Origin of the sequence: Clostridium zeae, assembly GCF_017312485.1 — a bacterium.
In the GTDB taxonomy this organism is placed as follows: Bacteria; Bacillota; Clostridia; order Clostridiales; family Clostridiaceae; genus Clostridium_AR; species Clostridium_AR zeae.
The window spans coordinates 115,343-173,013 of sequence record NZ_BMBA01000006.1; the positions used below are offsets into that span (position 1 = coordinate 115,343).

A 57,671-nucleotide genomic window follows, 5' to 3' on the forward strand; every position below is an offset into this window, starting at 1 on the left:
AAGGAGCATAAACTATATAATTACCTCTATCTAATATAATTCTTTCTACTGCAAGTAACTCTGATTCAACTTCTTCGCAGACCTTACAATATTTATCCTGTAACAACTTACTTTGAGGCGTAAAATTTAAAGCAATAATTTGAGAATGTGGATGTTCTAACGAAGCCCCACCTTCCCTACCATAATTCTTAAAAATCTGTAAGTACTTCATATCCTTATCACTAAAACACTTTTCAGCTGCATCCTTATACGCTACAAATATATTTCTCCACTTTTTTGCCTGATATTGATAGAGCTTTTTATTATGCTCAGGAGTTTCAATAACCACATAGTGATAACCCTTAATTGTATCTCCATCTTCTGTCACAGTAGGATATTTATTTTTAACAACTCTAACACTCCAGTTCTCATCCCCTATTTTTAATATTTCACATGGTGTTTCGGCTTCGTTCCCTTTACAAAACGGACAATCGCCATGGTTATATTGTAATTTAGAATTAACCTGCTCTTCCTGTTCATTCCTATTATCAATGGGTCTAGCTCTTCTATTTGTAGCTATTATCACTTGCTTCCCAGTTAGATTATCTATTCTTATTTCATTCATATAAATCCTACTCCTTATAATTATGGACAATTCTTTGCGTAAGCTCATCAAAGCATCGGATGTATACCCGCTTAATTTCAACACAGATTTTTAACGATGCCTGAATATGTATTATCAAATCTCAAGAAAAAGAAAAAATTGCTATTATTACATTATAGCAATTTTCTCAACTTTCATGAATTTAAGTATTTAATTTATATATTTATTTTACGTTCTTATCTTCTTTAATTTTATTTACTCTTTTATATATTTTTAGACCAACAAAAGCTATTCCACTTAATATAACCAGATATGGCAATACACTTGCTAAAACCAATACAAAGTCTTTAAGCAGTGCCCCTAAGGATATAATTGATTGTTTAAAATTATAAATTAATTTTTCTCCGAATCCTTTAGGAGCCTTATCTACAACTTTTATCTCCTCAACCTCATTTATGTTTATAGTTAAAGATGAAAACTCTACTAAGTTATCCCACTTTTTAAGATTCCCAGTTAAAGATTCTATTTGATACCTTATATTAGCCAGTTGCTGCTCTATCTCAAAAACATCCTTAAGTGATCCTGATTTCTTTAATAGTTCCAATAACCTTTCTTCTTGAATCTTTAAGGAATTGACTCTTGCCTCTGTATCGAAATATGAGGATGTAATATCCTCACCCTTTATAGATTTAAATATAACTGTGCCATAATTACCTGCATCATTGATAAAGCCATCAAATTTATCCTTAGGTATTTTCACTTGAAGCTTTGCATTTCTAGCTACAAATTGTTCTTGCCCCTCTGTTTTCTTACCATCTATTGATGAATTCTCAATATATCCGCCCAATTTTTCAACAGCCTTCGTAATTGAACTTATACTTTCATCAAACTTTAAACTTTGTATGGTCAATTCTCCACTTTTTATTATCTTTCTTTGCTCTGCAGCTTTAACATCATTTTTTTCATTACTACCTGAATTACTCTTACTTTGATCTGAACTTACTTCATTGCCAGTTCCGGTTGCCTGCCCCACAGTACTATCTTTTGCCTTTGCTGCTTCATCAGCGGTTACACTTAACTTTCCATCACTGCTACTTTGAGGTGCACTACTACTTGATTTAGCTGAACTCATATCTTTCTTAGAAGCAGAACAGGACGTCAGCATTACTGATGAGCTTATAATTAAAGCCGCAAGAATTTTAAAAAGAACCTTTTTTCTCATAACACTACCCCTTTATATTTTATTTATGACTAAAGACCCCTTAAAACTATAATCATCAGGATCAGGTTGATTAAATCAGAAAATTCTCACAATAAAGTCATTTCACTTCTATATACGATTTTATTTTAATAAAGACACAATAATTCCAAAATTTATTAATATTTTATTAACTAGTTCATATTTTTTCAATATTTCATTTTCTAATAGGCATAAAAGCCACTAATCCCGTTTCACTATATAATAAAAATGGGATTCAGTATAAAAAGCTTATCACTTTTATACTAAATCCCATTAATTCTTTTATTTGTTTTCTATTTTAAATTTGGCCAGATCTTATTTCATCAGCAATCTTTTCTATCTTTCTTAATCTATGGTTTATTCCTGATTTACCTACAGGTGGATCTAACATCTCACCTAATTCCTTCAGCGATTCATCCGGATATGATAATCTGAGTTCTGCAACCTCTCTAAGATTTTTAGGCAATCTTGCGAGACCTATCTGTCTTTGTATAAGTTTTATACTCTCAACTTGTCTTACTGCAGCATTCACAGTCTTACTCAGGTTTGCAGTTTCACAATTAACCAGTCTATTTACGTTATTTCTCATCTCTTTCATGATCCTTATATTTTCAAGCTCTAATAAAGAAGAATGAGCGCCTATAACATTTAACAGATCTACTATTTGTTCGCCTTCCTTGATGTAAACAATGTAACTATTTTTTCTTTGAATAACCTTTGAGCTAAGTGAAAATGTATTAATTACATCTCTCAAGTCTTCTGCATATTCTAGAGAATGAGTAACAAGTTCAAGGTGGTAATTTTTCTCAGGGTTACTAATACTACCTCCCCCAATAAATGCCCCTCTAACATAAGCCTTTCTTTTTTCTTCATCAGAAACAAGATCTTCATCTATTCTATAATCAAGGGTAGTCATGCCATCTACTTCTCTTAGAATGCCAGTTTCCTTTAAAAGTTCTTTAACTCCCATCTCCTCAGTTATAAGAACCATATAAATATTATTCTTTTTTAGTGAATTACTTCTCTTTACCATAAGTCTAGAATGTATGGTGAAGTGATCCTTCAAAATTGTAAAAACAAGTCTTGCACAAGCTGGATTCTCTGTGGTTATCTTAAAGCTTATCTGTCTGCCACTAAAAGCCAAGGTTCCGCTGACTTTCATAATCGCAGATAACTCAGCTAAGGCTTCAGCTTTGCTTAAATCAGTATATCTGCATATTTCTCCTTTAACCTTTGATGAAAATGACATAAATACCCCTTCCTTGCTACTTTTCCTTTAATCTTTGTGATAAGTACATATATTCTAATATCTTTTTTCTATCATACAGTAACTTCTTCTCCATTACTGTCTGCATTATTATCTCAGCTAATTTTTCTGAATCATGCCTTATGAGGCCTTTATTAATATTTACGAGGTTAGCCTTTACTACTTCTACCCCCATCTTTTGTAATTCTGCTAAATCCAATTCAACTATTTCTGATCCATCTTCCCAATATCTTTTCTTAAGTTCGTCTGAAATATTGTCCACATTAGCAATTACACAATCCACTGTATCTTTTCCACAATAGTCATTTAAAATTTTTATATGATCTGATACCTTAAATCCATCCGTTTCTCCTGGTTGGGTCATTATATTAGATACATAAATCTTAAACGCCTTGCTTCTCTTAACAGCATAAGTTATTTCTTTTACTAACATATTAGGAATGACACTAGTATACAGACTTCCTGGTCCTAATACAATAGCATCAGCCTCTCTTATAGCATCTAAGGCGTCATCTAGAGGCTTTGCATCTTCAGGTATTATAGATAACTTCTTTATTCTAGTTTTATTCTCATAGGCGATCTCAGGGATCATCGATTCACCTTCAACAATCTGTCCATTATCTAATTCTGCCTTAAGCTGCATATTTTCCAAGGTAACTGGCAAAACCTTACCGGTTACTGCTAGTACTGAACTCATTTTTTGAACTGCATCTTCAAAATTATCAGATATTCCATCCATGGCTGCTAAAAATAAATTACCAAAGCTTTGGTTTTTTAATCTACCATCTTTAAATCTATATTGAAGTAAATCCTCCATAAGAGGTTCTGTATCAGCAAGTGCCAATATACAGTTTCTTATATCTCCAGGAGGAAGAATCCCTAAATCTTCACGTAAATCTCCAGAACCTCCACCATCATCTGCAACGGTAACTATTGCAGTAATATTAGATGTATAATACTTTAATCCTCTAAGCATAGTAGAGAGTCCAGTACCTCCACCTACAACTACAATCTTAGGTCCCTTTACTAAAAGTCTCTTTTCATAAATAAGGTTTTCTATCTTTTCGTTATCAAAAGAAACCTTTATATATCCTTTATTCATTAAGGCTATTATTGCTCTTATCCCCTCTGTTACAGATACATATATTATAAAAATTCCTGTTATATTTAAGAAAACGAAAAACACCTTATACGGGATATTATAAACCTTATGCTGCACCAGTTCGTTTAGACCAAAGGCTATAAATAGAATACCTAGTATTGCATACACTATCCATCTTTTAAGTTTAATTCCTGGTTTTAGCCAATCTATTAGCCTCATAGCTTCTTAGCTCCTCTGTTGACATCTTCGTTAACATCTCTATGTTCAATGGTAGCCTTAAACCCATCATTATTTAAAGTTTCATAGATTGCATTAGCTATTGCTACTGATCTATGTCTTCCTCCAGTACAACCAATAGATACAATAAGTTGTCTTTTTCCTTCTTTTGCATAGTTTGGAATTAGAAACTTAAGCATATCCTCAATCTTTGACATAAATTCTTTAGTCTCAACCTTCTCTAATACATACTTCTTCACTGGCTCATCATTCCCTGAGAAAGGTTTAAGCTCTGGTATATAAAACGGGTTAGGTAAAAATCTTACATCAAATACTAAATCTGAATCCATAGGTATACCATATTTAAATCCAAAAGATACTACGGTAATTGACAATGGCCTTTCAGTTGTAGTACCACTACCATATAAAAGATTTAGCTTCTCTCTTAAATCTCTTATTGCATACTTAGAAGTGTCTATTATGTTGTCTGCTCTATCCTTTATTTCTCTAAGCTTCTTTCTTTCTTCTTCAATTCCATTTATAACTCTTCCATCAGGAGCAAGTGGATGACTTCTTCTAGACTCCTTAAACCTTTTTACAAGAATATCATCTGAAGCTTCTAAAAATAATATCTCATATTTAAGTTCATTTTCCTTTAGTGAATGAAGGGTTTCAAATAAGTCATCAAAGAATATTCCACCTCTTATATCCATTACAAGAGCTATCTTATCAATTTTCCCATCACTTTGCTGACACGCCTCTGCAAACTTACATATAAGCTTTGGAGGTAAATTATCTACGCAAAAGTATCCCAAATCTTCTAAACTTCTTGTTGCTTCTGTCTTACCTGCTCCAGAAAGACCCGTTACTATTACAAATCTCATAAATATCCTCCTTGCTAATTTCTTCGGTCCCTATCTATGAACCTGTTTTAATTTTAAAATTATCTAAGGATTAAAGTGGCACATCTTTTGATGTACCACTTTATAAGCAAACTTATATCTTCTTAGTCTCTTTTGAAAACATTGAAGTGCTTGAAAATCACTTAGTTACTTAACCGGCACATTATGCTTAACTGTTAATTTATAGATTGATTATTTTATTTCTTACCATTATATTAAATTATATCACATATTAGCACTTTTATAGATATACAATTTTCAAGTTAGTCATTGTGTTTAAAATTACTACCATTTATTTATGGTTTTAACCTTGTTCTATCTCTTGGAAATAAAGTAGCCTCTCTTATATTATTAATTCCTAAAAGTTGAGCTGTTAGTCTTTCTAATCCTATTGCGAGTCCTCCGTGTGGAGGCATACCATATTTAAATGCATCAAGATAAAAATTAAAATCGTCTGGATTTAAACCTTTATATTTCATATTTTCTATAAGCTTTGAATATTGGTGAATTCTTTGACCGCCAGTAGTTATTTCTACCCCTCTAAATAATAAGTCAAAGCTTCGAGTTCCAAATTCTCCTTTTGTCATTGTATACATAGGCCTTTTACTTCTAGGATAATCTGTAATAAATATAAACTCTGAATTAAATTCTTTCTTTGCATACTCACATATCTGTTTTTCTGCTGAAGGGTCTAAATCTGTAGTAAGGTCACTACGTGAATATTTTATTTTTAATATTTCTATAGCTTCTGATAAAGTTATTTGAGGTATATCTTCTTGTATCTTTGGGACTTGAATTCCAAGCATATTAAACTTATCACTAAAATTACTTTCTATCTTTGAAAGAATATATTGGAGCATTTTTGTTTCCAGCTTAATTAATTCTTGTTCATCCTCGATAAAGCCTAGTTCTAAGTCCATACTAACATATTCATTGATATGTCTTGATGTATTATGCTCTTCTGCCCTGTAAACATGACCAATCTCAAAAACTCTCTCATATCCTGATGCAACCATCATCTGTTTATAAAACTGAGGACTCTGAGCTAAATAAGCTTGCTTCTCAAAATAATTAACCTTAAATAGTGCAGTTCCTCCTTCAGCTCCCTCAGCAACAAGCTTAGGTGTATATATTTGAGTAAATCCTTCGTTGATTAAAAACTCAGCAAACCCTTGCGAAAGCATCGCTTGAACTTTAAATATATAGTTATTATTCTCGTTTCTTAGACTTAGTACTCTATTATTTAGTTGAGTTTCTAGATTGCTCTCAATTTTATTGCTATTAATAGTTATTGGTAATTCTTCGTCTACTAAATTAACTACATTAATTTTTTCTACTTGAAGTTCAATATTCCTGATGGAATTTTTTCCTTCTACTACAGTTCCCCATATTTCTAGTATTGATTCTAACTTTACTCCTTGCATTTCAAACTTATCATTTTCTAACACACACTGAATCATACCACTTCGATCTCTAAGCACTAAAAAACTCACTTTACTTAAGCTTCTTATCTTATGCAACCACCCTTGAATTTTAACTCTTTCCCCACTTTTAAGTTCATTGATTAATGTTCTTTCCATTAATATTTCCTCCTCTTTATTTAAATTCTTAGCCAATAAAAAATTAGCTAAAGTGATCTTATTTAGAAAATCTTATAATTTCCTATACAGCAAAAAGTCCCTTGAATAAATTCAAGGGACGTTAAATACGTGGTGCCACCCTATTTAGCTTTATACTAAATTAATCAATAATTAAAGTTACCCTGAGCACTTAATTTACTAGTTAGCAAGCATAAAAATTATATACTTTCTAGAAAATAAAAAAACTCACTCCAAAAGGAGCGAGTCTTATACTCACGGTACCATCCTAATTAACTTAACAAAAGCTATCTCTACAATATAACGGTCTTTACCCGGCTCAACCTACTAAATAAATTTTTCAGTTTCGCACCTCAGAGATGTCCTTCAAAATGCAACTCAACATGGGCTTACACCATCCCCAATTCGCTTAAGTTATTATTACACTTTTACTTTTCTCTTCATTGATTTTATTTTTATTGATTATACATCACTTGTTATAAGTTGTAAAGATGTATTTTAATTACAAGTGAACTATATTTCAATTAATATTTAATATATATTATGTACAATACCCTATTCAAATACTATTTTCTTAAACTTTTTATTAGAATTAAGAAAAATCTTTATAAGAATATATCAATTAGCATACAGCTTAACTTTAAATCCTAATAAATCATTCTAAAGTTTTTGAATATCTATTCTTATTTCCAGCAGCCGAAATAATAAACAAAATTCCTGGTACAATAAATTGTAATGGTATATGTACATATAAAGGCACTATATCTAATCCTATATGAAAATGTTGTATTGGATTTACCATTAAATAATATGATAATAATATCATTATTGTCCCAAGAATTACTATAGGAATATTTCTATACTTTAGGTCTACTTCAAAAACAGTAATGGTCATTTCTACAGAGCAATAAAAAAATATAAGAATTTTATAAAATCCACCTAACATCAAAAGTAATATAGCAAGAACATCAAGTCTTTGTATGAATGTACCAATTTGTATACTTCCTACGGTTTTTAATATTGGAAATATTGATAATTCCACTATGGTAGCTGAAATTATCGCTATATTAATAACTGATGTCAAAGCTAATATTAAACCACTAATTACATTTGAAAAAAGTACTGTTTTTCTTATTTTATATACATCTTTATCAACTACATTACTATATATATTCATAAAAGTTATGGTTTCTCCATAAGGGACTGCTATAGCTAAGGGAAATAACACCTTTATAATTGGCCCCCATCCGTATTCTAATACAGGTTCCAACCTCTCTAATTTAGGAAGTTTGTTTACAAATGCAAATCCAAAAAGTATCACTATAGTAAATATAACAACTTTGTATAACAATACAGCTCCTCTTCCCATTGCTTCTATACCTAAATAACTGCAATATATAACGGGAACACTCATAATAAATATAACCATTATATTTGGTGTTTGTGGTAATGCTGTTGATTTTATAATAATCCTAAAGTCGTTTATTACTCTGTTTGCAGTATATAAAAAATATGCTATGTATAGTAATGATATAAGCTTACCCAAACGTTTTCCCAAAAGTTCCTCTAATATCCTTGCTAAGTTATTTCCTTCAGTTTTCTTAAATATATTAAGATACATAAAGGTCAATATGGTTCCAAAGGCCATGCCCAACAATATAACAATCCATGCGTCTTGTTTTGCACTGGTAGCTAAAGGGATGGCTATTGCACTTCCAAGTTGGAACAAAATCATCATTCTAATAAATTGTCTTGAACTTATTTTATTATTCATAGCTCACTCCTTAATGTGAAGGTTTAAGTGATTTCGTAGTAGTTCCAGTTCCCATCACTTCTACATTAACATTGTACTCAACAGGAAGCGTAGGAAATTGCTTACCCCAGTCCTTTGAAATATTTTTCCATAGATCAAATCTCTCATTCTTAATCACTTCTCCAAATCCAAATATATCTGTTTGGAATTGAGTTTGTATTTCTGTTGTAGATTTACTAAATCTTAACTTTAGATATTCTTCAGTCTTTTTTTCTATTTGGGTTACAGTAGTTGGCTTATCGATAGGTATAATGCCCATTGCTTCAGTTATAGACGCTTTTATCTTTACATCTACCCGTATTTTTGGTTTTCCCATTACTTCTTCAACTGTTATTTTTCTACTCAATTTTTCAGCAGAAAGATTAACAAACTCATTAGGATCTTCCCACGGAACTATTATTAAAAATCCTTTTGAATCACCTAACAAAATATTTATTAACGTACTCTGAGGGTCGTTCAGCCACCCTATTAGCTTATCTCCTTTAAATGCGGCTATTGGACCAATTTGTATATTTGTAGGTACATCTACATTTTGTATATTTTCTGTGTTCATTCCTACATCACTATTGCCATGTACAAATATGCTTGTAAGTATTGGTTCAGCACCTTCCTTTTGCAAGCTTTCGATAAATTCAAATAATTTTATAGTAGCAGTTGCAGCCCATATTCTTTCAGAAACCTCTAAAGAAAAAAATATTTTATTTGCTGGTATCCTTTCCAATGGAGTTAATATATTAAGCGCCTCTGTTGCTTTTTCACCTTTTACTACGGTTATATAAAAATCACTTCTTATTTCTGTATTTCTTAACAAATAGTCAAGCGTCTTCCCAACACCTTCTCTAGCTAAATCTTCACCGAATACTAACAACCTTAAATGTCCTAGAAATGCGTTTCTAGGAATTTCCAAACTCAATCTTCTTACTGCCTCGTCTATAGTCTTACCTTCCATTCTGTAAGTTGTGACAGGAGTTCCTTCTGAACTTCTATTTAAAGCAATAGAACCTGGGTTTAATATTTGAAGTGTTACTAAATATTTTTCATCTTCTTTATCTATACCCATTGCTGTTACAATGGAAATTTGTGAAGGTTCTCTAGCCCCCCAACATCCTACAAGATTTATACTTATTAGAATCATGCATATAACTTTATAAATTAATTTCATTGTCATCACTTCTTAAATATATTTTTAATTATAATTCTTATAGCTTTCATTGTTTTAGAATCATTAGCTATATTTTTTGGAGCCATAGTTTTTGGAGCCATAGGTTCCATATAAGGAGTTCCGAAGCTTTGTATACTACATAGATGAAATACTATAACTATTATCCCACTAATTATTCCAGGTAATCCCAAGACAGCTCCAAGCATTAGTATTATATATCTTAATAATCTTGATGCATTTGCCATAATATAGTTAGGACATACATATGTTGCTATTGCGGTTAGTGCAACCAAGATTATTAATATTGGTGAAAAAATACCTGCTTCTATGGATGCCTGCCCCAGAATCAATGCCCCTACTATAGATATAGTTGGCCCAACTACTCTAGGCATTCTTACCGCAGCTTCTCTCAATATATCAAATATTATTTCTAAAATAAAAGTTTCAAAGGCTATTGGAAAAGGAACACTTTGTCTTTGCGCTGCAATGCTTATATACAATGCAGTAGGAATCATCTCTTGATGAAAAGTAAGTATGGCGCAGTATACTCCTGGAGTTAATAGAGCCATCGTATAACTTATAAACCTAATAATAAGAATGAAACTCCCCATATAATTTCTTACATAAAGTTCTTCTGTAGTTTGAAAAAAATTAATAAATACCGCTGGAAGCACTGATACAAACGGAGTACCATCTACTAATATAGCTATCTTTCCCCTCATTAAAGCTGTAGCTACAAAATCAGGTCTTTCAGAACTATATAGAGTAGGAAATGGTGAAACTTTATTACCTTCTAAATAATCTTCTATAACCGAACTTCCTACTACAAATTCTATATCCATTTTTTTTAATTTATCTCTTATTTCATCCACAATTTTTTCATCACATATCTTTTTTATATAAACCATTGACACATCTGTCTTAGAATTTGTCCCTATTCTAAACTCTTCGAATACAATATCTTTATTTTTCACTCTCCTTCTTATTAGTGCTGTATTTGTTCTAAGGGTTTCTGTAAAACCTTCTTTGGGTCCCTTAATTACAGTCTGAGTGCTTGGTTCTTCAATTCCTCTTTGAGCCCAATTTTTAGAATCTATCGAAATAGCCTTATTACTGCTATCTATTAACAAAGCAGTTTCTCCTGCTAATATACTTTCATATATCTTTTCTATATCAGTTATTTCATCTATTTCCCCAAAGGCCAGAGAATGCTTTTTTATAATCTCAAACCAATCTATACTATTGCTGCTAGGTAAATTTAAATTAGACACCCTTACATCAAGCATAAGCGCTTTTAAAATAAGACTATTTACACTGTCATCATCAGAAAGACCGTCTATATATATAATTGCGGCATCAATCTTCTGATCTTTTCCTATAGTAAAGTCTCTAATTACTACATCATTACTTGATCCAAGTACATTTTTTATGGTAGCTAAATTTTCTTGAAGCTTATAACTAATCCCATTCATACTCTCTACCACCAAATACTATTATTTGTAATTAAATTGCCCCAAAAAAAGAGCTTATATACTATCAATAGTATATAAGCTCTTTTAGGCTAGAAACACTTATTTAGCTTCTTCACCAATAATTCTAACTTCTGGATGAAGCTCCACGTTGAATTTATCTTTTACAGTAGATTGTACATAGTGTATAACAGCTAATACATCTTCCGCTGTAGCATTTCCTTTATTAATAACGAAACCTGAATGCTTTTCAGAAACACCGGCCCCCCCAATGGTAAAGCCCTTAAGACCTGCATCTTGAATTAACTTCCCTGCAAAATAACCTGGTGGTCTTTTAAAAGTGCTTCCTGCTGATGGATATTCTAAAGGTTGCTTTTCTTCTCTTCTAGCGGTTAATTCATCCACTCTTCGTTTTATAGCCTCATAGTTACCAGCTTTTAATTCAAAAGTAGCACTAATAACTATAAACCCTTTTTGCATAACAACGCTTGACCTATAACCAAGCTCTAATTCATCTTTTCTTAAAACTCTTAGTTCGTTTTTATCATCTAAAACTACTGCTTCTTTTATTACAAATGAGATTTCGCCATCATAAGCCCCTGCATTCATAAATACTGCGCCACCTACACTTCCAGGTATACCGCAAGCAAATTCAAATCCAGTTAAACTATTATCTAATGCATTTTTAGATACATCCGTTAAAAGCGCCCCACATTCAGCTTCTATTTCCGTATCCTTAACTGTTATCTTACTAAGTTTGGAAAGCTTAATAACTACTCCTCTTATTCCTCCATCTTTCACAAGAATATTAGAGCCATTACCTATAATAAAATATGGGACATTATGCTTTTTACATACACCAATAGTCTTCATCACTTGTTCTACATTGTTAGGGTTAACTAATATGTCTACAGGTCCCCCAACCTTAAAATATATGTGCTCACTCATAAGAGAATTTAGTTCTATATCCTTTTCATCGTAAATACTAAAAAGCAGCTTACTAAACTCTAAGTACTCATTCATTATTAAAACTCCTCATGATTTTATTAAATACGCTCAATTAAATAGTATAAATTAATTCTTGCCTTTTAATCAAGGCTTAAATCAGAAAGTTTGCCTTTTTTCTTTAAGTAAACTAAAATTTTATTTTTATTTGTATTTAATATCAACTCTTCTGGTACTTTTGCTTCTTCCATTATCTTATGTGAAATAGGAAAATTACCTATATCTAATGATACATGAGCGTCAGAGCTTAAGACAATCTTAACCCCATATTCAACACAAAGTTTTGCTATCTTTAAACATGTAGCTTCACTACCAGGCCTTGACTTAAAAGAACTATTATTTATTTCTATTATTTTATCTTCAGCCTTAGCTTTTTTGACAACTTCTTCTTCATATATAGGAAAATAAGCGTTTCCCATATGTCCCATAATATCTATTAAAGGATTATTCATAGCATTTATCAATGCACTTGTGTTTTCCTCTCTGCTTCTAGGAGTTATACATACATCATGAAGACTGGCTAATAGGATATCCAGACTTTCTTGTGTCCTCTTAGGAATGTCTAAGTTACCATCAAAATCAATTATATTAGCTTCACACCCTCTTAAATGGATAACTCCATAAAGTTCTCGCGGAAGTGTCTTAATATTATTGAAGTAGAATAGATGAGGACCTCCAGGCATATTAGGACCATGGTCTGTAGTTGCTAACACTTCAATGCCATTTTCTGATGCCCATTTTATATTTTCTAACCATGTAGTATATGCATGACCGCTTACAATTGTGTGTGTATGTGTATCTAAAACATACTTCATATAATAAACTCCCCTTTTTAAATTATTTTTTTGATGCAAAATATCCCTTTATACTTTCAGCTGCTTTTTTATCTATACTAGGAGTATCCAGCAATTCTTCAAAAGAAGCATTTTTTATATTTTCCACACTTCCAAACTTCATAAGAAGTTCTTTCCTTCGCTTTCCACCTACGTTAGGAATATCTTCTAATACTGAATGCAAGGTCCTTTTATCTCTAAGAGAACGATGGTAAGTTATAGCAAACCTATGGACCTCGTCTTGTATCCTTGTTATCATGTGCATCAAATTTGAACTTCTACTTAAGATAAGTTCCTCATTATTATATATTAAACCTCTAGTTTGGTGTTTATCATCTTTTACCATACCACAAACGGGTATATCTATTCCAAAGTTTTTCAGCACTTCAAGAGCTACGTTTACTTGTCCTTTTCCACCATCCATCATAATTAAATCTGGAAAGCTTGAAAACTTGCCTTTAGAAAACTCTAAATTTCTTTCTTGTATAGCTTTTATTTCCTCAAGACCATGAGAAAACCTTCTTTCAAGAATTTCTCTCATACTATCATAGTCATTTGCGCCTTTTACTGTCTTTATCTTGAATCTTCTATAATCTGAATTCTTCGACTTACCTTCTTCAAAAACCACCATAGTTCCTACAGAGTCAACCCCTTGAATATTAGAAATATCATAAGATTCTATTCTCATAGGCATACTTTCAAGATTTAGCAATACTGCAAGTTCTTCAAGTGACACTCTATTTATTTCTTTATCCTTCAATATCTTATCTTTAAATTGTTCAAGAGTCATTTTAGCATTGTTCTGAACCATTTCCAACATATCTTTCTTTTCGCCCTTTTTAGGTATCTTTATCCAAACCTTAGACCCTTTTTTAATTGTCAAAAACTCTTCCATTAAATCAATATCTTGTATATCAGGTACATAAACATTTTTAGGTAATTGAGCTGTTCCTCCATAAAAGGAAGTTATAAACTCAGATATTATCTCTGAAACATCATCATTTGCTTTGTCTTGGAACATAAAGTGTTCCCTTCCAGTAATCTTTCCTTCTCTAAGAAAAAACACTTGAATACAAATGTCTTTTTCATCACTATAAACGTTAATAAAGTCTTCATCAGCTTCCCTTGCAGTAAACATCTTCTGCTTTTCACTTATGAATTCTATTGATAATATTTTATCTCTTAATTTTGCAGCTTTTTCAAATTCTAAACTTTCAGCCGCAATATTCATTTCACTTCTTAAATTTTTTATAAGCTCTGTATCCTTACCACTTAAAATATTGGTTATATCTTCAATCATCTTCCCATACTCAGCTTTAGATACAAATCCTCCGCAAGGTGCATTACATTGTTTTATATGATAGTTCAAACATGGTCTAGTTCTTTCTCCGTCTTCCAATATAACTCTCTTACAGGTTCTTAGTGGAAATATCTTTTTAATCATTCCTATGGTCTCATATACTGCTGGAACATTTGTATAAGGACCAAAATACTTATTACCGTCCTTTGCATAATTCCTAGTTACATACACTCTCGGAAAATCCTCATTAGTAGTAATCTTTATAAAAGGATAAAACTTATCATCCTTAAGAGCTATATTATACTTAGGACTATATTTCTTTATAAGATTACACTCAAGAAGTAAAGCCTCCATTTCTGAATCAGTAACTATATATTCAAACTCAGAAATATTTTTAACCAAAGCTCTAGTTTTTTCAGAGTGATTTTTAGAGTTTTGGAAGTACTGTCTAACTCTATTCTTTAATACCTTAGCTTTACCAACATATATTACTTCCCCTAAGGAATTTTTCATTATATAAACCCCAGGTTTATCTGGAAGTATTTTTAGCTGATGTTCAAAATCAAACATTTTGTGTACCTCCCAATTATGTATTTACTTTATTTAAGATAATTATTGAAATTAAATGGTTATACAGGAGATGCTATATGAGCGAGCTATTAGAATTAAAGCATTGGATGAATAACCATTTAATTTCAACATGATGCTTAAATTTTAAATATAGAAATAGTTTTAGATAAACAGATATAAGCATATGAAATATTTGTTTACCTAAAACCCTATTTGAATCTTTTATTTATTTAATGCAGCCTTCATTATAGAACCTGCTGCCTGTGCTGCTTTCACTCCACCAGCGCCACCGCCTTCTATAATTACAGCAACTGCTACTTGCGGGTTATCCGCTGGTGCAAATCCCACAAACCATGAATGAGGAACACCATCCTGCCCATTTGGTAACTGATAATCTGCTGTTCCAGTTTTTCCTGCTGCACCAGTTCCTCCAAAAGCAGTCTTCCAGTTAGAGTCCCTAGGCATTCTTTCATCAACTATATACTTCATATAACTTTTTATAGTATTTGATGTATCTTGAGAAATAACATTTCTAGCAACCTTAGGAGAATTCTTACTTATAAGTTCTCCATCTTTATTTATAACTTCGTTAACCAATTGTGGTTCCATCATTATTCCATTGTTCGCTATAGTACTTGCCACAAGTGCCATATGCATTGGTGTCGCTAAGATACTGCTTTGACCGATACCTGACTGAGCAATACTTCCCTTTTCATTACTTTTTAAAGTAGGAAATCTACTATCTTCCAATGTAATTCCATCTGCTGGAATATCTTTGTTAAACCCAAACTTTTCTGCCATTGTTTTTAACTTATCATTTCCTAACTCTAATGCTAAGTTACCAAATACAAAGTTTGATGAAACTGCTAATGCTTGCTTTAAACTAAGGGTTCCATACACGTGGCCGTCCAGATTGCTTAAAGATTCCTTAGAATTAAAAACTATCTTACCAGTATCATTAAAAGTTCTATTAGTTACCCCTGGTAAATTATCAATCGCTGCTGCTAAGGTCACAATCTTAAAAGTTGATCCTGGAGGATACATTCCCATTACCGCTCTATTTATAAGTGGTGAATCTTCATATTTTCCTGCATTCGCCTGCTTCATAACCTCATCCAAGTTATTTGGATCATATGATGGCTTAGAAACCATCGCCAATACTTCTCCTGTTTTAGGATTCAAAACTACTACTGAACCTTTGTTATCACCAATAGCATTAAAAGCTGCTTTTTGAATCTTATCATCTAAAGTAGTAATTATACTGTTTCCTACTTTATCTTCAGTCTTATTTCTATTATTAAAAGCTTCTACTACGTTTAATGACTTTACAAAGGCTTTCAGCGTTACGCTATGATAGTTAGTAAGCTGTTCATCATACTTACTTTCAAGTCCGGTTATACCAAACTTAGGGTTTACATAGCCTAGTACCTGAGAGTATATTTGTCCACCCTTATATTCTCTATTTTGAGTGAGTAAATCATTTTTAGATGAAGCTGTTAATGGGTTCTTATTTCTATCATATATAGTCCCCCTAAGAACCTCATTCCTTTTAGCCCATAGTCTCTGATTTTGTGGTTTAGCGGCAATTTCACTAGATTTAAATAATTGAAAATATGCAATATATGAAATTAGGGCTAAGATCAAAACCAGATAAACAACCAATACTTTTTTGATACTGTTTGATAAATCTTTCATCTTTTAGCCCTCCTCTGAAATCTTTTGAAGTATTCCTAGCGCAAAGAACATAGTCATCATTGATGTTCCACCATAACTCACTAATGGTAAGGTAATTCCTGTAAGAGGTATTACTGCGAAAACTCCACCTATTATAACTAACACCTGCATTACTATCATAGCACTAAATCCTACTGCATTTAACTGGGAAAATTTATCATCAGTGCTAAGTGCCGCTCTCATGCCTCTATAGAATAGCAAGAAATAAAGTAACATAATTCCTATACCAAAAACAATTCCAAATTCTTCACATATAACTGCAAAGATAAAATCTGATTCTTTTACCGGTACAAATCCTGGATATCCTTGTCCAAGCCCAGCTCCAAAAAAACCTCCAGAAGATATGGAAAATAATCCTTGGACTATCTGGTAACTTTGATCATTTGCATACTTCCAGATGTCTTTCCATATTATAACCCTCTTTCTTACATGAGAAAAAAGATTATAGCTAGCCACTGCTCCTGCTGAAAATAACAATAAACATGTAATAACATATTTTAATTTATCTGTAGCTATAAAAAGCATGGTAACTGATATACCAAAGAATATTAACGCTGATCCTAAATCCTTTTGAAGTACCATGCAACCTATCACTGCCATTACAACTACGGCAGGCTCTACAAGTTGCTTAAAATCTTGAATTATATTCTTTTTATCCTCATACTTAGATAAAGCTGCAGATAGGTATAATACAAAAAATATTTTCCCTATTTCAGAAGGCTGAAAACCAAACCCGCCAAACTTAACCCAGTTTTTAGCTCCGTAAACTTCAGTACCTATAAAAAGTGCCATTGGCATAAATACAGCTGTTATTCCAAGATATATGTATTTATACTTAGTAAAACTTCTTAAATCAGGCAGAATAACAACTATCAATATATATGCAGTAATTCCCACTATAAACCAGATTAGCTGCTTTACTGCAAATTGAGGATTTATTCTATATAACATAGCTATACCTATAAAAGATAGGATAGCTGAAAAAATCAGTAAAAACTTATCTCCATCCGGAAAAAATCTTCTTATTATAAAATGCGCATAAGCAATTAAGATTATTACTATACCACCCATTACTAGCGCACCTATATCAATAGGATTCTTTAATAATGCCAAATCCACAAATAGCGCTATACATAAAAGATATGATATCAATAATAATCTCTTTTCATATTTTATTGAACTCATTTGACCACCTCAAGCCTAAAAACTTTATTTTCTTTAGTCGATAACTCTAAAAATAGTACTACCGAATTTTATTTCATCTTCAACCTTTAGCCTTACTCTTCCACTAATCTTCATGTCGTTTACAAAGGTTCCATTTGTACTATTTAAATCTTCTAAAATAAATTCATCATTTCTTAAATATAACTTTGCATGATGACCTGATACAAATTTATCATTTAAGACTATTGAATTATCTTCTCTTCTTCCTAATGTTATGCTATCCATCACAGGTATAACTGAACCTGGCTTAAGCTGGTGATTATCTAAAGCTTTTATAACTTCAATCCCATGGGTCTTCTTTGCCGTGGAAGTTCTTCTCTTTCCACCAGTTTTAACATCCTTGTACATTATTTTTAGTGCGTAGTAGATAATTACATAAAGTATTATTATAAATATAGCACCAAAAACCGCACTCATTATCTTTTTAAAATCCATATTTTCACCTCAAACTTTATTACCCAAGATTATCCTATCTTTTATTCTCTTCTTTCTCCATATTGATTATACAATAAATTATAACTTAAATCATGACAAATTATAATTCATACGTTTTCACTGAGAAATTTTATATTTTCTTAAGATTTTATACTTATATTTCCACCCCTTAAATTAACTTACACATAAATCTCTGAATATATTCTTGAAATAAATTTTTATTCTTTTTGTTTAACAAAGTCCTATAAATTTAGTATTTTTACTGTATAATATATTTGTAACACATTATATTGATGCCTTTTATGAAAAAAATTACTGAAGCGAATTTCTTCAGTAATTTTTTTACGCATCTGCCTTTCCGAATGTATATGAGGAAAATCTGGCAGGCGAATATATTCTTTTATCTTACTGTATCATTTAAAAAGCTATTTTAAACTCTTAAATTCTCTAGTTTTAGTCACATTTCATATATTACACTTTATTTTACAGTAAGATATTACTGAAGCGAATTTCTTCAGTAATTTTTTTACGCATCTGCCTTTCCGAATGTATATGAGGAAAATCTGGCAGGCGAATATATTCTTCTTTTTTACTGTAAAGCCATAAAAACTTCTATAATTATTGAAATATCTATCATAAACTCTTTATATTTTCCTTTACATTAAAAGAAGAGCTGATAAAAATCTTATCAGCTATTTTTTAATGCTATCATTTATATTTATATCATAGCACTTCAATATCTTTTCTTTCACTTTTTAAATTTCCTATCTTTTGGCTTCTTTTATTCAACTCTTGATAAACTTCATCAACTTCAATTCCCATATCAGCCATTAAAACTAAAGTATGATATAACAAATCACATATTTCACTTATTCCATTTTCTTTGCTATCATTCTTACCTTCGATTATTACTTCAGTACATTCTTCTCCAACTTTTTTTAATATCTTATCTCTTCCTTTGGAAAATAGATAATTTGTATATGATCCTTCCATAGGATTTTCTTTTCTAAACTTTATGACTTCGTAAAGTTGTTTCAATTCATCTTCCATACCTAATTCACCCCCTCCTTTATTTAAACAAAAGCATTACCTGAAATACTATCAAACACTTTGTATTAAAAGCATTATAGCACTATCCTCACATAACTTTTTATAACGTTCTACAAGCAAATTTAGCCAAATTAGTTTACAAAAGTTTTCTATAAAAACAAGTTCTTTCGCCAGTATGACAAGCAGCTCCTTTTTGCTCAACCTTGATTAACAAGGTATCTTCATCACAATCAATATATATGTCTTTTACTATTTGAAAGTGCCCTGAAGTTTCGCCTTTGTTCCAAAGTTTGTTTCTAGACCTACTAAAGAACCAAGTAGTTTTTGTTTCTAAGGTTTTCTTATAGGATTCTTCATTCATATATGCAAGCATTAATACTTCACCATTAGCTGCATCCACAATAATTGCTGGTACTAAGCCCTTTTCAAAATTAGGTTCCATTGCACTCCTCCAAACAGCTTACTTTACCTATATTCTAACTTCAATTTTATTATCTCTTAAATACTTTTTAACCTCACTTATAGCCGCTTCTTTATAGTGAAATATTGAGGCAGCTAGCGCAGCATCGGAATTTGTGTTCTTAAAAACATCTCTTATATGCGACATCTTTCCACAACCTCCAGATGCTATTACAGGAATATTAACAGTGCTACAAATAGCATTTAAAAAATCTATATCATATCCATTTTTTGTACCATCGGCATCCATACTGGTCAAAAGTATTTCCCCAGCTCCTCTTTTAGCTACTTCTTTAGCAAAGGTTATAGCATCGATACCTGTATCTATTCTTCCACCATTTATAAATACATTCCATCCACTGCCATCTTCTCTCATCTTTCCATCTATAGCAACAACGATACACTGTTCACCAAAAAGTTCTGCCCCATCAGAAATTAACTTTGGATTTCTTATAGCAGCAGAATTTATTGAAGTCTTATCAGCACCAGCTCTAAGTATTGCCTTAATATCTTCAATTGTACTTATTCCTCCTCCTACTGTTAAAGGGATAAATACTTCATTTGCAGTTCTTTCCACCACTTCTAGCATTGTCTTTCTTCCTTCATGACTAGCTGTTATATCAAGAAATACCAATTCGTCTGCACCTTCATCATTATAAAATTTAGCTATCTCAACAGGATCACCTACATCTTGTAATCCAACGAAATTTATTCCCTTAACTACTCTTCCCATCTTTACATCTAAACATGGTATTATTCTTTTCGTGATCAATACCCCAGCCCCTTTCTACGTAAAATCTAGGTACTATTAAAGCACTGTGTTGAAATTAAGTGGTTATTCATACCATGCTTTCATGAGCCTCTCCTGCATAACCACTTAATTTCAATAATATTCTTTCACCTAGCAAAGTTTAACTTTTTGTAAGTTCTATAGCTTTATTCAAGTCAAGATTTCCTGAGTAAATAGCTTTTCCAGTTATAGCTCCGTATATATCTAGTTTCTTTAATTCACTTATATGTCCTAAATCCTTTATTCCTCCAGAAGCTATTATATTGGCATTAGCTACATTTTCTTTCAAGACTTTTAGCATATCTACATTAGGCCCTTCTAGCGTGCCATCTTTTGAGATATCAGTGACTATGAAGGTTTTTACCCCAATGCTTTCTAATTCCTTAGCAAAATCGATGTAATTCTTTTCTGTGACCTCAACCCAGCCCTTAATTGCAACTTTTCCATTAGCAGCATCAATTCCTACTGCTATCTTTTCACCGTACTTATCAACAGATGATTTTAGTAATTTACTATCATTAATTGCTGAAGTCCCTAGTATAACTCTTTTAACTCCTATTGAAATCAAATTATCAATAGCCTCAATTGATCGTATGCCACCGCCTACCTCTATAGGCACACTTACACTTTTTACAACCTCTTCTATTATTGATAGATTTGCTTGATTACCACTAAAAGCTCCATTGAGATCAACAATATGGATAAATTCTGCTCCTTCATTCTCAAAGGACTTTGCTACTTCAACTGGATTTTCTGCAACCACATGAGTTGTATCTTCCTCGCCTTTATAAAGTCTTACACACTTTCCATCCTTCAAATCTATAGCAGGTATTATTATCACTTTATCAGCCCCTTCAAGTTCTTCAATATATTGAGCCCCACATCTCCACTCTTTTCAGGGTGAAATTGAAATCCTATTACATTATCTTTTGAGACCACCGCCGGAACATCTACTTCATATTCAGCATAAGCATTTACGTTACATTTATCAGTCTGTGCATAGTATGAGTGAACGAAGTAAACATAACTGCCTTCATCTATTCCCTTTAAAGTATCGCTAGGAACATTGAACTTAAGTCTATTCCAGCCCATATGAGGAACTTTTTCTTTTATCTCAAACTTTTTTACCTGTCCATCTATAAACCCTAATCCTTCTGTATATCGAACTTCATCACTAGATTGAAAAAGTAACTGCATTCCAAGACATATACCTATAAGAGGCTTTCCTTCTTTCACTTCTTCCTTTAAAAGTTCATCCAGTTCTCTATCTTTAAGATTTTTCATTGCAGCTGGAAAAGCACCTACACCAGGAAGTATTATTCCACTGCTGGATTTTACTTCATCTTTACTGCTAGTTATCTTAGATTCTATACCTAAACTCCAAAGAGCCTTTTCAACACTTCTTAAATTACCAATTCCGTAATCTATTATTGAAATCATATCTTCACCTCATTTCATTAATATAGATAAACTACTTCATATTAGAATTAATCAAAATAAAACTTCGTAGATTCACCGAAAGCATTATTTTGAGTCCAAGGATTGAAGTAGTTTATCTATGACTACAATACACCCTTTGTGGACATAACACCTTTTATCTTCTCATCATAGGAGGTTGCCTCTCTAAGTGCTCTTCCAAAGGCTTTAAATAACGCTTCGATCATATGGTGATTATTCTTTCCGTATAAAACCTTACAATGCAAGGTTATTCCACCATTCGCTGCTACAGCCCTAAAGAACTCCTCTGTCAGTTCTACATCAAAATTGCCTAAAGTCTTACTTGTATCTATTGGAGCGTCAAAAACTAAGTAATCTCTACCACTTAAGTCTAAGGATACCAATGCTAAGGCTTCATCCATAGGAACATACGACGTTCCATATCTTTTAATTCCGGATTTATCACCTAGAGCTTCTCTTAGTGCCGTTCCAATGGTTATCCCAACATCTTCTACAGTATGATGTCCATCTATATAAAGATCTCCCTTTGCTTTTATTTTCATATCCATAAGAGAATGTCTACACATCAAAGTGAGCATATGATCGAAAAAACCTATTCCTGTGTCAACTTCATATTTGCCTTCTCCATCTATTGTCAAACTAACCTCAATATCTGTTTCACCAGTTTTTCTTTTTATATCCGACTCTCTCATACTATCTAACCCCTAAAAATTTATTTATTGACTCAAGTAAAAGCCTATTCTCATCACTGTTTCCAACAGTTATCCTTATGCAATTTTCTAGCCTTCCTTTTCCGAAAAACCTTACTGAAACTCCATTATTTTTAAGGTACTCATAAAGTTCCTTTGCCTCTTCAATTTCCATTAATATAAAGTTAGTGCTGCTAGGATAAAGCTTAAAGTTTATCTTCTCTGATAAACTTAGCAAACTTATTTGCAAAGAAGATTTTTCTCTTAGAATTCTTGAGATATTATCTTCTATAACTTGCTTATTTTCGTATATTAAGGCCCCTATTTCTTGAGTAATTGAATTTACATTATAAGGTGGCTTTACCTTATATAGCTCCATTAACAGAGCTCTGTTAGTTATTAAAAATCCTAACCTTAAAGCTGCTAAACCTATCTTTGATGCAGTTCTTAGTATTATTAAGTTATCGTAATTGTCTATTTCGTCGATTACTGTATTTCCGTAAAATTCAAAGTAAGCTTCATCTATAACAACTATAGAATTCACTGATGTTATAAGTTTTATGATATCTGCTTTTTTAATAACTCCACCTGTTGGATTATTTGGTACTGATACAAATACAACCTTAGGTTTCTCATTGTTAACAAAATTAATAAAATCATCAATATCTAAAGTAAAATCTTCCTTCAAATCATATTCAAGAACCTCGGCTCCATGCAAAACTCCATAAATCTTATACATTGAGAAATCCGGATTTAATTTAACTATTTTATCTCCACTATCCACGAAAGTATTGCAAATTATTGATATAAGCTCATCAGATCCATTTCCTATCATTATCTTTTCTTCATCCGCCCCTGAGTAGCTGCCATAAATTTTTCTTAACTTTTCTCCAGTTGGATCAGGATATCTATTTATCTTCATATCTTTAATTGCACTAATTATTTCTTCTTCTAACTGCTTTTCTATATTTATGAAACTTTCATTGGCATTTAAAATTACTTCACAATTATTTATTTCTGCTTCATAGGGTTTAAAATCACTTAAATCTTTTCTAAACAAGCTATTCATTGTCAACCCTCACTTTTATAGAATTTCCATGAGCATCTAAACCTTCTGCCTTAGCAAGAATCATTATATCTTCACTTAATTCCCTAAGCGCTTCTTCTGTATAATATATATAACTAGATTTTTTTATAAAATCATCTACAGATAAAGGCGAAAAAAATCTTGCTGTTCCATTTGTAGGTAGCACGTGATTTGGACCAGCCATATAATCACCTAACGGTTCAGGACTATATTGTCCTAGGAATATTGAACCTGCATTCTTAACTTTTCCAAGGTATGCTATAGGGTTTTCAATCATTAGCTCCAGATGTTCCGGTGCAATGGCATTGGCCATATCTATAGCTTCCTCTAATGATTTAACCACTAATATGCCTCCGTAATTCTTAAGCGAAGCCTCTATAATTTCTTTTCTGTTTAAATTCTGAATTTGTATATTTATTTGTTTATTAACTTCCTCTGCTAAAGTTTTGCTAGTTGTTATAAGCACAGACGATGCAAGTTTATCATGCTCTGCTTGGGACATTAAATCTGCAGCTAAAAATCTAGCATTAGCTTTTTCATCACATACTATAGTTATTTCACTTGGACCAGCTATCATATCTATATCTACCTTGCCATAGCAAACCCTCTTTGCCAAAGCTACATATATATTTCCTGGTCCTACTATTTTATCAACCTTAGGAATAGTGCTAGTTCCATAAGCAAGAGCCGCTATTGCTTGAGCTCCACCAACTTTATATATTTCGCTTACCCCAGCTAGCTTCGCTGCTACTAATATATTAGAATCTATACTTCCATCTTTCTTTGGTGGAGTTACCATAACAATTTTCTTTACTCCAGCTAGCTTTGCTGGAATTACATTCATAAGAACTGATGATGGATAGGCTGCACTACCACCTGGAACATATACCCCCACTTTCTCTAAAGGAGCTATTTTTTGTCCCATTATGACTCCGTTTTCTTCAGTACTTATCCATGATTGTCTTATTTGCTTTTTGTGAAAATACTCTATATTTGCTATTGCTTTTTCTAAAGCATCCTTTATATTGTTAGATACCTTGCTAAAAGCATCTTCTATTTCAACTTCGCTAACTTTTAACTGATCTAATGACACTCCGTCAAACCTTTCAGTGAAAATTTTAACAGAAACATCTCCCTCTTTCCTAACAGCTCCTATTATGCTTTCCACCGCTTCTAAAGCTTCTTTACTATCCTCTTCACTTCTTCTTTGCATTAACTGAAGAAACAGCTCAATACAATCATTATCTTCATATATTTTAATCATTATTAGCTTCTCCTTCACTTGAATTCAAAAAGTTTTCGATCTTATCTACTAAATCTAAAACTACATTCTTTTTCATTTTCATACTGGCTTTATTAACAATTAATCTAGCACTTATATCACAAATTTTATCAAAAATTATAAGACCATTCTCCTTTAATGTTGTTCCCGTCTCAACTATATCTACGATGGCATCTGCTAATCCTAAAATTGGCGCAAGTTCTACTGAGCCTTCAATTTTTATTATCTCAACATCTTCACCCTTTTCTCTAAAGTAATCGTGCGCTACTTTAGGGTATTTAGTTGCTATAACCTTTCTTTTAAAGTTAGGAATAAATCTAAAGCTCTCTAATGATGCTAATGCAAAAAAACACTTTCCTTTATTTAAATCTATTACTTCGTAAAAATCAGGTGTATTCTCAAGTATGGTATCTTTTCCCACTATACCCATATCAACTACGCCATGTTCCACGTAAGTTATAACATCCTGTGCCTTTGCTAAAACAAATTCTACTGGGTAGTTGTTGCTTCGCAGTATAAGCTTTCTTCCCTTATTCTTTAGTTCAGTAGTGTCTATGCCTATACCATCAAAAATCCCTATAGCATCCTTCTCTAGACGCCCCTTAGTAAGTGCTATTTTAATATTTTCCATTTTTAAACATCTCTCCTATAAATACTCCTGTAGGGCTCAATCTATATTCAATCACTTCATTTCTATTAACTTTCATTATCCTATTTATTCCTTTACCCCTACAATAATCAGCCACTTCCTCAAAACTTTCTTGTATATTAAGCTGCCAATTTCCACTGCCTTTATTTAATGAATTCATTATTTTTATAGCATTAGCATAAGAGTCTTTTTCAAAAAATATTACTCCAGTTACCTCATCAGTTTTTTCGGTTTTAGTTTTTTCATACATAAGTTTTTGTATAGCATCTACATTTATAGCTAAGCCTGCTGCCGCACTTTCTTCTCCAAATTCTCCTACTAAACCATCATATCTACCGCCACTTAGTATCTCTTCACCTACTTCTTTTGTATAGCCTTTAAATATAGCACCTGTGTAATAATTAAAACTTTGAATCATAGCTAAATCTACTGAAACATATTCTGAATATCCTAAGGATTCTAAAGTATTGTATATATAGCTCAAATCTCTTAATGCATTTATAGCTTTTTCCGATTTTACAAGTTCTTGAGCTTCATCAATTACACTTTTTCCTCCAAACAGTTGAGGTAAAGCTTTTAAAATTTTATATTGATCTTCATCTAATTTACTTTTCTTTTTGTTTAAAAAAGAATATAGTGATCCTAGATTTTTATTCATTATCAGATTCTCAAGTTCACTAACTTCCTCATTATCGAAATTTATGACTTCAAGGATTCCTTCAAAAAACTTGCACTGTCCTATCTCTATCTTGAATTCCTCTATTCCTATTTCTTTTATGGTATTAATAGCAGTTATAAGTAATAGTATTTCTGCTTTTATATTTGAAATACCTATTATCTCAATTCCACATTGAGTTATCTGATTATTTTTACCGTGATTATGCTCATTAGCTCTATATACATCCCCAACATAGCTAAGCATAGCAGTTCCGCTCTTAATTTTAGTAGAATAGACTCTTGCAATTGGAATTGTTAAATCCGGTCTTAAGGTAAGTATTCTTCCCTTAAAATCTATTAATTTATATATTTTTTCATCTTCTATTGGGTGATTTGAAAAATTAAAAACATCATAGAATTCTAAAGTCGGTGTTTGTACCTCATTAAAACCAAATTTTTTAAATACTTTTCTGCTTTTTGATATTATGTCATTTTTAATCTCACACTGATCAAATAAAAGGTCTTGAGTTCCTTCAATAGCATAATTTCTCCATATATTCATTCTATAGCCCACCTTCAACACTTCATTACTTTAGTAAAGTAAAACATTAAAACTCTAAATCATTAAAATAATACTACTATAAAAATAATCCTCTGTCAATATAAGGTTATATCCGCTTATAACTGAATTATCATAATTTTTTGTTTTTATAGAATTCCTAACTCAATTATTAATTTATACATGCTAAAATTCATAGGTGCATGATTTTCGAACAAGTATAAATTAAGTTTCGCTACAGGAACTCTTTAATAAAATTACATCAAAGACTAATATGAAATTTCTTATAGTTATATAATTCCTGTATTTCTATATATTAAACCGCCCATAAAGGAATTAATTCTTTATGGGCGGTTATATTAATATCATAAGGAATGTATCAATATAAAAACTGAAGTTGATTTTGACTGCAGTTAAATTTAAAAGCACCAATTAATCTTACTGTCATTTGAAATATGGATCTGAAGTATGAACACTTTGATGATGTAATATCTCAAAACCCTCGAGGGTCCTGACCTATGAACTTGAGATAAGCAATGATGTTAATCGAGCTTAATCAAGATGATTGATTATTTAACTTGTGCCTAAAATATTGCTTACATTCCTTTTAACATATTAAAGGGTTCAGTATTAATACTGAACCCTTTAGTGTAGTAATTATAAATATTTTTTTAGATATTTACCTGTATAAGACTCTTTATTTTCTGCTATCTTTTCTGGAGTACCAATACACAATATAGTACCACCTTTGTCTCCACCTTCTGGACCAAGATCTATTATATGGTCTGCGCATTTTATCATATCAAGATTGTGCTCAATAACAACAACTGTATTACCTGCATCAACAAGTCGTTGAAGTATCTCAATAAGTCTGCTTACGTCAGCCACATGTAGTCCTGTTGTAGGCTCATCTAATATATATAAAGTCTTTCCTGTACTTCTCTTTGAAAGCTCATATGCAAGTTTAATTCTTTGAGCTTCTCCACCAGATAACTGCGTTGATGGCTGACCTAGCCTTACATATCCAAGTCCTACATCGTGAAGCGTCTTAAGCTTGTTATGTATTCTTGGTATATTCTCAAAATAATCAAGAGCTTCTTCAACTGTCATATTTAGTACATCGTCTATATTCTTGCCTTTATATTTTACCTCTAATGTTTCTCTATTATATCTTTTACCTTTGCATACTTCACAAGGCACATAAACGTCGGATAGAAATTGCATTTCTATTTTTATGATTCCATCTCCGCTACACGCTTCACATCTTCCACCTTTAACATTGAAAGAAAATCTTCCTTGTTTATATCCTCTCATCTTAGCTTCAGTTGTATTAGAAAACAGTTCTCTTATTATATCAAAAGTACCAGTATATGTAGCTGGATTTGAACGAGGAGTTCTTCCTATAGGGCTTTGATCTATATCGATTATTTTATCAATGTTTTCATACCCTATTATTTCTTTATGTTCTCCTGGAATAACTCTAGACTTATTTACAATTTTGTAAAGTCCCTTATATAGTATTTCATTAACTAAAGTACTCTTACCTGATCCAGACACTCCTGTAACCATTGTAAGGGTCCCAAGAGGAAACTTAGCATTTACATTCTTTAGATTATTTTCTTTAGCGCCTTTAACTGTTATAAAGTTACCATTACCTTTTCTTCTGTCGCTAGGGATTTCAATTTTCTTTCTGCCAGTAAGATATTGACCAGTTATGGACTCCTCAGTGTTTTCTATTACATCTAGAGGGCCTGCTGCAATTATCTGTCCTCCGTGTTCTCCTGCACCAGGACCTATATCAACTATAAAGTCAGCTTCTCTCATAGTATCTTCATCATGTTCAACTACAACAAGAGTATTGCCTAGATCTCTTAAGTGTTTCAAGGTTGCTATAAGCCTATCATTATCTCTCTGATGAAGCCCTATACTTGGTTCGTCTAATATATATAACACTCCCATAAGCTGAGAACCTATTTGAGTTGCTAGTCTTATTCTTTGAGATTCTCCACCAGACAAAGTTCCTGAGTTTCTTGCGAGATCAAGGTAATCTAGTCCAACATCAATTAAAAACTTTAGTCTTGAATTTATTTCTTTAACTATTTGCTGACTTATTATCTTATTTTTCTCTGAAAACTCTATAGAATTTATAAAATCCAATTCATCTCTAATACTTAACCTTGTGAATTGATTTATATTTTTATCTCCTACAGTAACAGCTAGAGCTTCTGGCTTTAACCTAGCCCCTTTACATTTAGGACAAGGATTATTGCTCATATATTGCTCAATTTCAGTTTTTATGATATCAGAACCAGTTTCCATATATCTTCTCTTCAATGAATTTATTTCTCCATCAAAGGCATGCTTATATCTTCCTAAAATTCCTTCTTTAGTGTAATCAACTTCTACCTTTTCTCCATTAGTTCCATATAATAATAATTCTACTATATTTCTAGGAAGGTCTTTAATAGGAGTATTTAAATTGAATTTGTATTTTTTCTCTAAAGCTTTAAGCACAGCATAAGTCCAAGCTCCTTCTGCTAATCTTCCCTCTCCCCAAGAAGCTATAGCACCTTCCATAACACTTAAATCTTTATTAGGCATAACTAAGTCTTCATCAATCTCCATTAAGGTTCCTAGACCATCGCAGTGATCACACTTTCCAAAAGGTGAATTAAATGAAAATAATCTTGGTGCTAGTTCATCTATACTTATCCCACATTCTGCACAAGCAAATTTTTCACTAAAAAGTGTATCATGCCCTCCTAATATGTTTACTATTACTAATCCCTCTGCTAGTTTTAATGCAGTCTCCAAAGAATCAGTAAGCCTGCTTTCTATGTCTGACTTCACTACCAACCTATCTATTACAGCTTCTATACTGTGTTTTTTATTCTTTTCTAAAGTTACTTCATCTTCAGAAAGGTCATATATTTCACCATCTATTCTTGCTCTTACATATCCGTTCTTTTTTATATTTTCTAGCACCTTCTCATGAGTACCTTTTCTACCTCTAATTATAGGTGCTAATATCTGTATCTTTGTTTTCTCCTCAAAATTCATAACTTTATCCACTATTTGATCTATGGTCTGCTGAGTTATTTCTTTACCGCACTTTGGACAATGAGGTACACCAACTCTAGCATAAAGTAGTCTCAAATAATCATATATCTCAGTAACAGTTCCTACTGTTGATCTAGGATTTTTACTAGTAGTCTTTTGATCTATGGATATAGCTGGTGACAATCCCTCGATTGACTCCACTTCTGGTTTATTCATTTGACCTAAAAACATTCTTGCGTATGCTGATAGAGATTCAACATATCGTCTCTGACCTTCAGCATACAGTGTATCAAAAGCCAATGATGACTTTCCAGATCCTGATAGCCCTGTAAATACTACAAGTTTATCTCTTGGAATCTCTAAGGATACGTTTTTTAGATTATGTACTTTTGCACCTTTTATTACTATCTTATCCTTCATAACATTTCTCCTTACTTACATATTTAATCCGATTATTAATTTCAACAAAGCACTTTAACAGTGCGTAAACTTATCTTATGATTATCTATTCATTTGATTGAAGTGTTTCATCTTTATATATTCTAGTCAATATTATTAATGCTATTCTTTTTGAACATAAGTTCGCATGTAACTATTTTAATTCTTTACAATTTATAAGTCAACTTTTACTTATTAATTTTTACAAACAAAAAAGCATAAATTTGTCAGGCAACATCTTTTCCTTTTATTATTCTTTAGCTTATATTCCATTTCAACCTGTTACACATACTTCTCCATAAATCTAATTAAATTATAAATTCCTAAATAATAAAAAACCTCTAAGGCTAATAATTAGCTTTAGAGGTTAATCTAATATATTAAAAATCAATTTTATATAGTCTTAAAGTAGAACCTAGTCTCTTCATTTATATAGTCTAAAAGAAACAAATCTCCTTCAAATACCTTACCAATAACATTTACTCTGTCATCCTGAGGTAAAGCCTTCATTATTATCTGAAGTTCTCCCATATACCTCATATAACCTTCATTATCTAAAGTTATGCAGCCTTTCTCTCTGTTAACGCAATTGACTGCTTGTATGATCTCATTATTTGTAAGCAAGCTCCTGCTTTCAACTGCCCTAACTACATCTGCTGCACAATCAGTTCTATTAGTATAGCAAGGAAAATCCATATACCTTTCTGTAATGTAATTTTTCATAGAAAGTAATACTCTTAGTTCAATACATCTATCTTTAATAGCTCCTACTGACACTATTTCATCATTGCTAGGATTTCCATCTCCGAAGAATATATCATCAACTCCTAAAGCAACTAAATGTCTAGCACTCGTATATGGTTCTAAATATCTATGAGCTTCAAGTGTAGGAAGCCCTTCATAGATTGGTCCCCTTCTGCCTGATAACGAAGGAATAAATGCTGAAATTCTAATTCCATATCTTCTTAACAACTGATTCTTCTTTATAAATAAAGTTTCAGAAATCCCTGTATTTTTTCTTGGATAATAGTTATGACATGCTTGAATATTTTTATAGTTAGGACTATACTTTTCTAACTCTTCAAAGAATCTATCTGTAACAGTTGATGCATTAATTTCTACTTTTAATCCAAATTTATTCCTACTTAAATTCGCTATGAATTCTTCAGAATATCCAAAATCTAATCTTAAAACATCTACACCTAAAGCTTTAACTCTTTCCAGATCATCCTTATCTATTTCAAGAAGCTTATATGCATTAGGAGAAATGTCAGCTATTATCTTCATATTTAACTTTTGAGCTAACTTTGACACTTTACCAAACTCTTCTAATACGATATCATAATTAGCTTCTGGTATATGAAAAGATGTAAAAATTCTATCAAATCCATTTTCTTTAGACAATTCTATATTTTTCAGTATACTCTCTAATGAATACCCCATACCTAAAAATACAGATATTCCTTTTCCCATGATTGCTTCCTTTCTTATACATAAAACATTATACTTTGAAGTTCAATATTTTAATTACCATACTACTCTTCAATCGGATCATCAAAACCAAGTAAATAGGTAGCTATGAAACCTGCAACATAAGCAACGATCAATCCCACAACAAATAGTATTGGTTTATTGGTTATTGCAGCAAGAGGTATACCCGATAATCCCATGGATGTTGAACCAACCTTAAATAAAGCTTGCGCTGCACCACCAAAAGCGCCACCTATACATGCTCCTATAAAAGGTTTTCCTAGAGGTAAAGTAACTCCATAGATAAGAGGCTCTCCAACTCCCATAATTCCTACTGGAAGTGCTGATATTATTGTCTTTTTAAGCCTTTTATTCTTAGTCTTAAAATATACTGCTATTGCAGCCCCCACTTGACCTGCTCCAGCCATAGCTAGTATAGGAAGTAAAATGTTAATGCCTGCAGTCTTAAGCAAATCTACATGTATTGGAGTCAAGCCTTGATGTAATCCAGTCATAACTAACGGCAAAAATAATCCACCTAATATAAAACCTGTGATTGCTCCACCACCAGATATAGCAGTTTTAGCAGCATATCCAATTCCGTCTGATATCATTCCACCTAAAGGTTGAAGTGCAAACAAAGCAGCAAAGGCTGAAATAAGTATTACTGTAAGAGGAGTTAAAAATAAATCCAATGTTTCCGGAATAACTTTTCTCAACTTTCTTTCTAACCAACTTGAGAATGCAACTACTAATAAAACAGCAATTATTCCACCTCTTCCAGGTAGAAGTGCTGTACCTCCTATAGTAACTTTTGCTAAGTCCGGATGAGATATTACAGCTGCCATAGTACCACCAAGCATAGCTGATCCTCCAAACTCCTTAGCCGCATTGACACCTACAAATAAATTAAGCCCGTAAAAAACAGCGTTACCTGTTACCTTTAGTATTCCGCCAATAGTTGTATTTGCATAGTTAGGATCTATCTTCAATACAATATTTAATATAGCTGTTACAAGTCCACATGCAATAAAAGCTGGTATTAATGGTATAAAAATATTAGATAATTTCTTTAAAAACAATTTAAATGGAGTTGCATTCTTCTTATTTATTTCCGCCTTTAAGGCTTTAGCATCATCTACCTCTCCTATACTAATTCCAGTGATAGATCCGAAAGCTTCAGTGACTTTATTTACTCTACCTGGTCCTAGAATAATTTGAAGCTGTCCTTGTTGTTCTACTACACCTAATACACCTTCAATTTTTTTAATGTCATCAATCTTGCATAAAGAAGATTCATTAATTCCTAATCTAAGTCTTGTCATACAATGAGCAACTGAAGATATATTGTCTTTTCCACCAACATTTGTTAGTATTTGTTCAGCAACACTTTTTACATCAACACTATTATTCATAAAATTACCCCCATTCTCTTTTATATTAAACTTCTAAACTCTTAAGAGCCTTTGCTATATATCCTTTATTACTTTCAAGCACACACTCAGCATCCTTTTTTTGTAATCCTGACATAATCATCAGTATGGATAATTTAACATCATATCCAGTATGCACAAGCATAGCTATAGCCTCTTGTCTAGATACCCCCGTAGCCTCCATTAATATCCTTTGTGCTCTCTCTACTAATTTTTCATTTGTAGATTTAACATCTATCATTAGATTACTATACACCTTACCAGTGTTAACCATAGCTCCAGTAGACAACATATTAAGCACCATTTTTTGAGCTGTCCCCGCTTTCATTCTAGTAGATCCAGTAATCGCTTCTGGTCCTACCACAGGTGCTATTGATATCTTCGCAATTTGTGAGATAATTGAATCTGGATTGCATGTTAACCCTACAGTTATTGCACCAAGTGAGTTAGCATATTCCAATCCACCTATTACGTATGGAGTTCTCCCACTTGCTGCAATTCCAACTAAAACGTCTCTTTCATTAAAGCCTATATTTTTCAGATCTTCTACACCTAATTCTTTTGAATCCTCAGCTCCCTCCTTCGACTTAAATATTGCACCATATCCCCCTGCTATTAACCCTTGTACCAGATCTTCTTTTACTCCATATGTAGGAGGGCATTCAGATGCATCTATAATTCCAAGCCTTCCTGAAGTCCCTGCCCCACAATAAATTAATCTTCCACCACATTGTAATGCATTGGATATGTAATCAACTGCAATAGCTATGTTCTCTATTTCTTTTTCAACTGCAAAAGCTACCTTCTTGTCTTCTTCATTAATCATTTTTAACATATCAATAGTAGATACCTTGTCTATATTCCTTGTATTACTATTTCTAGTTTCTGTAATCAAGCTTCCCAAATCCAAACTCATTTCTCATCCCCCCGAAAATATTTATCTTATATCTATAATTATACATACAAGAAATTTTGTTTCAACATTTTCTTTATGTAAACGAAACAATATTTCATTTATTATCAAGTTATCTTTTTTACGCTACCATTTTTAATATTATTCCAATTTATGTATGACTCTATTATTAAAATTCAAAATCACTTATATCTTCTCCATTTAGAGTTGTACACTCTAATATAAATACCTTTAAATTTTACAAAAAAGTTGCTAGTTTGGGTTAGTATTAATACTTTATATTTTGCTATATAGTAAAAACAGCGTAATTCCATAAAAGCATTAAACTTTTTATAGAACTACGCTGTTTCATTTACACTATTCCTTAAGTGGCTGCACAATCTTTTTAGTTTGTCTTAAATGGTGTTCTGTTAATTCAAAGTTCTCTTTTGCTATATCCAAATATATTATATCTGTTATAAGTAACTGAGCAAATCTAGAATTAATAGCACCTATTCTTAGTTCACCTTCGTTATTTGGCAAAAATATAGATATATGAGCTAGCGATGCTAATGGAGTCTTCCCCCATTTTGTTATAGCGATACATTTCGCTCCATTATCTCTTGCTCTTTTTACCGCGAGATTTACTTCTTTAGTTCTTCCACCATATGATAAAGCTATAACAACATCTTTTTCTGTTATATGTACTGAAGTCGCTAGCCCTAAATTACTGTCCAAACTAAACACGCATCTTCTATTTATTCTTAGTAGCTTCTGCTGCAAATCCATCGCTACAAGAGCTGATGCTCCAACTCCAAGTAAATATATAGTCTCTGCCTTTTTTATAGAGTCTAGTGCTTCTTCTAAGCTTTTATAATTAATTGATCTAACAGTCTCTTCTAGAGTGTTTTGTACTCTACCTTCTATCTTTTGGACCATTTCTTCTACCGTATCATCATGCTTTAATATCGTATCAATTTCTTCATCAATAAAGGACTGAAGACTTTTAACAAGTTCAATCTTTAATTCACCAAACCCGTCAAAGCCTAAACTTCTAGAAAATCTAACTATAGAAGCAGGTGATGTCTTAGTTAATTCTGCCAAATCTTGTGTCGATATGTTTATTACATTCTTGCTATTTTCAACTATATAATCTGCTATTTTTTTTTCAGTTTGTGTAAAATACTCATAGTTTTGTCTAATCTTTGTAATGCAGCTCATAAAATCATCACCTAATCCTAAACTTTCTTCTTTAATCCGTTTATTAAATCTCTTAATTCTGCTGCTCTCTCGAACTGAAGGTTCTTAGCTGCATCCTTCATTTCCGCCTCATATTTTGCAATAAGCACCTTAGGATCTTCCTGCACTTTACTTTCTTTGCTAACCTTATATTCTGTCTTATCTTCAGCTACCTTTGTAGCTTCAATTACTTCTCTTACATCTTTTATTATAGTAGTTGGTACTACGCCATGCTCTTCATTATACTTCATTTGTATATCTCTTCTTCTGTAGGTTTCCTTAATAGCCTTATCCATTGATCTAGTAATATTATCTGCATACATTATTACCTTGCTCTCTGAGTTTCTAGCGGCTCTACCTATGGTCTGTATAAGTGATGTCTCGGATCTTAAAAACCCTTCCTTATCAGCATCTAATATAGCAACTAGCGCAACTTCAGGTATGTCTAATCCTTCTCTTAACAAGTTTATACCTACTAATACATCTACTTCTCCTAGTCTTAATGATCGTATTGTTTTCATACGCTCTATAGTTTCAACATCGGAATGCATATATGTTGTATTTACCCCTAAATCCGTAAGATATTTTGTAAGGTCTTCTGCCATTCTTTTAGTTAATGTTGTAACTAGTACTCTAAAGCCTTTAGCTATAGTTTTTTGGATTTCAGCATATAAATCATCTATCTGACCTTCTACTGGTTTGACAACAATCTCAGGATCTAAAAGACCTGTAGGTCTTATGATTTGCTCAGCTATATTAGTAGCATGATCAACCTCATATTGAGCAGGGGTTGCAGATACAAAGACAACTTGATTTATTTTATTCTCAAATTCATCAAATTGTAAAGGTCTATTATCGTAAGCACTAGGCAATCTAAATCCATATTCAACTAAAGCGGTTTTTCTTGATCTATCTCCACCATACATAGCTTTTACTTGTGGCAATGTAACATGACTCTCATCAATAAAAAGTAAGAAATCCTCTGGAAAATAATCTATCAATGTTTTTGGAGGAGTACCTGCAGCTCTTCCATCCAATATTCTTGAATAATTCTCGATACCACTACAGTATCCCATTTCTCTTATCATTTCTATATCAAAATTAGTTCTCTGTCTCAATCTTTGAGCTTCAAGTAATTTATCTTGCGCGTTTAATTCTTTGAGCCTTTGTTCCAATTCATCTTCTATTTGTTGTATAGCTGCATCTATTTTTTCTTTTGAAGTTGCAAAATGGGATGCTGGAGATATGGATATATGATTTCTTTCTCCAATTATCTTTCCAGTAAGAACATCAAATTCTCTTATTCTGTCTATTTCATCGCCAAAGAATTCTATTCTTATTCCTTTGTTTGAATATGAGGCAGGTATGACATCTAAAGAATCTCCTCTAACTCTAAAAGTTCCTCTGGCAAAATCAATATCATTTCTTTCATATTGAATCTCAATTAGTTTTTTAATTATTTCATCTCTTTCTTTAACCATTCCAGGTCTTAGAGATATAGTTAATTTGGAGTATTCATCTGGATCTCCTAATCCATATATACATGAAACTGACGCAACTATAATAACATCTCGTCTCTCTAGCAGCGCTGAAGTGGCAGAATGCCTAAGCTTATCTATTTCATCATTTATAGACGCATCCTTTTCTATAAAGGTATCTGTTTGTGCAACATATGCTTCAGGCTGATAATAATCATAGTAGGACACAAAATATTCAACAATATTATTTGGAAAGAACTCTTTAAATTCTTCGCATAACTGAGCAGCTAAAGTTTTATTATGAGCTAATATCAAAGTAGGTCTTTGAACTCTATGTATTATATTAGCCATTGTAAAAGTCTTACCTGAGCCTGTTACTCCAAGAAGTATTTGACCTTTTTCATCATTATTTAATGAGTTAACTAGACTGTCGATTGCCTGCGGTTGATCTCCCATGGGCTTAAATTTGGATACTATTTCAAATTCTGGCATACTAATACCTCCGTACATACTTTCGTATTCTTATTTTATTCTTTTAATCATTTTAAAGTCAATAGGTAATAGATTGAATAAAAAGAAAAAAAACAAGGTTCTACAAACATAGAACCTTGTGAAATTATTTATCTTTATTTTTAAGTTTATCCAAAACTTCATTAAAATTTTGTTTATCGTAATTTATAATATCTTTATTGTTGACAACCTTAGGAACTAATATGACCCCAAATCTTTTATTTTCAACTTGATTTATAAGTATATTTTTTATAGATCCTTTTCTATTTTTCAGCTTTATGTCTACACTAACATAACTTTCTTTTATTAGCTTGTATGCATGCAATTCATTGATTACTTCTTCTTCATTAATAGCTAATATTTTATCTCCACTCTTCACGCCTGCTATATAAGCTGGTGACCCCGGAGAAACATCTAATACTGAAACGCCCTCATCATCACTTATAAACATTGGTTCTTTACTTTGTTCTGCCTTATTTTGAAGCCTTAACATAAATTCATGAGCTAATGGCATTAATACGAGACCTACTATTTGGAACACAATGCTAAGATTACCAAGTTGTCCAACTAAAATCATACACAATCCGTAAACTAAAATTCCAATACCAGAATTCCTTGCTTTTTCTTTCTTATCACTAGCAAAAGTTATCGAAGAATAGCCTACAACCCCATAAAATGGAACCAGAGATATAACAGCAGTTTCCATTATCTTTTTAAAGCTTCCGCTCTGTATAAGAGGCCACCAACTCGGATTAGCTATCTCTACTGTACCTGTATCAACAACACCTTTTATAACAATTATTAATGCTATAGGAATAGCCCAATGTCTTTTTAGGGCGAATCCTCCAAGAATTCTTCCCTCTTTATTAGTGAACACGGGAATAGCACCTTTTGAACCATCAAAACTTACTAGTATCCCTTCTACTATATGTAGCACTCCTACAAAAGTAATTAAAGATGCAACATTAATATTTAATGGCACTGCCATGTTCATTGAAGTGTAAATATAATTTAGTACAATGGCCACAATTCCTAGTATTGCAGCTGAGTATGAAAAGCAAAAAAACCTCGGTTTATAAAACATCAGTAACAGTGATACTATAAATAAAATATCAATTCCAGAGTTTTTATCAAATACAACACCTAAATAAGTAAGTATTACACTTCCTAAAGCTCCCGCAAGTATCCCTAATACTATCTGTGATAAAGTAAGTTCTAGGGGAGAGTTAAAACTCTCCCCTAATATCATCTTTTGCATAAACGAATTTTTTCTATTTTGCATGTAGAACATTACTGCAAGTAATGTCAATATCAAGGCATATTGGGGGTCCACAATTGCATAAGCTAAAGATCTAAGTGTATATATCGCTAAATCCATGTGGATATCCTCCTATTTCATCTTTTCTTGTAATACCTCAAATGCTTTTTTATATTGAGGATCTTTTGATCTGTCATAAGGTTTTGAAAGTAATTCCTTTGGATATTCAACCTCAATATCAGGTTTAATACCTTTTTTATGGATATTCTCTCCGTTAGGAGTATAGTATTTAGAAATTGTAACTTTTAAAGCTGTTCCTTTTTCTAAAGACGGCATGTATTTTTCCTTGTACGGAGTATCATCACTAAATACAACCTGAACTACACCCTTACCAAAAGTTGTTGTTCCTATAAGCGTTCCAACTTTATAATCTCTTATTGCACCTGAAGTTATTTCTGATGCACTGGCTGAATTACCATTTACTAGAACTACTAGTGGCATACCTACTGCAATACCACCTTTTGATTCACTCTTATTTTCATTCTTATATTTATCTATTGTCGATACTATAGTCTTTCCCTTTGGAATAAAATTTGATACAACATTTACACACTCATCTAAATATCCACCAGGATTATCCCTTAGGTCAAGTATCAAACCCTTCATTCCTTTATCTTCAAGCTCTTTAAGCTTTTTAGTAAAATCGTTAGAAGTCGCTTCTTCAAAGCCAGCTATCTGTATATATCCAGTTTTGGCATCAATCATTTCACCTTTAACTGAATCTATTTTAACTACATCTCTTGTAGCTTTGATATCAAAGGTTCCTCTACCTTCTCGAGATATGGTTAATTTCACTTCTGCTTTCTCAGTGCCTTTCATCATAGAAACAGCCTTATCTAATTCTTTTCCAGTTACAGCAGTATCATTAACTTTTAAGATAAAATCTCCTGGTAATATACCTGCCTTCTTTGCTGGCGAATTATCAAACACTGTAGAAACTGCGATTTTATCGTCCTTTGCTTCTACTTGTATGCCAAGTCCCATGTAATTTCCTTTACTTTGTTCTGAGAAACTCTCATAATCCTTTTTATCCATAAAAACTGTATATGGGTCTTCTAGAGCTTCAGTCATGCCTTTTATAGCTCCTTCAACCAGCTTTTGGTCATCTATTGGACCATCATAATTTTTATAAAGGATATCTCTTACTTCAAATAAAGATTTGAATTTTGATACATCACTTACTCCTTGAAGTGATGCTGCAACTTCTTTATCTTTTAGTGCAGGTGTGTAACCTCTAAATGCTGCTAAATTGCCAAGATAAAATGATCCTGCATTAGTGGCTATAAGGGCTATTATTATGATAGCTACTATACCTACTCTCTTAGTATAGGTCCTTTTTTTATCTTTACTGTCATTAACCATATGTATTCACCCTTTCTGAGCAACTGTCTTCCTCTAATTATATTCTTGTCTTAATAATTTATTCTATTCCTACTTTTAAATTATACTACCAAGAACTTCCTTAGTGCAATAATACTTGCAAGAGTACCAATTAAGGCTCCAGAAAGAACAAACTGCCAGGACATCATTGAAAAAACATATGCAGGATTAATTAAGTTTACTGTAATAAGCTGAGCTGTTACTTTTGCATATATCTCTTTATAAGCAAAGAATAATAATACATTAGATAATACAGCACCAACAACACCTATTACTACACCTTCCAGTATGAAAGGCCATCTAATGAACCAGTCTGTTGCACCAACAAACTTCATTATCCCAACTTCTCTTCTTCTTGAATAAACAGTAAGTTTTATTGTGTTCATTATTAAGAATAAAGATACGCCTATTAGAACCACAAATATAACTATACCTACCCATCTTACAGTCTTTGAGAATGCTGCTATCTTATTTATCAAATCTTGATCATTTCCAATACTTTCCACACCTGTCATGCTCTTAACTTGGCTAATCACAGTCTGAGCGTACTCAGGTTTATCTAATTCAACTATATAAGAACTTGGTAAAGGATTAGATTTATCATCGTCATAACCAGTAAGTAGATCTGCATTATCTTTAAGTTGCTTCTTAAAGTTGTCTAATGCCTCTTCTTTTGATTCATACGTAACATCTTTTACTCCTTCAGTAGATCTTAACTTTACTTCTACGTCTCTTTGATCACTTAAATTTATATCCTTTACTAAAAATACCTTTATTTGAACTTTTGATTCTACACTATTTACTGCATTATTTATATTCAAAGCTGTAAGCATAAAAACTCCAAAAACAAATAATGTCGCTAAAACGGTAGCCATAGATGCTATACTTATTGTCCTATTTCTTCTTAAACTCCTAAATGCATCAGCTATAAAATACTTTATTGTACTAATCTTCATAGATATACCTACCTTTCATTTCATCTCTTGCTATACTACCTCTTTCAATGGCAATAACCCTTTTTTTCATTGCATTTACTATATCTTTAGCATGAGTAGCCATGACTATTGTAGTCCCAGCCTTATTTATATCATCTATAAGCTTCATTATTTCTTTTGCAGTCTCAGGATCTAAGTTACCCGTAGGTTCATCTGCTATAAGCACTTGAGGGTTATTTACTATAGCTCTTGCTATAGAAACTCTTTGCTGTTCTCCACCTGAAAGTTCATTAGGAAACATCTTATACTTATGTGATAATCCAACTAGAGAAAGGACAAGTGGTACTCTTCTTCTTATTTCTCTTGCTGATGCCTCTACAACTCTCATTGCAAAAGCTACATTTTCGTATACATTTAAAGTAGGAATTAATCTAAAATCTTGAAATACCATTCCAATTTTCCTTCTATAGAAAGGAACTTGTCTTCTTTTGATAGATGCAAGATCTGTTCCATTCATAAAGATATTTCCATCAGTAGGCTCAATTTCTTTTAGTAACATCTTTATAAAAGTTGATTTTCCTGCTCCACTTGGTCCAACAAGGAATACAAATTCTCCTTGTTCTATTTGAACATTAACATCCGATAAAGCTTTTACATTATTATTATAAACTTTGTTTACATTCTTAAATTCAATCATATAGACAACTCCTTAAAATTGTTTTTTCGACGGTAATTTATCTAATGCTACAAATACACAAAATTATTATAACATAAGTACCAGTGTAGTTGCGGCGGATTTTATGAATTCTTTATTAACTTGCCTAAGGGAATTATAGGAAATATTGCTGTAACTTAGATATATTCAAAGATTCAGAATAATTATTTTTTTACTTTTTAAAAAACATTTTTAAATTCTATTCACTAATTTACTAAAAAAATCGCTGAAGTGATCTTCATCGTATCAAAATATTATTCTTCATCTAAATCTTTAAATCCTTCTCCTAAAACTTCTTTTGAATCAGTTACAGTTATAAAAGCATTAGGATCTAACTCTCTGACCTTATTTTTTAGCACTATAAATTGCTTTCTATTTACTACTGTGAAAAGCATAGACGTTTTTTCTTTGGTATAAGCTCCTCTTATATCTAAATATGTACATCCTCTCCCTAAGTCATTCATTATAAATTGAGCAACATTTTCACTAATACTACTTATTATAAATACTGCTTTAGCTATAGTAAATCCTTCAATTACACTATCAACTAATGTTCCAGTCAAATAAACACTGATGAGTCCAAACATACCCTTATCCGCTCCAAAGGCATATATAGCTAATAGAGTAACTATAAAATCTGATATTAAAAGTGCTTTACCAATATCAATATGAAAATACTTATTTAGTATTTTAGCTATTATAGATGTTCCTCCAGTAGATGCATTCTGATTAAATATAATAGCAATGCCCACAGCTTGAATTGCACTTCCAAACACTACTACAAGTATATAATTTTCAGTAAATGCCTTAGGCCCAATAAATGTGTCAAAAAGCCATAGTAGTCCTGATAATGCAAAAGTAGCATAAATACTCTTTGCCCCAAACCCACCTCCTATAAAAATAAAGGCTATTATAAACAAAAATATATTAAATATTATCATAAGTGTGCCAACAGATATTCCAGTGATAGCATTAATTACAATAGCAAGCCCAGATACTCCTCCAGCGGCTATATCATTAGGAAAGAAAAAATACTCCAATGATATCGTTATCAAAAAAACTCCAATTGTTATATATAAATATTTTTTGAAAGTTCTCATCATTTGTTCCTCACCAGCGCTATATTAGCTTTATGTAGATGTACCACTTCGTAATAAATTTATATTTTCAAAACTCCTCTTATACCCAGAGGAGTTTTGAAAATAGACTTCGGTTCGAACTGCTACATCTTATATATTGCTTATCTCTTTAAACCCTTCACCTAATACTTCGTGAGCTTCTCCAACAGTTATAAAGGCTTTTGAATCTATACTTTTTATATATTCTCTAAGTTTTATAAACTCAGCTCTTGAAACAACTGTATATATTATAAATGTTTCATTACCTGTATAACCTCCAATACCTTTTAAGAAGGTGCATCCCCGTCCAAGTTCATTCATTATAAATTGTCCTATTTCTTTATTTTTACTGCTAATTATAGTTAGTTGCTTAGATGTATTAAAGCCTTCTATAACTCTATCTATAGCTATACCATTTAAAATAACTGAGAGCAGTGCATATAACCCTGCATTTAGCCCAAAAGTAATAGCCGCTAAAAGAGTTACAATAAAGTCTACGGAAGATAGCGACTTTCCTATATCCACATGAAAAAACTTATTAAGGATCTTAGCAATTATATCTGTACCACCTGTAGATGCATTTGTATTAAAAACTATAGCCATTCCAATAGCTGATAAAAACGTTCCAAATATTGCAGCTATTATTAAGTCATGTGTAAGTGCTTGAGGGTAAAAAAACTTTTCTATAATCCACATTATTAAAGAGAGTCCAAAGGATGCATATATTGTTTTAGCTCCAAAATTGCCTCCTATAAATATAAATGCAACAATAAATAAAATTATATTCATTATCAATACAAGAGTTCCTGTAGATGCAAAGGGAATATAGTGATTAATAACTATTGCTAAACCAGTTACTCCACCTGCAGCAAGATTATTTGGTGCGTAGAGATATTCTACTGCTATAGCTACCAAAAGGATCCCTATTGTTATAAAAAGATAGTCTTTAAAAACTTTATTTTGCATCTCACAATTCCTCCTAATGCTTTAATATATATTTAATTCGTTTTACTTAATATATATTTTAAAGTTCTCTCATTAGAATACCCAAGTTATCTATTAAATATATAGATGAACCACTTCATATTTAAACTTATATTTTCAAATTCTCCTCTCAAAAACCAGAGGAGTTTTGAAAATAGGTTTCGGATTGAAGTGTTTCATCTTTAGATAAACCACTTTGTATGAAAATTTATAATTGTACTTTATTCATATATACAATCATATTTTCTCTATAACAAAACTTTTTTATCCATTATGTATATCTTTAAAACCTTGTCCTAAAACTTCATGAGCTTCACTTACAATTACAAATGCATCTTTATCAATAATTTTTATGTAAGATCTTAATTTTATCAATTGCGTTCTATCCATTACACAGTATATAACCTCTTTATCAGCATCAGTATATCCACCTTTTCCTGTGAATACTGTGCAACCTCTATTAATTTCGTCTATTATATACTTCTTTATAACTTCACTTTTATTTGTAAATACAGCAACCGACTTTACTGAATTAAATCCCTCAATAACTTTATCTATTATTATTCCATTTAACATTACACAGACTATTGCATACAATCCTTTATTAAGTCCAAAAGCTAAAGCACATAAAATAACTACAATTATATCAACCGCCTGCATGCATCTTCCCATGTCCCAATGGAAAAACTTATTTAATATTTTAGCTAATATATCTGTTCCTCCTGTTGATGCATTTTGAGAAAACACTACTCCAAGTCCTATACCAAGGAGGCCTGTCCCTATTATTACTGCAAGCATGGGATCTGTAGTCAATGCATGAGGCTTTAAAAATTTCTCAATTATCCACATTGAAACCGAAAGACCAAAGGCAGCATATAGAGTTTTACCTCCGAAGCCTCCACCTACTACAAAAAAAGCAATTATAAATAAAACTATATTCATAATTATCATTAATATTCCCATAGGCAAGGCTGGAATATAATAATTTATAACCATAGCAATACCCGTTATTCCTCCACCAGATATATTATTAGGAACATAAAAATATTGTACAGCTATAGAAACCAATATGAATCCAATTGTGATAACTAAAAATTCTTTTAACTTTTGTTTCAAGATGTATTCCTCCTCATAAACCTATATTATATAAACATCTTATTTGCATTAAATGTTCTATGAATTTAAAAGCAAAAAACAGTATAGACTCCTCTATACTGTTATATTACCCGATTTACATCAAATATTCTAGCTTTTTCTTTTACTTGCTTCCTTTTTAACGCTTTAGCTCAACAACGCGCTTAACTGCGTCAGCTATATCTTCAGCTGTAAGCCCATATGCTTTTAAAAGTTCATCTGGTTTACCACTTTCTCCGAAAGTATCTTTAACTCCTACTCTCATTACTGGTACAGGGAAACTTTCACTTAATACTTCACAAACTGCTGATCCCAATCCACCTATTATATTATGTTCCTCAGCTGTTATAATAGCTCCAGTAGATTTTGCCGCACTTATAATAATTTCTTTGTCAATAGGCTTTAAGGTATGAATATTTATTACTGCAACATCTATTCCAAGTGGCTTTAATATCTCTTTAGCTTCAAGTGCCTTTTCTACCATTATTCCAGTTGCAATTATAGTAGCGCTATTTCCTTCTGCCAGTTTTACGCCCTTACCTATCTCGAATTTATATTGTTCATTATCATTTACTGTAGAAACTGCCATTCTACCTAATCTTACATAACATGGACCTACATACTCAGCAATAGCTTTTATTGCAGCCTCAGTTTCAATATCATCGGCTGGGTTTATCACTGTCATATTAGGTATACTTCTCATTAAGGATAAATCTTCTATAGCTTGATGCGAAGCCCCATCTTCTCCTACAGTTAAACCTGCATGCGTAGCACAAATCTTAACATTTAAGTTTGGATAACATATAGAGTTTCTTATTTGTTCAAATGCTCTTCCAGCAGCAAACATAGCAAAAGTACTTACAAATGGTATTTTGTTACAAGTTGAAAGACCAGCTGCAACTCCCATCATATTTCCTTCAGCTATTCCCATATTTAAAAATCTTTCAGGAAAAACAGCTTTAAAGTCTGCTGTTTTAGTAGATTTTGATAGATCTGCATCTAAAACTACAACTTGTTCATTAACTTTTCCTAGTTCTGCTAAAGCCTTTCCGTAAGCTTCTCTTGTCGCAACTTTCTTAGCCATTAGTTTTCCCCTCCGATCTCATTTAAAGCTTGTTCACATTGTTCTTTATTTGGTGCTGTACCATGCCATCCAGCTTCATTTTCCATAAATGAAACGCCTTTTCCTTTTACCGTTTTACATACAATCACTGTAGGCTTTCCTTTAGTATTTCTAGCTGCATCTATAGCACTTATTATTGCCTCTATATCATGACCATCTATATTAATAACATTCCATCCAAAAGCTAAAAACTTTTCAGCTATCGGAGCTGGATTCATTACTTTTTCAATATCTCCATCTATTTGAAGTCCATTATAATCAATAAAAGCTGTTAGATTATCAAGCTTATAATGAGCAGCAGCCATAGAAGCTTCCCAAACTTGCCCCTCTTCAAGCTCTCCATCTCCTAATAAAGTATATACTCTGTATTCCTTATTATCTAATTTGCCTGCAAGAGCCATTCCAACAGCTGCTGATATACCTTGTCCTAAAGAACCAGTGGACATATCAACCCCTGGAACATCATTCATGTTTGGATGTCCTTGAAGCATTGATCCAAGCTTTCTTAAACCTTTTAATTCTTCTACAGGAAAAAATCCTTTTCTAGCAAGTGCACTGTATAATACTGGTGCTGCATGACCTTTTGATAGAACAAATCTATCTCTATCTTCTTTTCTAGGATTTTCAGGATCTACATTCATTTCTTTAAAATAAAGAGTTGTTAGTATGTCTGCAGCAGAAAGCGATCCACCAGGATGACCTGATGCTGATTCTGTCAGCATAGTTATAATATCTTTTCTTATAGTCTTAGTAATTTGTCTTAATTCTTCAACTTTATTACTCATATTAACCTCCTATGTCCTGTTTTTCTTAAATCTCTTCTTAAGTCTAATATAGGTGAACTAATATATTTTATTTTTACATTGCTAAATTTCTTCAATATTAATTGTCGAAAGTTTCAAAAATGCTCATTAGTTCTAATTGTTCTAAATATTCAACTGGATTATCTATATACTTTTCTTAAGATTAAGTAAGTCATACTAATTATACCATTAATATCTTTAATAATCAGCCAATAGTTATTCTACCACAACCAACCTCAATTGGGTATACTTATTTAATATTTTTACACATATTAGTGCTATTTTTCATCATATGTGCTATACAATTGTTTTTTACAATTCACTATATAATACATATATACCATGATTTTTTAACATTATTACTGAAATTAAGATATTACTACCAGACATACTATATGATTTAGCTAATAAAATTAAGCATCGGAGGAGTGACACCTTAATTTCAAAGCATATATCAGCGCCATCCATCTAAAAAACAAAAATCCCTAGTTTTTTCAAACTAGGGATAACATTTAATCTAGAGCTAAACTTATTAGCAAAGCTTTATTAACTTTTTTCATATCATCATCAGTCATATGACCAATCTTCTCTTTCAATCTCTTTTTGTCCAAAGTACGCACTTGTTCTAGTAATACAACGGAATCTCTATTAAGTCCATATTCTTCTGATGATATCTCAACATGTGTAGGTAGCTTAGCTTTATTTATTTGAGAAGTTATCGCTGCTACAATCACAGTTGGGCTATATTTATTTCCTATATCATTTTGTACTATTATTACTGGTCTTATGCCGCCTTGCTCTGATCCTACTACAGGACTTAGGTCTGCATAAAATATATCGCCTCTTTTTACACTTATAACTGTCATTACATATATCACACTCCGAATAGCCAAGTCTCATATTCAATAGTATTTTGAAGGTCTGATGCAACACCAAGTTCGGCAAGCTCTAGGTTAATACTTGCCATTTCTTCATAGCCTTTTTTCATTAATAAATAAAATGATGATTCTTTTTTATCCTCATTATATGATATTAAATTTGCATCATTTAATTGACTATATTTTTTATATTTTTTTTCTCGTGCACCGTTTTCTCTATTCTTTGAATATGACATGATTCTCCCATCTCCTCAGAGTTATAAAAAGAATGATATATGTATAAGTAAATTATAGCAAATTATGTCACAATGTCAAAGAATTTTCATCCTTAGCTATTCTTTTTTTACTTTTTTTTACAATTATTTTATGTATTTGATATTTTCTATTATATTTATATAAATACATAAAATAATTAAAGTTATTATCATTGAATTATAAATTAAAATTTCAATGTTTTAAAACCCACAATCATATCATATGTACATACTTTGGGAAATTACTTAAACAATATAAACTCGTAAAAACATATACTATCTAGTTATTAATTTCCTCAAGTATTTGAGTTCTTATGTTTTCTATCTTATTTCTCCTTTAAAACTTTATTTATTGTTAATCATATCTGTATGTTCGATACTATAGGTTAAATAATTTTTCATCCAATTTATTTGATTTCTTAAAATTACTATATTCTATCCGTCCTCTCTCTTGTCCATTCTTATCATATATTAATAACTCTTTAGGGACCTTTGATTCACTGTCTATTATCAGCATCTGTTTGTCCATATTTTGATTACTGTTCAATATTGAAAACTCAACAATCAGACATCTTATTCCATTTATGTCCTTATAGTAATATTTAATTTCTTGATCTAACACAAGGTACTTTCCAATTTCACCTATAAAAGCTAATTTATAAAATTCGTCAGAGTTCTTGTCCATTTCATATTGTCTATTAGTACTAGTATCCTTTACGTATATCTTGTTTTGTTTGTATAGATATATTCTTCCTTCTTTAAAATCAACTCTTGTTCCTTGTTCCCTGTCATAACATTGGGTAGTTTCATACTTTACTTCACCCCTAGAACTTATAGAAGTATAAGTTACATCTGCAGTATATGACTTTATCTCTTTTATTTCATCTAATATTTCTTCTGGAGTAATATTATAAAACTTTTGATAAGCAGCAAATATTGAAACTGCTGCTATTATTATAAATAGTAATATTAGTAATAGTCGATTTTTTTTCATAAACCCTCCTAAATTATGACTACATTAATACTATTATTAATCTAACAGCAGTTTTATTCTATTTAAATTGCATTTCTTTTATTGCTGAGGGGATATTTTCAATAATATGGCTAGCATTTACACAATACATCGATTTCGATAAACATTCGCCAATATATCCATGCACGTAAGCCCCAGCTGCTGTAGCTTCAAGTATATTGATTCCTTGAGCTATAAAGCTGGTTATTATTCCAGTTAGACAGTCCCCCATCCCACCTGATGCCATAGCACTATTTCCTGTTGGATTTATGTAAGTTTTATTCCCATCCGTTATTATTGTATTATAACCTTTTAAAAGAACAACAATCTTGTACTTTTGTGCAATCTCTTTGGCAACTTCTAACCTATTTTCCTTTATATAATCCCTTGAGTATCCAGTTAAATTTGACATTTCACCTATATGAGGTGTAATTACAATTGAACATTTCTTATTTTTAAGAATGTCTGATTCATCCCTCAACACATTTATGCCATCAGCATCTATAACAACGGGGCATTCAGCATTATATATAACCTTTTTTAATAGCTTTAATGTATTAGAACTATCTCCCATACCTGGACCTATAGCTATGCAATCACTTTTTCTGATATGTTTATCTAACTGTTCTTCATCTTCATAACTAGAAGTCATTGCTTCTATAAATTTACATGATAATATTTGTTGTAGCTCTTTTGAAGTACTTAGAGTAACTAACCCAGCTCCACTTCTTACAGCACTGTTAGTAGTAATATATGCAGCACCAGAAAAGCCACTAGAGCCTGCTAACACTAATACTCTTCCATAATCGCCTTTATACCCATACTTATCCCTTTGTGGTATGTGTTTTTTTACTAGCTCCTCAGTAATCATGAAAATATTCTCACTATGTTCATCAATTACTGATCCAGGTATTCCAATGCTTTCAACCACTACTTTTCCAGTATAGGTACTGGTTCCCCAGGTTAAGAAACCTTTCTTTAAGAATTCAAAAGTTATAGTTTTATTTGCATTAATACAACTACCCATTACCTTACCATTATCACAATTCATACCAGATGGAACATCAATAGAAACTATGTATTCACTATTTTCATTTATAACCGAGATTATATCTATATAAAATTCTGATAGGTTTCTAGATAACCCAGTTCCAAATAAGGCATCTATGGTTGCATCACTATTTACTAGACATTCTCTAAACTGAGAACAATCTTCTATATTATTTAAAGGATAGACCTTAATTCCCAAATGTTTTAATATATGATAATTTATTAAGCAGTCCTCTGATAACTTATCATTTAAATTAACTAAGAACACATCAATATCTTTTCCTAAAACCTTAAGATGCCTTGCTACAGCCAAACCATCTCCGCCATTGTTTCCACTTCCACAAACTATTACGAACTTTTTATTCTTATGTAATTCTAAATTATTTATAATCTTTAATGCTGCATTTTCCATAAGAATAATACTAGGTATACCTATTTTATCTACGCAATACTTATCTATACTCTTTTGGGCAGCTGCTGAACCTACTCTCATTTAATTATCCCTCCAATACAGCAAATGCAATCGCATCACTTTTGCTATGAGATATACTTATATGAATTGATTTTACCCCCCTAAGCTCTGCAATGATTTTAGCTCTCCCATATAAATTAACTTCTGGTTTTCCTATCCCATTTCTTACTATTTCTATATCTTTTAATTGAAATCCCCTTATTCCTGTACCTAGCGCTTTGCTAATAGCCTCCTTCGCAGCAAAATTCCCCGCAATAGACTCCATCCTCATACCCTTTTCTCTGAATAAAAGCATCTCACCTTCACTATAGACCTTACTTATAAAAGATTTAGTTCTCTCAACAGCTCTTTTTATTCTATCTATCTCAATTATATCGACTCCTGTACCAATAATCATATGCTCACCCCTAAATATATTCAGAACAAGTTTTATAATCATATTTGCTCTATTAATATTTTATATCTTTAAAAAGATATTTCAAAGTTATAGCAGAGATAAATTAGAATTTATCTGAAAATGAACCATTCACTCCTTAAAGCAATATTTTTTTATCGCATCCTTATAGAAGATTTTTGAACATGTATAAATTAAGTTTTTAATCACGTCTTCTATTTAAAATATGACAAAATATTAAGGAAAGTATATATACTTTCCTTAAGAAAAAGAATGTATTAATTTGCTATAGATAAACAGCATGTACTGAAATCTCCTAATAACTCATCTACTCTTTCTCCTAGAACATCAATTAAATGAATTGGTGAGACTTGATTTTCATAAACCAAACTTAACAACTGATGAACATTATCATATATTGGCGAAATTTTTTCTATGCAGTCTCTTTCTATATTGATCATATTATTGTTATGATCATAATCAGTTCTTTCTATTTCAATGCCGTATACTGCGCTACCTTTAAAATCCGTCTTAGTTAACCTGTAAGAATAGTTATATTCTTTGTCGTCATAATTAACTTTTCTCCATAAATTTTCAACAACCATCATAAAATTACCCCCTTAAGCCTTATAAACAAATGTTATAGAACTCATAACAATATCCTAACACTAATTATTTTATTTTTATGTCAAATGATGGTTTGTCAAAAATTTTTTTCTCTTTAAATTATGACAGAATATATAAAGAATATGCTCTCCATTTCCTATAAATGTATTTTATGATATTTACGTTCCAGCATTATTCACATAAAATATACAAAACTTGACGAAACTCTGTCTTTCTTGTAGATATTTTTTAATTATTTTATTAATTGTTTTAATGGTATATTAATTCCTAGGTATCTGCACATATCTTCTACTATTAAAAGTGCTGCTATTTTTAAAGGCAAATTATCTATTGATTCATCATCAAGGCTCAATGTCTTTTTATAAAATTCTCCTAAGTCTTTTTTATATTTCATTTCCATATATATTTCATCTAATATATTTACAATAACTTCATAGCATACTTGAGCAAAATCCTTTTGTACACTATCACTATTATTTATTACAGATTTAATAATATAATTTAAGTTTTTATTTCCATACTTGCTTTCTATTTCAGCTAAAAACCTATCACCTATGTATGTTCCTAATAGATCTTCATCAAAAATCGCAATCTCTCCATCTGTATTAAAAAACATTACAAAATCTGCAGCTAAATTCCCTTCTTTCCTTAATTCACTTATTAATCTGTTCATTTGACTGCTAAAACCACTAGTATATTTTGCATCCAACAAAAAATAGGATAACTCTCTAGAAGAGGCTACCCTTACAAAATCAGAAAAATTATTATATGTTTTTTTCATAAAATCATTATTTTTCATTGTTTAACCTCCCTTACAATTCAAATAGTATTTTTATCCAAAGGAGATTATTTTATTCAACATTTTATATCTTCTTTATTTCTTTAATTTTCTTTTTTAAAGTTTTATATTTTTCTCTACTTTCATCTAGCATTTCATCACTTACTTCATGAGATGAAAATTTAGCTTCATTATAACAATCTACTATATATTTAAATTCTTCTTCACCATCTATATATGGCTTCGATATGTTTAACAATTGATTTGCTGTCATGCTTTTTTTGAATATATTCTTTTTGTAAGTTTCCTTTTGTATATCATAGAAAATCTCTAGAATCTTCCCTTTCCGACCTATCCAATTGTTTTTAATTGAGCTATCTTTCTTCTTAAAGGAATCCTCTAGACTTTCTCTCTCAATTCCGAACAATTGCTCCTTTGATTTATGCTTAAACTTTCTTTTATTTAATACAAGCTTAAACATATATAAAATGATTATAACTATGCCTATAAGTAAGAGAATCTTAATAACATTCAATATGAATGTATTATCACTTTGTATTAGCTTCTGATCTTCATTAGGTATGTTAGTCATTTTAATACTTGCATCACTGATATTTTTATTCTCAAATAATAGTTGTATTGCTTTCATTGGATACACTAGCAATAACGAAAAAACATATAAAATCTTGACAATTATCCACTGAATCTTTTGATACAACATTCCTAAAATACCTATAGCTAAACTATAGATATATGGGTTAAACAAAAATAATGACAATACTAGTATAAATATATATGTCTTAACTCTTCTTGAACTTGAAAGCTTATATTGAAATGCTCTTGATGCTCTTAAAAGAAGTATTCCATTTAAGAAAAACAGTATATAGAAGGGATATAAAAATGTAGTAACTTGTTTAGACTCAAACAAAGTAAAAAACATCCCTATTAACAATCCAATAATTAGGCTCTTCATTCTATTTCTATAAAAATCTCTTGTTATTGATATCCCCTCAGCTGACAATAGCAATAATTCTTGAATAATCACTATAATCTGTAAACTAAGATTATCACTTTTCCCAAAAATAGCGTATAGAGTTATAAAATACAGCAGATTATGTATTACTATTATTAGCTTAGATTTATTACTCTTACTAATCATATAATAAAACAAAAACATAAATACCACCGTAATTAGATACATATAAAAACTAGGAGTTACTCCTCCTATTACATTTAAAAGGATTGATGAAATAATAAAAGCGAAAGTCGATACTAAAATTCCATAAAGTATCTTTATAAAATTATATAAATTCATCATTATCCCTCCCTACTTAGGTGAAGTCTTTCAATGCCTGGAATATTAACATCGCCTTTTTCAGATATATCTATCAGCTTAATTAGTATCCCTTTGCTTCTTAAGGTGTTTATTATAGCTGCTATTTCATTATCCATATAAGAAGTAATTAGTATATAAACTGTATTTATATCGAACTTATCCTTCATACTATAAAGATACTCATGAAATGCTAATTTAGTGCTTATGTCTATCCTTGAACAATATTCTAAAAACCGCTTAACAGATGTGGATGAGGCTGACATCTCATTACCATGTTTCCCTGAATAGCTCACTATTTGCCCATTAGTCCATACTCCAGTAGCAATTCCACTATTTATTACTTCTACCCCTATTGTTGCCATTATATCTATTCCTTCTTCTAACTTATGCCCATTATATACATTCCAGAAAGGAGTAGTAGTTTGTGTATTAAATAAAAAAGTAATTTGCCTGTCTGAGGTAAAGTCATACTCTTTTACCATAAGCCTTCCCACCCTCATGGAAGAGTTCCAATGGATGTCTTTCATTCTATGATCAGTGGTGTATTCCCTTATTCCTTTTATATATAATGGGTCCTGAAATATCCACCTCTTAACAATTATATCTCCGATAAGACTATTATTATTAAATGTTATTTCAGATAGTTTCTTTAGCTTAGGATAAACTAATATCTCAACAAAATCTTCAAGTTCCATAACATCTTCAGAAAATCCAAAGATATCGCCTATTGATACCTTTATAGTTTTTAAATAATATACTCCTCGCTTTTTTGACGAAAACTTGTAATTAAATTTAAGCCTTTCCATAGCTCCAATATTAAAAACATTTGAATAATACTTTGCATCGCCTATCTTTTCACTATCTGCTTTCCCTACCCTTTCTAATTCAAATGGAACTTTCTCTTCCACATGAACAAATGGGATAAAAACTTTTGAAAAATTTTCAAAATACATCTTCGCTGATACTTCTTCCCCTTGATGCACTGATCTTTTATCAATTTTCCTAAATACTGATAAATTCTTAAAAGCATTTCTTCTAATCTTTTCAGCTATAATTGAAAATACTGCTATAGAAAAAACTAATATTAATATACTACCCACATCAACACCTCACTGATTTACAGCTTTTCTAATGGAGTCTCTATTTTATTTAATATATCCTCTAACACTTTTTCCTGTGAATCACTTCTAGAAGAACCAATTGATGATCTTGTAGTCAACCGATGAGCTATTATACTTACTGCTATACTCTTAATATCTTCAGGTATTACATAATCTCTTCCATTAATAGCGGCTAACGCTTGAGCTCCTCTCATTAAATTCAGTGATGCTCTTGGAGATGCCCCTAATTCAATGTCATAACTTTTCCTTGTTTCAGAAATAATATCTAATATATATGTTTTTATTTCCTCACTTACAGTTATATTTGAATACTGCTGTTGAACATATCTTATTTCATCCATAGATATTACTGATTCTAATTTTTCTAAAGGATCATCATTCATATATTTATTTAATATAGCTCTTTCTTCCTCATATTCTGGATACCCCATTGAAAGTCTCATAAAAAATCTATCCATTTGAGCTTCAGGTAATGGAAATGTACCGAATTGTTCAATAGGATTTTGGGTTGCTATTACAAAGAAAGGATTGTCAAGCTTTAAAGTATTTCCCTCTATAGTTACTTGTCTTTCCTCCATACACTCAAGTAAAGCTGACTGCGTTCTAGGTGTGGCTCTATTTATTTCATCCGCTAAAACTATATTACTCATCAAAGGACCCTTTTTAAGTTCAAATTCTGCTGATTTTTGATTATAATAATATATTCCAGTAAGATCTGATGGTAATAAGTCAGGGGTAAATTGAACTCTTTTAAATGTACAATTTAACGTTTTGGCCAAAGCTTTAGAAAGCTTAGTTTTTCCTAGTCCAGGTATATCCTCAAGAAGAACATGTCCCGAGCAAATGAAGGCTACAATTATTTTATCTATTTTCTCTTCTTTTCCAACAATTACTTTCCCAATATTATCTTGAATCTTTTCTCTAAATGCTACAAATTTATTATTCTCCATTAGTTTCAGATAACTTATTGTTATCTTTCGCCCCCTTCTATATAGCTTGATATCTGTGTTCTTTATATAATTATACATATATTTTTTTAAAATTTGCAACTTTTAGAATCGTTTACTTTTGAGTAAAATACAAAATTTTCAAAATATTAAGTTTTTAAATAAAATATAATTCTCAGAATTTGTTTTATAATAACGTCATAAATAATAAAAAAAACGAAAAAAGCTGGTTTATACAGCTTTTTTCGTTTAATATCTCACCTAAATTCCCACAAATACCATAATTGAAGAAACGGTTATATATTTGTATACGTTATCATCAACTACCTTAATTATATCATATTTCATAAATATTGCAACATTATTTAGTTATTTTTGTATAAATGTAGTATTATTTATTATCCTATCCAACTATTAACTTATGTTAAGCCTGAATATGTGTAAATATAAATACGTATACTAACTTAAAATCCAGCATAAACTTCAAAATAAACTTATAAATTATTATAAGTTTATTTAAATATTCACAATAATACAACCATTAAATTAACATGTTAAGTTAACTTATTACGGTATAACCTCGTATTTAATTGATAGTTGAGCTATATATAATTGAAAATATATTGCAGAAATTGTTAAATTTTTATCTTTACAAAAAATATGATTAGTGTATAATATATTTATAACAAATAATAATTATTAATTAATAAGATATGTATATTAATATGGATAGTTGAGGAGAGTGATCTTAATGCGTTCTTTAGAAGTTAAAAATGATATTCATTGGGTAGGAGCTTTAGATCCCGATTTAAGAATTTTTGATATTATAATGTATACTCCAAACGGAACAACTTATAACTCATATGTAGTTAAAGGTAGTGAAAAAGTAGCTATATTTGAAACAGTTAAAGTTCAATTTTTCGATCAATATATAGCTAGACTTAAAAGTTTAAATGTTGATATAAATAATATAGATTATATTGTTGTTGATCATACAGAACCTGATCATGCTGGATCAGTAGCTAAGCTATTAGAACTTTCTCCTAATGCAAAAATAGTTGGATCTGCTCCAGCTATAAAATTTATGCGTAAAATCGCCAATACTGACTTTGAAGCAATAGTGGTTAATGATAAAGATACTCTAAGTTTAGGTAATAAAACATTAACATTTATATCTGCTCCATTCTTACATTGGCCTGACTCTATATACACTTATGTAGAAGAGGATAAAGTACTAATAACATGCGACTCTTTTGGAAGTCATTTCTGCTTTGAAGAAGTATTTGATGACTTAATCCCTGCAGAAGATCATGATAGATATATGGAATCTTTAAGATATTATTATGATTGCATTATGGGACCATTTAAGCCATATGTTTTAAAAGCAATTGAAAAAATAAAAGACCTTCAAATAGACACAATTTGCACAGGTCATGGTCCAATTCTAAGAACAACTGCATGGGACGTAGTTAATTTATATAAAGAATGGAGCACACCTGCTTCTCCAAGAGAAGACGGCAAGAAAAAAATCACTATATCATATGTTTCAGCATATGGTTATACTGAACAATTAGCTCACAAGATAGCAGAAGGTATTAATTCTACCGGAGCTTATGAAATTAAAATATATAACGTAATT

51 protein-coding genes and 1 other annotated feature (2 of these 52 running past the window's edge) are annotated in these 57,671 nt (G+C 31.4%); of the genes, 1 reads left to right on the forward strand and 50 read right to left on the reverse strand.

All coding sequences use genetic code 11. The features are described 5' to 3' along the window. From J3477_RS20770 to J3477_RS21015, 50 genes are all read right to left on the reverse strand, one after another. Window positions 1-604: the 5' portion of a galactose-1-phosphate uridylyltransferase gene (locus J3477_RS20770; protein ID WP_206872021.1), read on the reverse strand. 350 nt of this gene lie to the left of the window's left edge; the window shows 604 of its 954 coding nt (coding positions 1-604); its start codon is at window positions 602-604; its stop codon lies off the left edge, out of view. Window positions 605-806: 202 nt separating this feature from the next. After that, window positions 807-1,805 (reverse strand): DUF4349 domain-containing protein, encoded by a 999-nt coding sequence (locus tag J3477_RS20775; RefSeq protein ID WP_206872022.1) that lies wholly within the window; start codon window positions 1,803-1,805, stop codon window positions 807-809. 316 nt (window positions 1,806-2,121) lie between these two features. Further along, window positions 2,122-3,072, reverse strand: a complete 951-nt coding sequence (gene whiA / locus J3477_RS20780) for a DNA-binding protein WhiA (RefSeq protein WP_206872023.1) — start codon at window positions 3,070-3,072, stop codon at window positions 2,122-2,124. A 16-nt stretch (window positions 3,073-3,088) separates the two neighbouring features. Further along, entirely contained in the window at window positions 3,089-4,411 is a 1,323-nt protein-coding gene (gene mgfK / locus J3477_RS20785) for a gluconeogenesis morphogenetic factor MgfK (RefSeq protein WP_206872024.1), read from the reverse strand. Then, complete coding sequence (gene rapZ / locus J3477_RS20790; protein WP_183275630.1) at window positions 4,408-5,292, reverse strand: RNase adapter RapZ; 885 nt, start codon at window positions 5,290-5,292, stop codon at window positions 4,408-4,410. Before rapZ ends, mgfK begins: the two co-directional genes overlap by 4 nt. A 314-nt stretch (window positions 5,293-5,606) precedes the next feature. Continuing rightward, window positions 5,607-6,890 carry an aspartate--tRNA(Asn) ligase gene (gene aspS, locus J3477_RS20795; protein WP_206872026.1) on the reverse strand — a complete coding sequence of 428 codons (1,284 nt, stop codon included), beginning with the start codon at window positions 6,888-6,890 and terminating at the stop codon, window positions 5,607-5,609. A gap of 253 nt (window positions 6,891-7,143) precedes the next feature. Then, window positions 7,144-7,361: a binding site (T-box leader), on the reverse strand. 202 nt (window positions 7,362-7,563) lie between these two features. After that, window positions 7,564-8,682 (reverse strand): GerAB/ArcD/ProY family transporter, encoded by a 1,119-nt coding sequence (locus tag J3477_RS20800; RefSeq protein ID WP_206872028.1) that lies wholly within the window; start codon window positions 8,680-8,682, stop codon window positions 7,564-7,566. 10 nt (window positions 8,683-8,692) lie between these two features. Beyond that, window positions 8,693-9,883, reverse strand: a complete 1,191-nt coding sequence (locus J3477_RS20805; protein ID WP_206872030.1) for a Ger(x)C family spore germination protein — start codon at window positions 9,881-9,883, stop codon at window positions 8,693-8,695. Between the two features lie 5 nt (window positions 9,884-9,888). Further along, entirely contained in the window at window positions 9,889-11,355 is a 1,467-nt protein-coding gene (locus tag J3477_RS20810) for a spore germination protein (protein WP_206872031.1), read from the reverse strand. Between the two features lie 99 nt (window positions 11,356-11,454). Then, window positions 11,455-12,375: a UDP-N-acetylmuramate dehydrogenase gene (murB, locus tag J3477_RS20815; protein ID WP_206872033.1), complete on the reverse strand. Its 921-nt coding sequence runs from the start codon at window positions 12,373-12,375 to the stop codon at window positions 11,455-11,457. Window positions 12,376-12,440: 65 nt separating this feature from the next. Beyond that, window positions 12,441-13,172, reverse strand: coding sequence for a phosphatase (locus J3477_RS20820; protein ID WP_206872035.1), 732 nt, complete (start codon window positions 13,170-13,172; stop codon window positions 12,441-12,443). A gap of 22 nt (window positions 13,173-13,194) precedes the next feature. After that, window positions 13,195-15,060 carry an excinuclease ABC subunit UvrC gene (gene uvrC, locus J3477_RS20825; RefSeq protein WP_206872037.1) on the reverse strand — a complete coding sequence of 622 codons (1,866 nt, stop codon included), beginning with the start codon at window positions 15,058-15,060 and terminating at the stop codon, window positions 13,195-13,197. A gap of 222 nt (window positions 15,061-15,282) precedes the next feature. Next, window positions 15,283-16,755, reverse strand: coding sequence for a peptidoglycan D,D-transpeptidase FtsI family protein (locus J3477_RS20830; protein ID WP_206872040.1), 1,473 nt, complete (start codon window positions 16,753-16,755; stop codon window positions 15,283-15,285). 3 nt (window positions 16,756-16,758) lie between these two features. Beyond that, the gene (locus J3477_RS20835) at window positions 16,759-17,979 is read right to left on the reverse strand and encodes an FtsW/RodA/SpoVE family cell cycle protein (protein ID WP_206872041.1); all 1,221 of its coding nucleotides are present in this window, start codon (window positions 17,977-17,979) and stop codon (window positions 16,759-16,761) included. Between the two features lie 33 nt (window positions 17,980-18,012). After that, complete coding sequence (locus J3477_RS20840; protein WP_206872043.1) at window positions 18,013-18,453, reverse strand: FHA domain-containing protein; 441 nt, start codon at window positions 18,451-18,453, stop codon at window positions 18,013-18,015. A gap of 723 nt (window positions 18,454-19,176) precedes the next feature. Next, complete coding sequence (gene hisE, locus J3477_RS20845; protein WP_206872045.1) at window positions 19,177-19,503, reverse strand: phosphoribosyl-ATP diphosphatase; 327 nt, start codon at window positions 19,501-19,503, stop codon at window positions 19,177-19,179. 136 nt (window positions 19,504-19,639) lie between these two features. Continuing rightward, window positions 19,640-19,945, reverse strand: coding sequence for a phosphoribosyl-AMP cyclohydrolase (hisI, locus tag J3477_RS20850; protein ID WP_206872047.1), 306 nt, complete (start codon window positions 19,943-19,945; stop codon window positions 19,640-19,642). 27 nt (window positions 19,946-19,972) lie between these two features. Then, on the reverse strand, window positions 19,973-20,734 hold the full coding sequence (gene hisF / locus J3477_RS20855) for an imidazole glycerol phosphate synthase subunit HisF (protein ID WP_206872050.1): 762 nt from the start codon (window positions 20,732-20,734) through the stop codon (window positions 19,973-19,975). Between the two features lie 139 nt (window positions 20,735-20,873). Next, window positions 20,874-21,593 carry a 1-(5-phosphoribosyl)-5-[(5-phosphoribosylamino)methylideneamino]imidazole-4-carboxamide isomerase gene (gene hisA / locus J3477_RS20860; protein ID WP_206872052.1) on the reverse strand — a complete coding sequence of 240 codons (720 nt, stop codon included), beginning with the start codon at window positions 21,591-21,593 and terminating at the stop codon, window positions 20,874-20,876. Further along, the gene (gene hisH / locus J3477_RS20865) at window positions 21,590-22,192 is read right to left on the reverse strand and encodes an imidazole glycerol phosphate synthase subunit HisH (protein WP_206872053.1); all 603 of its coding nucleotides are present in this window, start codon (window positions 22,190-22,192) and stop codon (window positions 21,590-21,592) included. The genes hisA and hisH overlap by 4 nt, the downstream gene beginning before the upstream one ends. Before the next feature lie 122 nt (window positions 22,193-22,314). After that, the gene (gene hisB / locus J3477_RS20870) at window positions 22,315-22,902 is read right to left on the reverse strand and encodes an imidazoleglycerol-phosphate dehydratase HisB (RefSeq protein ID WP_206872055.1); all 588 of its coding nucleotides are present in this window, start codon (window positions 22,900-22,902) and stop codon (window positions 22,315-22,317) included. 1 nt (window position 22,903) lies between these two features. Then, window positions 22,904-23,968 (reverse strand): histidinol-phosphate transaminase, encoded by a 1,065-nt coding sequence (hisC, locus tag J3477_RS20875; protein WP_206872057.1) that lies wholly within the window; start codon window positions 23,966-23,968, stop codon window positions 22,904-22,906. Further along, the gene (gene hisD, locus J3477_RS20880; protein ID WP_206872058.1) at window positions 23,961-25,250 is read right to left on the reverse strand and encodes a histidinol dehydrogenase; all 1,290 of its coding nucleotides are present in this window, start codon (window positions 25,248-25,250) and stop codon (window positions 23,961-23,963) included. The genes hisC and hisD overlap by 8 nt, the downstream gene beginning before the upstream one ends. Next, window positions 25,243-25,899 (reverse strand): ATP phosphoribosyltransferase, encoded by a 657-nt coding sequence (hisG, locus tag J3477_RS20885; RefSeq protein ID WP_206872060.1) that lies wholly within the window; start codon window positions 25,897-25,899, stop codon window positions 25,243-25,245. Before hisG ends, hisD begins: the two co-directional genes overlap by 8 nt. Then, the gene (gene hisZ / locus J3477_RS20890; protein ID WP_206872061.1) at window positions 25,886-27,136 is read right to left on the reverse strand and encodes an ATP phosphoribosyltransferase regulatory subunit; all 1,251 of its coding nucleotides are present in this window, start codon (window positions 27,134-27,136) and stop codon (window positions 25,886-25,888) included. The genes hisG and hisZ overlap by 14 nt, the downstream gene beginning before the upstream one ends. A gap of 654 nt (window positions 27,137-27,790) precedes the next feature. After that, window positions 27,791-30,613, reverse strand: coding sequence for an excinuclease ABC subunit UvrA (uvrA, locus tag J3477_RS20895; RefSeq protein ID WP_206872063.1), 2,823 nt, complete (start codon window positions 30,611-30,613; stop codon window positions 27,791-27,793). Between the two features lie 411 nt (window positions 30,614-31,024). Further along, window positions 31,025-32,104 (reverse strand): DUF871 domain-containing protein, encoded by a 1,080-nt coding sequence (locus tag J3477_RS20900; RefSeq protein WP_206872065.1) that lies wholly within the window; start codon window positions 32,102-32,104, stop codon window positions 31,025-31,027. 62 nt (window positions 32,105-32,166) lie between these two features. After that, window positions 32,167-33,516, reverse strand: a complete 1,350-nt coding sequence (locus J3477_RS20905; RefSeq protein ID WP_206872067.1) for a PTS transporter subunit EIIC — start codon at window positions 33,514-33,516, stop codon at window positions 32,167-32,169. Window positions 33,517-33,541: 25 nt separating this feature from the next. Continuing rightward, a complete protein-coding gene (murQ, locus tag J3477_RS20910) occupies window positions 33,542-34,450 on the reverse strand; it encodes an N-acetylmuramic acid 6-phosphate etherase (protein WP_206872069.1) in 909 nt (302 codons plus the stop codon). A gap of 354 nt (window positions 34,451-34,804) precedes the next feature. Next, complete coding sequence (locus J3477_RS20915; protein WP_206872071.1) at window positions 34,805-35,647, reverse strand: MurR/RpiR family transcriptional regulator; 843 nt, start codon at window positions 35,645-35,647, stop codon at window positions 34,805-34,807. Between the two features lie 17 nt (window positions 35,648-35,664). Continuing rightward, window positions 35,665-37,635 carry an excinuclease ABC subunit UvrB gene (gene uvrB, locus J3477_RS20920; protein WP_206872073.1) on the reverse strand — a complete coding sequence of 657 codons (1,971 nt, stop codon included), beginning with the start codon at window positions 37,633-37,635 and terminating at the stop codon, window positions 35,665-35,667. Window positions 37,636-37,759: 124 nt separating this feature from the next. After that, window positions 37,760-39,031, reverse strand: coding sequence for a PDZ domain-containing protein (locus J3477_RS20925; protein ID WP_206872075.1), 1,272 nt, complete (start codon window positions 39,029-39,031; stop codon window positions 37,760-37,762). 12 nt (window positions 39,032-39,043) lie between these two features. Then, window positions 39,044-40,333, reverse strand: a complete 1,290-nt coding sequence (locus J3477_RS20930) for a S41 family peptidase (protein ID WP_206872077.1) — start codon at window positions 40,331-40,333, stop codon at window positions 39,044-39,046. Window positions 40,334-40,413: 80 nt separating this feature from the next. Then, entirely contained in the window at window positions 40,414-41,307 is an 894-nt protein-coding gene (ftsX, locus tag J3477_RS20935) for a permease-like cell division protein FtsX (protein WP_206872079.1), read from the reverse strand. After that, window positions 41,297-41,983: a cell division ATP-binding protein FtsE gene (gene ftsE / locus J3477_RS20940; protein ID WP_206872081.1), complete on the reverse strand. Its 687-nt coding sequence runs from the start codon at window positions 41,981-41,983 to the stop codon at window positions 41,297-41,299. Before ftsE ends, ftsX begins: the two co-directional genes overlap by 11 nt. Before the next feature lie 272 nt (window positions 41,984-42,255). Continuing rightward, the gene (locus J3477_RS20945; protein ID WP_206872083.1) at window positions 42,256-43,104 is read right to left on the reverse strand and encodes a YitT family protein; all 849 of its coding nucleotides are present in this window, start codon (window positions 43,102-43,104) and stop codon (window positions 42,256-42,258) included. A gap of 126 nt (window positions 43,105-43,230) precedes the next feature. Then, window positions 43,231-44,085 carry a YitT family protein gene (locus J3477_RS20950; protein WP_206872085.1) on the reverse strand — a complete coding sequence of 285 codons (855 nt, stop codon included), beginning with the start codon at window positions 44,083-44,085 and terminating at the stop codon, window positions 43,231-43,233. Between the two features lie 282 nt (window positions 44,086-44,367). Continuing rightward, window positions 44,368-45,219, reverse strand: coding sequence for a YitT family protein (locus J3477_RS20955; protein WP_308483212.1), 852 nt, complete (start codon window positions 45,217-45,219; stop codon window positions 44,368-44,370). Between the two features lie 157 nt (window positions 45,220-45,376). Continuing rightward, entirely contained in the window at window positions 45,377-46,321 is a 945-nt protein-coding gene (locus tag J3477_RS20960) for a transketolase family protein (RefSeq protein ID WP_206872087.1), read from the reverse strand. Further along, window positions 46,321-47,145, reverse strand: coding sequence for a transketolase (locus tag J3477_RS20965; RefSeq protein WP_206872088.1), 825 nt, complete (start codon window positions 47,143-47,145; stop codon window positions 46,321-46,323). The genes J3477_RS20960 and J3477_RS20965 overlap by 1 nt, the downstream gene beginning before the upstream one ends. A 530-nt stretch (window positions 47,146-47,675) precedes the next feature. Further along, window positions 47,676-48,029, reverse strand: a complete 354-nt coding sequence (locus J3477_RS20970; RefSeq protein ID WP_207752977.1) for a type II toxin-antitoxin system PemK/MazF family toxin — start codon at window positions 48,027-48,029, stop codon at window positions 47,676-47,678. Between the two features lie 8 nt (window positions 48,030-48,037). Continuing rightward, window positions 48,038-48,277, reverse strand: a complete 240-nt coding sequence (locus J3477_RS20975) for a hypothetical protein (RefSeq protein ID WP_206872090.1) — start codon at window positions 48,275-48,277, stop codon at window positions 48,038-48,040. A gap of 397 nt (window positions 48,278-48,674) precedes the next feature. After that, a complete protein-coding gene (locus J3477_RS20980) occupies window positions 48,675-49,289 on the reverse strand; it encodes a germination lipoprotein GerS-related protein (protein WP_206872092.1) in 615 nt (204 codons plus the stop codon). A 58-nt stretch (window positions 49,290-49,347) separates the two neighbouring features. Beyond that, window positions 49,348-50,850, reverse strand: a complete 1,503-nt coding sequence (locus J3477_RS20985) for an NAD(P)H-hydrate dehydratase (RefSeq protein WP_206872094.1) — start codon at window positions 50,848-50,850, stop codon at window positions 49,348-49,350. 4 nt (window positions 50,851-50,854) lie between these two features. Then, a complete protein-coding gene (locus J3477_RS20990; protein WP_206872096.1) occupies window positions 50,855-51,226 on the reverse strand; it encodes a holo-ACP synthase in 372 nt (123 codons plus the stop codon). A 275-nt stretch (window positions 51,227-51,501) separates the two neighbouring features. After that, window positions 51,502-51,831: a DUF6514 family protein gene (locus J3477_RS20995; RefSeq protein ID WP_206872098.1), complete on the reverse strand. Its 330-nt coding sequence runs from the start codon at window positions 51,829-51,831 to the stop codon at window positions 51,502-51,504. A 251-nt stretch (window positions 51,832-52,082) separates the two neighbouring features. Then, on the reverse strand, window positions 52,083-52,649 hold the full coding sequence (locus J3477_RS21000) for a hypothetical protein (protein WP_206872099.1): 567 nt from the start codon (window positions 52,647-52,649) through the stop codon (window positions 52,083-52,085). Window positions 52,650-52,713: 64 nt separating this feature from the next. Then, entirely contained in the window at window positions 52,714-53,943 is a 1,230-nt protein-coding gene (locus tag J3477_RS21005) for a hypothetical protein (RefSeq protein ID WP_206872101.1), read from the reverse strand. A 2-nt stretch (window positions 53,944-53,945) separates the two neighbouring features. Beyond that, complete coding sequence (locus J3477_RS21010; RefSeq protein WP_206872103.1) at window positions 53,946-55,064, reverse strand: DUF58 domain-containing protein; 1,119 nt, start codon at window positions 55,062-55,064, stop codon at window positions 53,946-53,948. Between the two features lie 17 nt (window positions 55,065-55,081). Beyond that, the gene (locus J3477_RS21015) at window positions 55,082-56,035 is read right to left on the reverse strand and encodes an AAA family ATPase (RefSeq protein ID WP_206872105.1); all 954 of its coding nucleotides are present in this window, start codon (window positions 56,033-56,035) and stop codon (window positions 55,082-55,084) included. Between the two features lie 748 nt (window positions 56,036-56,783). Between J3477_RS21015 and J3477_RS21020 the strand changes: the two genes are divergently transcribed. Then, a protein-coding gene (locus J3477_RS21020; protein ID WP_206872107.1) for an FAD-dependent oxidoreductase crosses the window boundary here: on the forward strand, window positions 56,784-57,671 show its start. It continues 1,764 nt past the right edge of the window; only the first 888 of its 2,652 coding nucleotides appear in the window; the start codon lies at window positions 56,784-56,786; its stop codon lies off the right edge, out of view.

Bases quoted from the DNA above. Each gene is read 5' to 3' on its own strand.
- hisZ (WP_206872061.1), bottom strand. From the start codon at position 27,136: ATGAATATATGGAGAAATTATGCTATTGAAGGAACTCAAGACCTTTTA.
- J3477_RS20930 (WP_206872077.1), bottom strand. From the start codon at position 40,333: ATGGTTAATGACAGTAAAGATAAAAAAAGGACCTATACTAAGAGAGTA.
- murQ (WP_206872069.1), bottom strand. From the start codon at position 34,450: ATGAGTTTGGATTTGGGAAGCTTGATTACAGAAACTAGAAATAGTAAT.
- J3477_RS20915 (WP_206872071.1), bottom strand. From the start codon at position 35,647: ATGAGCTGCATTACAAAGATTAGACAAAACTATGAGTATTTTACACAA.
- J3477_RS21005 (WP_206872101.1), bottom strand. From the start codon at position 53,943: ATGAATTTATATAATTTTATAAAGATACTTTATGGAATTTTAGTATCG.
- hisC (WP_206872057.1), bottom strand. From the start codon at position 23,968: ATGAATAGCTTGTTTAGAAAAGATTTAAGTGATTTTAAACCCTATGAA.
- ftsX (WP_206872079.1), bottom strand. From the start codon at position 41,307: ATGAAGATTAGTACAATAAAGTATTTTATAGCTGATGCATTTAGGAGT.
- hisD (WP_206872058.1), bottom strand. From the start codon at position 25,250: ATGATTAAAATATATGAAGATAATGATTGTATTGAGCTGTTTCTTCAG.
- ftsE (WP_206872081.1), bottom strand. From the start codon at position 41,983: ATGATTGAATTTAAGAATGTAAACAAAGTTTATAATAATAATGTAAAA.
- J3477_RS20840 (WP_206872043.1), bottom strand. From the start codon at position 18,453: ATGGATTTTAAAAAGATAATGAGTGCGGTTTTTGGTGCTATATTTATA.
- aspS (WP_206872026.1), bottom strand. From the start codon at position 6,890: ATGGAAAGAACATTAATCAATGAACTTAAAAGTGGGGAAAGAGTTAAA.
- uvrB (WP_206872073.1), bottom strand. From the start codon at position 37,635: ATGCCAGAATTTGAAATAGTATCCAAATTTAAGCCCATGGGAGATCAA.
- J3477_RS20905 (WP_206872067.1), bottom strand. From the start codon at position 33,516: ATGAATAATAGTGTTGATGTAAAAAGTGTTGCTGAACAAATACTAACA.
- whiA (WP_206872023.1), bottom strand. From the start codon at position 3,072: ATGTCATTTTCATCAAAGGTTAAAGGAGAAATATGCAGATATACTGAT.
- J3477_RS20810 (WP_206872031.1), bottom strand. From the start codon at position 11,355: ATGAATGGGATTAGTTATAAGCTTCAAGAAAATTTAGCTACCATAAAA.
- hisE (WP_206872045.1), bottom strand. From the start codon at position 19,503: ATGGAAGATGAATTGAAACAACTTTACGAAGTCATAAAGTTTAGAAAA.
- J3477_RS20925 (WP_206872075.1), bottom strand. From the start codon at position 39,031: ATGGATTTAGCGATATATACACTTAGATCTTTAGCTTATGCAATTGTG.
- J3477_RS20835 (WP_206872041.1), bottom strand. From the start codon at position 17,979: ATGAGTTCAATAAAATATGAAAAGAGATTATTATTGATATCATATCTT.
- mgfK (WP_206872024.1), bottom strand. From the start codon at position 4,411: ATGAGGCTAATAGATTGGCTAAAACCAGGAATTAAACTTAAAAGATGG.
- hisG (WP_206872060.1), bottom strand. From the start codon at position 25,899: ATGGAAAATATTAAAATAGCACTTACTAAGGGGCGTCTAGAGAAGGAT.
- J3477_RS20970 (WP_207752977.1), bottom strand. From the start codon at position 48,029: ATGACAGTTATAAGTGTAAAAAGAGGCGATATATTTTATGCAGACCTA.
- J3477_RS20800 (WP_206872028.1), bottom strand. From the start codon at position 8,682: ATGAATAATAAAATAAGTTCAAGACAATTTATTAGAATGATGATTTTG.
- J3477_RS20775 (WP_206872022.1), bottom strand. From the start codon at position 1,805: ATGAGAAAAAAGGTTCTTTTTAAAATTCTTGCGGCTTTAATTATAAGC.
- J3477_RS20900 (WP_206872065.1), bottom strand. From the start codon at position 32,104: ATGGGAAAAGGAATATCTGTATTTTTAGGTATGGGGTATTCATTAGAG.
- hisI (WP_206872047.1), bottom strand. From the start codon at position 19,945: ATGGAACCTAATTTTGAAAAGGGCTTAGTACCAGCAATTATTGTGGAT.
- J3477_RS20985 (WP_206872094.1), bottom strand. From the start codon at position 50,850: ATGAGAGTAGGTTCAGCAGCTGCCCAAAAGAGTATAGATAAGTATTGC.
- hisB (WP_206872055.1), bottom strand. From the start codon at position 22,902: ATGAGAGAGTCGGATATAAAAAGAAAAACTGGTGAAACAGATATTGAG.
- hisH (WP_206872053.1), bottom strand. From the start codon at position 22,192: ATGATTTCAATAATAGATTACGGAATTGGTAATTTAAGAAGTGTTGAA.
- J3477_RS21015 (WP_206872105.1), bottom strand. From the start codon at position 56,035: ATGGAGAATAATAAATTTGTAGCATTTAGAGAAAAGATTCAAGATAAT.
- J3477_RS20995 (WP_206872098.1), bottom strand. From the start codon at position 51,831: ATGATGGTTGTTGAAAATTTATGGAGAAAAGTTAATTATGACGACAAA.
- uvrA (WP_206872063.1), bottom strand. From the start codon at position 30,613: ATGAAGGATAAGATAGTAATAAAAGGTGCAAAAGTACATAATCTAAAA.
- rapZ (WP_183275630.1), bottom strand. From the start codon at position 5,292: ATGAGATTTGTAATAGTAACGGGTCTTTCTGGAGCAGGTAAGACAGAA.
- J3477_RS20945 (WP_206872083.1), bottom strand. From the start codon at position 43,104: ATGATGAGAACTTTCAAAAAATATTTATATATAACAATTGGAGTTTTT.
- J3477_RS20820 (WP_206872035.1), bottom strand. From the start codon at position 13,172: ATGAAGTATGTTTTAGATACACATACACACACAATTGTAAGCGGTCAT.
- J3477_RS20950 (WP_206872085.1), bottom strand. From the start codon at position 44,085: ATGCAAAATAAAGTTTTTAAAGACTATCTTTTTATAACAATAGGGATC.
- uvrC (WP_206872037.1), bottom strand. From the start codon at position 15,060: ATGTTTGATTTTGAACATCAGCTAAAAATACTTCCAGATAAACCTGGG.
- J3477_RS20830 (WP_206872040.1), bottom strand. From the start codon at position 16,755: ATGAAAGATTTATCAAACAGTATCAAAAAAGTATTGGTTGTTTATCTG.
- J3477_RS20965 (WP_206872088.1), bottom strand. From the start codon at position 47,145: ATGAGTAATAAAGTTGAAGAATTAAGACAAATTACTAAGACTATAAGA.
- J3477_RS20990 (WP_206872096.1), bottom strand. From the start codon at position 51,226: ATGATTATTGGTACAGGAGTCGATATAATTGAGATAGATAGAATAAAA.
- J3477_RS21000 (WP_206872099.1), bottom strand. From the start codon at position 52,649: ATGAAAAATAATGATTTTATGAAAAAAACATATAATAATTTTTCTGAT.
- J3477_RS20975 (WP_206872090.1), bottom strand. From the start codon at position 48,277: ATGTCATATTCAAAGAATAGAGAAAACGGTGCACGAGAAAAAAAATAT.
- J3477_RS20980 (WP_206872092.1), bottom strand. From the start codon at position 49,289: ATGAAAAAAAATCGACTATTACTAATATTACTATTTATAATAATAGCA.
- J3477_RS20805 (WP_206872030.1), bottom strand. From the start codon at position 9,883: ATGAAATTAATTTATAAAGTTATATGCATGATTCTAATAAGTATAAAT.
- J3477_RS20960 (WP_206872087.1), bottom strand. From the start codon at position 46,321: ATGGCTAAGAAAGTTGCGACAAGAGAAGCTTACGGAAAGGCTTTAGCA.
- murB (WP_206872033.1), bottom strand. From the start codon at position 12,375: ATGAATGAGTACTTAGAGTTTAGTAAGCTGCTTTTTAGTATTTACGAT.